Raw genomic sequence first — 57,671 nt, 5'->3', positions numbered from 1 at the left:
ACTCAACAGCTTCTGTATTTTTCCTACAAAAAATAGTAGCAAAGATTCCTTTAGCCAATACTGTTACAATTGGGGTAGCAGGTGCGAGTGCCTGCATAATCGGAATCATACTATTTAAATCCATATTGAATACTCCTATAAACCTATCAAAAGCGGATAGTTCATTACGAACTATCCGCTTATTTCTTTGGTGATCCAGGAGGGATTCGAACCCCCGACCCACGGCTTAGAAGGCCGTTGCTCTATCCAACTGAGCTACTGAACCATGTGGATTCCCTATATAATTATCTATTATAGTATAAATTATGTACTATGTATCGTCAACTACACCCTATCTTAGTATACCCTAAAAAAGGCAAAAAAAAATGGAGCGGGTGAAGGGAATCGAACCCTCGCGACCAGCTTGGAAGGCTGGGGCTCTACCATTGAGCTACACCCGCAAATAAAAAATGGTCGGAGCAGCAGGATTCGAACCTGCGACCCCCTGGTCCCAAGCCAGGTGCGCTACCAAACTGCGCTATGCCCCGTCATTAATTACTTTGCTATTATAGCAAACCCGGTAGTTGATGTCAACCACTACTCTTGCTGAGCTCTTACTCTTTCAAGTATCGCTCTGCAACGAAAATTATTATATCATTGATAGAAACTAGTGACAAGTACTTTTTTACAACTTCATTAATTTTTTTACTGATACATTAATACATTCTTTAATATATCGATCCTGACGTCTATTATCCTATACGCCTACGCCTCTATATCATTTTAATCTATAGATTATTCACCCTAATAGTATAAAGCCAATCATATACTTAATCGATCATATAAAAACATGCACCCCTTTCGAGGTGCATGTTGTATTGTTCTATGGTTATATAAGATTATAAAATGCTAGTAAAGCAAATAAATTAACCTTCGTAGCTACCATCTTCTATTGCTTGAGGATTTTTAGCAATACCTTGTTTTACAGCAACTTCAGCAACTGCTTTAGCAACAGCTGGAGCTACGCGAGGATCGAATACGGATGGCATTACGTTTTCTTCGTTCAATTCACTATCAGGAATCAAGTGAGCCAAAGCGTCAGCAGCAGCTAATTTCATTTCGTCAGTGATTTGAGACGCACGAACGTCGATAGCACCGCGGAATACACCTGGGAATACTGCTACGTTGTTGATTTGGTTAGGAGCATCGGAACGACCTGTACCAGCAACACGGATACCAGCAGCTTTCATATCAGCATATGTTGCTTCTGGATTAGGGTTAGCCATTGCAAATACAATTGCATCGTCAGCTAAGCTTTCCAAAATTTCTTTTGTAAAAGCACCTGCTGCAGATACACCAAGAAGAATATCAGCACCTTTAGCATTTTCAGCCAAATCGCCATGTTTTTCTTCAAGTTTAAGTAAATCGATTAATTCAGCTTGTAAAGAGTCAAGACGTTTGTAGTCTTTATGCAATACGCCAGAGGATACCAATAATGTAATATCACGAGCACCTGCAAGGTATAATAAGCGAGCAATATTAGCACCTGCCGCACCAGCACCGTTTACAACGATTTTAGCAGTAGCTAAATCCTTTTTAACCAAACGAAGAGCGCCTTTTACACCTGCTAAGCATGCGATAGCAGTACCGTGTTGGTCATCGTGGAATACAGGGATTTCTAACTCTGCTTTCAAACGATTTTCAACTTCATAGCATTTAGGAGAGGAAATATCTTCCAAATTAATACCAGCAAAGTTTTTTTGCAACAATTTTACTGTATTGATCAATGTATCAGCATCTTTTGTATCTACAACCAATGGAATGCAGTCTACATCACCGAATTTTTTGAACAATAAGGATTTACCTTCCATTACTGGCAATGCTGCTGCAGCGCCAATATCACCAAGACCAAGTACACGAGTACCGTCAGATACAACGGCAACCATGTTGGAACGGCAAGTTAATTCGAAGGATTCTGCTTCATTATCTTTAATACGCAAACATGGTTCTGCTACACCCGGTGTGTAAGCTACAGATAAATCATGAGCGTCTTTTAATTCATATTTAGTTCCTACAGTAAGGAAACCTTTTAATTCACGTTTTTTTTGTACAGCTAATTCACGTACGTCCATAACAATTCTCCTTTGTGGATACACTCGGACTCTTTAGAGTCGGTAATTTATACCTTTAACTAATTGTATTATACAAAATGCTAAATCATAATTCAAGTTTTTTCGATATAGTTTCTCGAAAATTTTAAAAACAACTATCATTAAGCTCCAGTAGTAATAAAGATTAAGCTCCAGTAGTAATAAAGTAAATTATAAAAAGTAGATAAACCATATAAGGCTTATCTACTTCAAGTCTATCTTCGTATTATACGATAAAAGCTGTCACAACAATATTATAAAAGCTATCTTTAAGCTTTTACAGATGGCAAATTGCGTCCATAGAAGATTTCCATCATTTCTTGCTTTAATTGATGTTTAATTTGCTTGATTTCGCGATCGCTCAACTCTGACTCAGTGATGCCAAAAAGATAATTATCTAAATCAAATTCTTTTAACATCATCTTTGTATGGAAAATATTTTCTTGATATACATTTACATCAATCATGTTGTACATGTTGCGAGTTTTTGCACTGATGTAATTTTGAATAGAATTGATACGATGATCAATATAAATTTTCTTACCAGACACGTCCCGAGTAAAGCCACGTACATGATAATCCAAGGTAAGAATATCAGAGTCAAAACTTTGAATTAAGTAATTAAGTGCATTTAACGGAGAGATTTGTCCACATGTAGACACTTCAATGTCGGCACGGAATGTACTAATCCCTTTGTGCGGATGGCTTTCAGGATACGTATGTACAGTAAGATGCGATTTATCTAAATGCATAACTACATCTTCTTTTTCAATTTCCTCTTCAGAAATTAAAATCGTAACAGAAGCACCTTGTGGATCATAATCTTGTTTCGCTACATTAAGGATATTAGCGCCGATGATATGGCTAACTTCCGTCAAAATAGCCGTTAAACGATCCGCATTGTATACTTCATCAATGTACTGAATGTATTGTTTTTTCTCTTCTTCCGTACGAGTATAACAAATATCATAAATATTAAAACTCAATGTTTTCGTGAGATTGTTAAAACCATATAACTTCATTTTAGGCTTTGCTTTAACTGGTGTATCCATGATATGTCATAACCCTTTCCATGCATAGACTTACTATTCCTTTTGAAAGTTTCGCAAACGAAGCTTTCATCATATAACTAAACAATATCTTGTTTATACACAAACTCTACATCAAACTGTCCATTATCGTAGGTAACGATGGCAAAGGTACCACCGGAGCGATCACGAGCCAAAGAAATACTGCCAGGATTTACAAATACCGCATCACGGGCACGAACCTCACCATGATGATGGCTATGACCGGACACTATCAGTCGTGCACCCATGTCAGTTCCTAACTCAATCAGTTTTTGTATTCGATTATAATATGATACCTCATGACCATGAGTCATGTAAATATAGGTATCTTCAAGAGGAATCAATTGCTCTCGTGGTTCAAGCGGTTGCAGACGATCGTTATTGCCACGCACAGCATACACAGGAATATCCGTATGTTCCTGCATATAGCGTGCATCATCGCCAAAATCACCAGCATGAAGCCACATATCGATGTCTTGATCAGCGGTAGCAGCCAAGACGAGGTCGATATCCTCTAGATACCCATGAGTGTCACTTAAAATGCCAATTCGTTTCATTGTATTTAATCTCTAATGCCACTATATTATATATTTATATGAACTATACCATATAGTTCGAAAATATCAAAGCTTGTTAATTAATTCACGTAGTGCACGGCCACGATGACTAATCGTTTCCTTCTCTTCTATACTAAGCTCTGCCATCGTCTTTTTAAACTCAGGCACATAGAAGTACGGATCATAGCCAAAGCCATTTTCCCCTTTTGGCTCATCTTGAACGAGTCCATCGCAATAGCCTTCAGCCGTCACTTCTCTACCATCAGGATATACAAGTGCTAAAGCGCATACATAATGACCTGTACGGTTACTTTTCCCTTGTAGTTCATGAATTAACTTCTCGTTGTTTGCATTGTCATCACCATGACGACCTGCATAACGCGCAGAATATACACCTGGTGCACCATTGAGGACATCAAGCGTAATGCCAGAGTCATCAGCAAGGCATGGGCGATTCGTAGCCTTTGCATAGTAGCGGGCCTTCAACAAAGCATTTTCCATAAAGGTTGTACCAGTTTCCTCTGGCTCCTCAATGGAAATCACAGCTTTTACAGGTACACAATCAATAGATAAGTGGGAGAAGGCCTCGGAAAACTCACGAATTTTTCCTTTATTGCCTGTAGCAAGCACAATTTGTTCCATTTTATACCTCCGGAGCTGTAGGATACTCTTTACCTACTTTATCTGCTGTCGCACCAAGTACTTCACGTTGTTTAGCCATGAGCTCATCTGTAGCAGCCTCTGCTAAATCAAGTAAAGCGTTGAGCTCATCACGATTAAATGTACCGTGTTCACCTGTACCTTGTACTTCAACCATATTACCAGAACCGGTACGGACTACATTCATATCTACAATGGCTGCACTGTCCTCTTCGTAACAAAGGTCCGTAATAGGACCATCTGGACCAATACCTACGGAGATGGCTGCACAGAAGTCAGTAATTGGAAATTTGCCAGCTCCGCCAAAGGTGAAGTCCACCGCATCAACGAGGGCTACAAAGGCGCCTGTAATAGATGCTGTTCGTGTACCACCATCCGCTTGGATCACATCGCAGTCAATAGTGATAGAACGTTCGCCAAGTGCTTCAAGGTCTACGACAGCACGCAAAGCACGACCGATAAGGCGTTGAATTTCTACAGTCCGTCCTGTTTGTTTTCCCTTTGCAGCCTCACGGCTCACGCGAGTTTGCGTAGAACGTGGCAATAATGAGTATTCCGCAGTTACCCATCCTTGCCCAGAACCTTTTAGCCAGCGTGGCACAGAATCCTCAACAGTAGCCGTACAGATAACCTTGGTCTTACCACACTCAATAAGTACAGAACCTTCAGCAAACTCTGTAAAATTCCGTGTTATTTTAGTAGGTCGCAATTGACCCGCTGTTCTATTATCACTGCGCATAGGAACCTCACCATTCTAAAACTAAATATTAGAACGCCCCTTACACAAAGGGGCGTTATTACTTATATTATATCACAATTTTACTATTTTTTAGCATTACGAATTATATTGTAATTCGCGATTCTAACATGATAACTGGCGTTATCATTTACGGAGATTAACATTATAGTTCATATTGGCCGTTGCCGAGTGGATCCACCACAACATAACGGCTAGCTCCCCCTTCTGCTTTGGCTCGTTTTGCTTCTACAATAGCATCTTGACGCGTTCCTTCATCTGCTTGCCAAGGGATGAACATAGCATATACGCTTTGCGGTCCATACGGTCCATATTGTCCTCGTGAAAGTACACTATACCAGCCTACCTTGTCTTCGTACATGCGCACCCTTTCAAGGCGCTCCTCTTGTACGCCCGTTTCATCGTAATACACATTGTAACGATTTGACCAAATATCACCTACACTAGCACGTTCTTCTTCTGCTATACGATATCGATTAGCCCATTGTACCTTCCACTTAGCGATAAGCTCATCTATATAATTTGTTACACTTTGACTTTGCTTATATTTAACAGGGTCAAAGGCAGGTTCTACGACCTTACTGTAATCAAGGCCTGCCATGGATAAAATGATACCTGTATTCACATATGGCAATGCTTCCTGTACGGAATAGCCTCCTTCTAAAACTGCTATATCTGCTTGTAATAAATCGACTAGCTCTGCATAGCCCTTTGCAGTTACCTGCATATTGGCTAATGGATCGCTAAAGTGATTATCTTGTCCAGCCGAGTTAATGACGATATCTGGATTAAACTCTTCAAGGATAGGCAATACAAGCTCACGCATGACCTTCATCAAGCCTTCGTCACCGGTACCTGGCGGTAGTGGAATATCTATATTACCACCGATGGCCTGAGGTCCACCAAATTCATCCATAAAGCCTGTTCCAGGATATAAAGTACGTCCATCTTGATGGAAGCTAATATACAACGTATCAGGATCATGGTAAAACACATCTTGAGAACCATCACCATGGTGTACATCGGTATCTACTACGGCAACGCGTTTGATTCCATAGGTTTGACGTATGTGTTGAATCATAACGGCTTCAATATTAATCGTACAGAAACCACGAATACCATGAACCATAGCCATCGCATGGTGACCTGGTGGTCTTACTAACGCAAAGGCGCGATCTACTTCACCGCGTATGACCGCATCAGCTGCCGCAATAGCACCTCCAGCAGATACCCGATGAGCTTCAGTCACCCAAGACTCTAAATCTGGAGCACCAACGTGAACTCGCTCTATTGTATCCCAATCCGCTACTATTGGATTATATTCTCTAATATTGGGTATATCTAATAAACCTTCCTCTACGATTTGATCTCGCGTATAGAGTAAACGCTCTTGTCGTTCAGGATGTGTTTCAGAAATTTTCCAGTCAAAAGCAGGGAAAAAGACAAGACCTAAACTGTGATGATATTTAGCCTTATCAATAGTAGAATTCACGTCGTCATTCAGTTTCGTGTTCGTATCCTTTTCTATAAGGCCATGACGCTCTCGATAGGATAGTCCTTTATTCCACATAGTGTTTCACCCCCGCCGCTAGTTGTACTTTCACCGTAATTAAACGCTCCATAGATTGCCAGCCCTCTACCACAGGGAAATCTTCAATGCTAATGACCTCGATTTCTTGCGCCGTATCTAAACCTAAACGTAAAGCCTCTTCACTGAGAGCCTCTTTAGTTCGTTCTACAACTTGTTCCGCTCGTTTTAAAGTACAATTTTGCTGTTTAATACCTAATTCAGGAATAACAAGCAACCGACGTTTTGTATCTACATGGACAGTGAGTTCGATGGTAGATAGGGCTAGCGCAGCACCAATAGCATTCGCTACGGCTGCATTTTCTGGAATCGTAATAGGTAAATCCATATATTCTCCAATGCTCGCTCCGAGACTTGGCGCCGTGCCTCCTACTACAACAATATGTTCAGGCACAAATATATCAGGATTTACAATATCTGCCACCACATAAATAGGGCGTTTATTCTCAACCGTTATGACCTCATCTACGCCACGTTGAATCGTTTCCAACGCCTTTTGTAGGATTAGTCTTGCTACATCAGAGGAGGTCTTAATAAGAGTTAGTTGATTATTTAAGGTATTTACATTATTAGATTGCAACGTAGCCTGGATAGCATCTTCTAAATCTTGTAAAGCTCGTGATGCTAGATTAAAGTCGCCATAGTTCGCGTGACCGAGCACGATAAGTGCATCCCCCAAGGTAGGTTCTATACCCCCTAGAGCTACCGATGGTCCCACTCGTTCAGGACCTACGGTAAGATTACCATTTTTAAAGCGAACTACAGATTCCCCACCAATGCCGACAGAGGTAACGGCAAAGGATCGCACTGCACTTGGATACTCACGAATAGATACACCATTTTTTGTCATCAATGGTCTACCATGCTTCCAAAGGGATATATCCGTTGTAGTCCCCCCAATATCTAGAGCCACTGTATGCTGATTACCTATAGCGCCGAGAGCAGATAGTCCAAGAACTGTTGCGGCAGGGCCTGTAAAGGCAGTCTCTACTGGACGACTCACCATATGCTCCATAGGTAGAGAACCACCATCGGCCTTTAAAATGTGAAGTGGAGCCAATATATTCCGTGCACTGAGAGCATCTTCAACATTTTTCTTAAACTCCGTAAATACTGGTGTTACAGCGCTATTAAAATAAGCGCTAATAGTACGCCGAGGAAAATTTAAAGAACCACTTAATAAACTGCCATTAGAAATTGTAAGATACGTGTTTTTCAATTCTTCTGTAATAGATAGTTCTTCTTGAGGATTCCGCACCCCAAATTTAGCGGACACAGCAGCCAAATCAGTACCACTACGTGTTTGAACCATGTTGGCTATACCACGTACAGCATCAGTAGGGGTACGCTCTACAACGATACCTCTATGATCTGTATAACCTTGAAGGTATATAGGGCTCACAGGAAAAATATCATCAACGTTTCGCCCAGGCCCTGTTACTACATAAAGGTCTACAGGCTGCTCCTTTCCTTCTACAATAGTATTAGTCACCACAGTAGTAGATAAGGTTACTTGTTCAATATTTGATGTATCACAGTCCTCTAAAACTGCATCTAAGGCCTCACCTATACCATTCATTAGATTATCCTTTGTAGTCCGCCTCTTGGCAGTTGCCACTACACGATGGCCATCAACGATAACAGCATCGGTAAAAGTACCACCTACGTCTAACCCTAGTAACATATAACCTCCTTATTAGTATTAATAAAGAATCTATACAAACTCAAAACAGAGTAAAGAAAACTCAATTTAAGCTAGCATATAATCTCTATTTGAACTAATATGCAATTCCTATTCAACCCTGCGTATAGTTCGTATTCAATCTCATTATATATAAAAAAGCTGTACCCATCTCTATGTGATGAGTACAGCCTTCTGTTATTTACCAGATACAGATGCGTAATTTTTGATGATAACAATCGGAGTCATTTGGCTATCATTACCAAATGGATTATCAATCAACAATTGTGCAATTTTCTTAGCGTCAATGCCACGACTTGTACCTAAAATAGCGGACCGTTTCAAGTCATTAACGTCAGCTACAACGGCACCATAACAACCAGTGCGAGATACAATTTTCTCAGCCACTTTATCAGGATCCTTTGGACCAAATACAATATGCTTATCAAATGGAGGCATAGTCCCCGTTACATCATCGGTTAAGGATGCAGCACGAGCAATTGCATAGAACACGCCAGGTTTACGGAAAATTTTAGCAATAGCCCCTAAAATAAAAGCACCTAATACCTTCCATTTACCGTCCAAATTCATAGCCGATTGCATACCATAAATAGATGCCATGGAGCCATCTGGATGGATAAAACGATTAATTAAACGAGCTTGCCAGCATACATCTAGCTCTTCAGGACGTGTGAAACGGCCTTGTGTAATAGCCACTACAGATTCAGCAACGCATACGATATCTTCAGGTCCAATATTATGACCGCCAAATTCAACGATAGCATCAACGATGTCATCATTATCTGTAAGAATACGTGTTGGCACACATACTAACTCTAATTCTGCCATTGTTATGCCTCCTTATTGAACCATTGCTGCTTGAACTTCTTCAGCAGTCAAACGAATACGCTGCTTATCGATATGATAGTCTGTCCGACCCACGATTTGGTAGTAAATATCGATATCCATATAAGGGAATCCCTTAATATCTTCTCGAATATTGCCAGTTTTACCTGTTAATGTAACATATACACGAATTGTGCCACCTTTGCGTGGTTTGATAATTATAGCTTCAAAGTATCCATCTTGACGCGGACGATTAATATCCATAGCCCAGGCATTTACCTTAACTGCATCAAAATGTTCTTCAGGTAATAATGGACGTGGAAATAAGTCCATTATTGTGCCCAATTGGCGCCCTTTATTTACAAATGGTATATCACAGAACAACGTAATGGATTCAAAACTACGATCAGATACTTGAAAGTTCGTTGCTCGTTTCGCTAATAAGACAATATTTTCATTACCTTGTTTCAATACAAACAAACGGAATAATAAGTACAGAGCTGCAACAGCCACAATAATAGCTATTACTGCACTGAGGATGTTATAAAACCACATGGGGTATCTCCTTTATAATGTAATATGTTCAATGGTACGACGGCTTGTATCAAGGAAGGATGCACTCAATGTATCACCAAGTTCGACATCCTTTGTAAAATACAATGTCACGGTACCTACAGTATCTTGAGGATTGAAAAGATTTTTACTCTCTAGTCTGTGACGAACCAATTCACTTGTTTCAAAAGCAGGATCAATAAACTGAATGCGACACGATGTTAGTTCCTCTAGTAAAGGTTGTACAAATGGGAAATGAGTACAGCCCAAAACGACTACCTCAATTTCTCGAGATAATAAAGGTTCTAAATAATCCTTGCATACTTCACGAACAAAGTAATCATCTAAATGACCTTGTTCAATAAGCCCCGCCAACTCTGGACAAGGTTGTTCCCAAACCAAAACCTCATGATCAACTTCTAAAGCCACATGCTTATGAATATGACTATTTACAGTGGCTACGGTTGCCATAATACCGATAGTCTTGCTTTTACTTTTATTAATGGCTGTTTTCACACCTTGTGATACACCAATAACTGGCACAGATACAAGTTCACGTACCGCATCAAGAGCCACAACGGTGAAGGTATTACAGGCAATCACCATCAACTTAACAGGCTGCTTTTCTAGCGTCTCCGCAATACGACACGCCAAATAAGTAATTTCATCATCACTGCGATTACCTACAGGATTATTCGCATTATCACCGATATAGATGAAATCTTCGTTAGGAAATTGTTCTTGTAACACCTTTAACACAGATAATCCGCCTACACCAGAGTCAAATACACCGATAGGCAATTGTTGTACATTACTCATGCGGCATCTCCTCAACAGCTGCTAACATAGGCAGATAAAAAGTATCGTCTAATCGCACAATCTTTCCTGTTGATTTTGACATAAAAGCGTTCTTAGTTTCCCCCGTAGCAAGTAACGCTCCATCACTAGCACGGCGCATGCGATAGCGAAACACCATTTGAGCCCTTGTCATCTTAACCAAATACGTTTCGATGTGAAGTTCATCATCGAAATTCGCAGGTTCTTTATAATTGCAAGATACATTCATGATAGGAAATACAATATCCTCATTCATCATATCCCACAAAGTGACACCAATCTTACGAAGGAATTCAATGCGCGCCATTTCAAACCATCTAAAATGATTACTATGGTGAGCAATCCCCATCATATCAGTTTCATAAAATCGTACATTTACTGAAGCAATATGCATAAATTCTGTCCTTTTTAAATAGTATACAATTTTTATTCTATATCTATTACTTTAGTGTGTCAAATAAATAAAGGCAGTTCAATCACTGTGGATCAAACTGCCTAAAATGGTAAAAGTTAGCGACTGCTACCAAATGGAAAGAATTTTTTTGCCTCTTCTTGATGACTCGTTTTGATATAACGATTCGCAATCTTAAAGGCTAATCCGAGTACTGCCACATCATCTACCCAACCTAATACAGCAATCGCATCCGGCACAATATCAATAGGTAATACCAAATACCCTAAGGCACCTGCAATGACCGCTTTTACATATTTGGGAGTATCCTTGTCACGAAAACAAAGGAACAAGGTTACTGCTTGTTGTACAAAGGCAAGTTTCTTACCATATCGACCAAGAAAGCCTAAAAATCTTGATTCGCTAAAATACTTACCATACTTAATAATATTAAATGGATTCATAGTAATAATAATCCTTCAGCGTTTATTTACGCAAACCGCCAATTTTATCTTTCGCTGTATTAACAGTGTTTGTAGCAACATCTTTTGCTATCTCTACGGCATCAGAAGCTTTAGTTTTTGCAGTTTCTACTGCTACTTGTGCAGAAGCTTTTGCCACTTCTACACCACCTTTTGCGAATTCTTTGGCTACTTCAATACCTTCTTTAGCAGAATCAATTTTTTCTTTCGCTGCATCAGAAACCTTTGCTACAACCTCTGCTGCGTTATCATGGATTTGGTATTTTGTTTCATTATTCCATTTATTAATGGCAGGTGTTACTTTTTCTTCGTAAACTTGCTTTAAAGATTCTTTAGCAAGACCTGTTTCATTAGCAATCCCAGCCCATACGTCACGTTGACCTTGAGTGAAAGGAATGCTAGCACTTGCATCACGAACGATTTCAGAAGCAATAGCTTTGCCATTTTCTAGGAATTCAGCAACCATCGGTTTATAACGTTCGATATCAGAAGGCATGCCATCTTGAATCCAAATATGTGCAATTTTACCAATAGCATAAGTTAAACCGATAGCTACAGGAACGCGAACAGCTTTAATTGGAATTAGAAGGGATACTGCAGCTGTACCTACAGCTGTGCTAAGACCACCTACTAAACCAACTACAGCACCTGCTTGCAATTCTACGTCATAAAGATGAGCAATGCGAGTTACCATGTACGTAGCATTGGCGCACAAAGCGACACTGCTGAATTTAGAGGATAATGCCAATGCTGCCGCACGACCTGCCCCCCAGAAGATAAATTGTTCAACTTGATAGTCACGATCTTGAGATCCATCCGTAAGGGGCTCAAGTGTTACGCCATTATATTCTGCCATAAGTATTCTCCTTTGTTGTGAACCAACTATAGGTCTTATTATTAGTATTATTATACCATTCTATTGATAGAAGTGAAATGAATTTTTCTAATTATCCATATATAATAGCTTCTAATATTTTCTATATTACCAACTTGTGAGTCCTCCATCGATTGTCCAGGCTGCACCTGTCACAAAAGACGCCTTATTACTCAACAAAAATACAATTACTTCTCCAATTTCATGAGGCTTAGCAATACGACCTAATGGGTAATGTTGGCCCATTTCAGCCTTAGCAGCCGCCGCATCTTGGTGGGCATTAGCAATCTGTTTATCTACTAATGATGTATCTACATCACCAGGACACACACAGTTTACACGAACACTGTGAGGTGCCATTTCAAGGGATAGAGATTTTGTAAAGCTCACTACAGCTCCCTTTGACGCACCATATACAGAACAAGCTACATTACCTTGTAAACCCGCATCACTAGCAATCGTTACAATACTGCCCTTTGAAGACCGTAAATAGGGAAGCGCCGCTTGGCATAAGAATACAGTACCTTTTACATTGGTTCCAAACATTTCATCAAAAGCTGCCTCTGTAACATCAGCTAGTAACTCTTCTTCATAATAGCCTGCAGCTGTTACAAGAGCAGACACCCCACCAAATAAATCTACTGTTTCTTTTACAATTCGCTGACAGTCCTCAATTTTAGATACATCACCTTGAATATATTGCACCTTAGAGGAATAGCGACGTAGCTTAGTTTTAACCTTTTGACCAACTTTTTCATTTCGACCATTGATGACTACACACCAACCTTCTTTAAGTAAAAGCTTTGCCGTAGCAAATCCAATACCCGATGTACCACCACTAATCAAGGCCACTTGAACATCACTTTTATGAGGCATACCTTGCCCTCCTATAATGTTGAAATATAGTCATAGACTAATTTCAACAACATAACTGTCGTTACCGACAAGAATACAACTCGCACCAAAGATGAGCCCTTCGCAATTGCCAAATGCGAGCCTAAATAAGCACCTATAATTTGACCTGCCCCGGTGGCAAGACCATACGTAATATTGACGTGTCCTAAATATAAAAATACCAATAAAGACGCCAAATTACTAGTAAAATTCAATATTTTTGCATTAGCAGATGCATGTAAAAAATCAAAGCCTGTAAAGATAAAGCCCATAATCAGAAATGTACCTGTACCAGGACCAATAAAGCCGTCATATATACCAATGCCAAGAGCAAAAGCCATACAAATATATAGCGCTTTTCCTGCTACCTGAGATGTACGATTGATTTCACCCCAGTCTTTTTTGAACACCACAAAGAGTGTTACACAAACAAGTAATATGATAATAATAGGCTTTACATATAGCGGTGGTAAAGAAACAACCGCCAAGGTACCAAGCATAGAACCCACAAAGGTAAAAGGCAGTAATTTACGAACTAGGGAAAAATCAACCATGTGATTTCTCAAAAATGTAATCGATGCACTGCCAGCACCAAAGATACTGGATAATTTATTACTGCCTAGAGCCACACTAGGTGGAAGATTTGTTAATAACATGGCAGGTACAGAAATGAGGCCTCCCCCGCCTACAATGGAGTCTACAAAGCCAGCAAACGCACCAGCTACGGCGAGTAAAACGAGTATAAGGATATCAAATGGTAAACCTGTTACCGTAATGAGCCACTCCATAATAAACCTCCTACAGATAGCACATCAACGGTCGCCAAAGGCCACCGTTGTCATGCTAATTTATTTTATTTTGCACCTAGACGATCGAGAGCCAATGTATAACCATCTGCACCATATACTAAACAGCGCTTTACACGACTAATCGTTGCAGTACTCGCACCTGTTTCTTCTACGATTTTCTCATAACTATCCCCTGCGCGAAGCATTTTTGCTACCTGCAAACGTTGAGATAATGCTTTTAATTCGTTAATCGTACAGATATCTTCAAAAAATGCATAGCATTCCTCTGTATTTTCAAGCGTTAAAATGGCGGTGAACAATTCGTCATTTTGTTGACTTCTCAATTTTTCATTGATACTCATAGGATCCTCCTACTTCTTATTCATCGCTTTAGACCAAGCATCACCAATCATTTGTACAACTTGTACCAATACAATCAAGATGATGATTGTAGCGATCATAATATCGGCTTGGAAACGTTGGTAACCATATCGGATAGCAATATCCCCAAGGCCACCACCACCAATAGCACCAGCCATCGCAGAGTAACCGATGAGGTTAACGATAAGAACCGTTACATTGTCAATAATTGTTGGCAATGCTTCTGGTAATAATACTTTCCAAATGATTTGTAATGGGCTTGCCCCCATGGATTGAGCCGCCTCGATAACGCCAAAATTGATGTCCTTAATAGACGTTTCTACAAGGCGTGCCAAAAATGGAATTGCCGCAATGGTCAACGGCACGCATGCTGCAGTTGTACCAATGGATGTACCTACCACCATACGAGTAAACGGAATGATAGCAACCATCAAGATGATGAAAGGTACAGAACGCGTTGCATTGACAATGGCACCCAATACTTTATTGAGTGTTACATTTTCCAAGATATGACCTTTAGAAGTAACAACCAGAACAACACCAAGAGGAATACCTAATAACATTGCCATTACAGTAGAAATTATCGTCATTTGCAATGTATCAAGGGTACCAGTTATGAGTAGATTAATGATTTGCTCTGACATAACCGATCACCTCGCTTTCAATTGGTAACGTTTTGATGTAGTCCAAACCTTCTTGCGCATTTTCTGGGTCACCATTCAAGATAACGATGAGGCGACCAACGCTCGTATTTTGGATGTAATCAATGCCGCCAAAAAGGATGCTTACATCTAAATTAAAGCGTCTCACAAGGCCTGCTACTACAGGCTCATCTGTTGCTTGTCCTGTAAATTTGAGGCGCACTAAAGGTGCGGTCCCTGCAATCCATTGATCATGTAATTCCAAGTGTTCCAATGCTTCTGGAGGTAAGTTATCACTCACTACAGAGCTAATAAACTCTTTTGTCGTATTTTCGCGAGGATGTGTGAATACTTCAACCGTGCTACCTTCTTCAAGTATTATGCCGCCTTCAATAACCGCCACGCGATCACAGATTTCACGGATAACGTGCATCTCATGTGTAATGAGCACAATAGTGAGCCCCATCTTCTCGTTAATATTTTTCAACAATTTCAAAATAGAATCTGTTGTTTGAGGATCAAGGGCAGATGTAGCTTCGTCACAAAGGAGAACCTTTGGATTAGACGCTAAAGCACGAGCAATACCAACACGTTGTTTTTGACCACCAGACAATTGAGATGGATAGTTGTTCATCCGGTCTGTAAGGCCTACGATATCAAGAATTGGCGTAATGCGTTCCTTGATTTCAGATTTGCTCATTCCTTGTAATTCCAACGGAAATGCCACATTGTCATATACGGTACGAGAAGACAATAGGTTAAAATGTTGGAAAATCATGCCAATATCTTTTCGCGCTTTACGCAAATCAGATTTGCTAAGTGTAGTTAAGTCTGTACCATTTACGATAACAGAGCCAGATGTAGGTGCTTCGAGCATATTGATGCAACGAATCAATGTGGATTTACCGGCACCGGATTGACCGATAATGCCAAAGATTTCGCCTTCTTTCACATTTAGGCTAATATCTTTCAACGCTTCCACACGAGTAGCGCCTTCATAGACTTTACTAATGTGTTCTAATTGTATCAAAATAATTTCCTTTCTTAAGGTAAATGTTTAACATTTGATGAAAGCAGCTTATCTATCAAGGTAGTCCTTCTTCCATCAATTTTTCTAGTGCTTCGCGTAGACGAAGTGTAATAGCACCTGGTTTACCACCAGATACTGGATTTCTGTCTAGCTTAGTAATTGGGATGACACCACCAATTGTATCGGTAAAGAATAGTTCGTCCGCTTCATCTACAAAGGTGCGGTCAAATTCTTTCTCAATAATGGTAATACCTAAAGATGGTGCTACACGGGTTAAGATCATTTGGCGCGTAATACCTTTTAAGATATGATTATCCGCTGGATGCGTGTACAAGATACCATCTTTAACAGCAAACACATTAGATGTAGCGCCCTCTGTACAAATGCCATCACGGAACAAGATGGCTGTATAGGCAAATTTCTTTTCTGCTTTTGTTTGCGCCAAAATATTCGGGATCAAGTTAGTGGTCTTAATATCTACATGTTCCCAACGTTCATCAGGCAAAGCTATCGCTTTTACACCTTCACCCAATTTATTGACTTCATCTAAATCCAAGGTACGGATAGACATAAGCATTTGTGGTTCTAATTTAGAGCGATCATAAGCATGATGACGTGGTGCTACACCACGAGAGATTTGTAAATAAATATAGCCCTCTTTGATTTCACTTTGCTCGATCAAAATTTCGTGCAATTCTGTCAAATCATCAGGGGTCATTTTTACAGGGATATCCATTTCACGCATAGAGCGATACAAGCGATCTTGGTGGTAAGACAAAGCGAAGCAACGGCCTTTTACGACGCGAACAACTTCATATACAGAGTCACCAAATAAATAGCCACGGTCATCAATGCTGATAACTTTGGCACCTGGTTCGACGAATTCACCGTTAAAATATGTTAATTCTTGCATAGGAGCACCTCTTTTTCTATTTCGTTACTCTATCAAGTGGTAATCATCATGGACTTATTATAACACAATTACTTTCAAATTTTCACACTTTACTTTGTGAAAGATATTAATTCGATATACAAAAATCCGCTAGGATACCATAGTTAAAAACTATATCCTAGCGGATGTATAACAAATATTATTTTAATACTAAATCAGCACTACAGAAATAACTAAAACTAGGTACACCATTAGAGTACTAGTACCAATTAGGTTTCTCTATACAATAGTTCCCATACTAGACTAATGCCCCAGTATAAATTTACGGATAGATTTAGGCATATAATTAAGAGCCACCGTAGACAAATAGGATAATCCCAACGCCATAATATACATAATTAACACGTTGGACACCGTATACAAGAGATTATATTTAGCCATCACACCCGAAATGATTAACAACCAAAATGGATGTGATAAATAAATACCATACGATTTATCGCCTATCTCAGACCAAATGGACTCCATCGTCACATTCATAGGTAGCCTTTGGAATAGGAACAAACTAAACATCGTTCCCAATCCTGTATAAAGAACGCCCATAGGACTCATTTGATGTACCGTGTAAATTGCTTCTAACACAGTGTAATGCCATACGTCCATGACATAGTAATAGGAGCCAAGCATCAACAATATGGAGCTTACCGCGCTGACGCCTAAAAGGTAACGATAACGCCACATATATTCGCAGACGGGTTCATATCGTTCAGCACATACGGCACCTAAAAGGAAAATCCACACATAATGAATAACCCAATAGTTGAGTCGCATATCAAAAAGATATTTAAGAACTGGCTGATTGCTTAGATTTTCTGTTACCCAACGGCCAAGCATGTAAGACGAAACATAATCGATACCAACTTGGATGACAAATAGTAACACCAACCAAAATACAGGCCGTTTTAAGATGACTTTCACCATGGCCCGCCATAATGGCATCATCACGTAGAACCATAGCAAAATAACCATAAAATATAGATGATACATAGAGGTACCAAAGAGTAGATTTATCGCCAACGGCCCTGGATGTAAATTGCCAAGGTTATGAGCTGTCATCCCTGTATATAGCAAGTAAAAGATGGACCACGTAATATATGGAAATAGCACCACCTGAATGCGGCGGTGCATAAATTCCTTATATGAGAATGGTCCCTCTACCGAGGTATGATAAAACAAGCCAAATGCAGAGAGGAAGAAAAACGCAGGCACTCCAAAGCGAGAGAGAATTTCTAACACGCTGATGAGTTCTAAATTTACAAAAGGATTTTGCAATGCGTAAGATCCTACATGAATGCCGATAACACCGAGCATACAGAGGCCTCGCATATAAGTAATTTCCGGTAAAAACGCTTTTTTCATAGCCATTGCCTATTCACTATTGACCAGGTGCCACTGCAGGTGTCGGTACCACACGTGGACCTTGAGACTCTGTAGCTGGTTGTTTAACTACCGGAGATGTAGATGTAGGGGATTGAGGTGTTGCAGCTTTTTCAGGTTGTGCCGGTTGAGCTGGTACAGCCTGACCATTTGCTTTAGCAGCCGCTTCTGCCTTAGCCTTAGCTTCTGCTTCAGCCTTAGCTTTTGCTTCAGCTTCTCGTTTCAAGCGTAATTCTTTTTCAAGTGGTACCACTGGTTTGTCATAAACAGTGATATCCGTTTCAAATAGACGTCCCCATGGGAATGTAGCTTTTACTGTACGAGGATTGATTTTAAGGTATTTTTCAGCGAAATCTTGAATGCGTTCACCTAAATAACTTTCAAGACGTTCATTTAATTCACCAGAGTAACGAACATTGTCTGTTCTGATAGAATCTTGCATACGATAAATATCTTTGCGGATATTTGCTTGATATGCCCAGTTATCCAAATATTGTTGCGTCAACATATCACGATGACCTTCTGGACTCATAGATTTAAGCAATAATCCTTGAGCAATAGCGTAACCTACTGTGTTACTTGCTGTATTCCAACCATTATACGCACCGATTTTGTACAACAAATCTCGTTTATACATAGCGGATACCAATGTATTATCTGCGCCATTATTGAAAGCAATATCTGCAACGCTTACGTTCACACCAGAGTCAACAGCTTGTTGAATGCGATCTACGAAAGCATTTGTAGAGTTAGAGATCATTGGGAAGTTTTCGAAGTTTTCAGACTCGCCTGTACTCGTAGTAAGAGGTGTATTAACAGCCAATAATACAGTTGGTTTACCTTGTGTCACCATCGTGCCACCTACAGCCTCAACGTGTTGAGCAATTGTTTTATCAATCGTTTGATCTTCGTAACCTGGTAATGTTTTACCTCCGCCACCGAGTGGATAAATTACGGAGAATGTAGGTTTTTCTGTGCTCACATCGGTACGGGAACGCGCCATCAATAAGAGACCAAGTTGGTCAGCACCAGGGAAGCTACCGTATTTTTCAACAGAAATATCCTTGGAATATTTGTTAAGGTAACGACCTTCTAGAGCGGATTGAGATAATTGAGATGTATCATCATGACCTAATGCAAAGTAGTCGAATACACCACTGCGAGTTTCATCAATCAACTCTTTGTTGATTTTCATATTTTTTTGACGGCGGTCAAACCAGTCTTGCAAGTATTCCACAGGAACAGAGGCTTGTAGGCTCATCAATTTTTGAGTTTCTTCTTGCGTTAAAGAGCCAGAATCTAATTTATCTTGTAATGCAGCGATTTGGAAGATAGTTGGGCCATATTCCGCATAGTAGGCCGGTTCAGTACCACCACCACTCGCGCGTGGGGAACGCATTACGGTACCAAATCCATAGATGCGTACATTTTTATTACGCGCTTTTAAACCTTCAATACGTTTCAAGCGATTTTGCAATGTGCTAAGAGGAATATTATGTTTACGAGAATCTACAAGACCTCCATAAATAAGAGTATCTGTACTTAATACCATAACATCAGCACGACCTGCATTTTGCTCTACCCAAGCCATAATTTGATCAGCTTGACCTTGGTACGTCTTACCAGAAATCAAGTGTTGAGGTGGTGTCAACACAGTCATACCCGCCTCACGAGCTGTATCAACTGTATATTGCAAACTTACAGGACGATCATCTTGAGGTACATATAATACGGTTTCTGCATCAATTTTGATGGATGTACCTGTAGCAATGGCTGTAACCATTAATGCTACTTTCAACCATTTATTTGTCATAAAGCAAATCTCCTTCTGTGTACACGAGTACTCTCGACTCGAAAATTAACTCTTATATAATACTCTTTTTTTCTGACACTTTTATGAAATACTTAATAGTATAATTATATCATTTACCTGTTATTTCTCAAATGCAGTGCCTTTAGCTTTAGCGCACTTTGGGTAAGCTCCAATTATATTTAATAGCTAGTAAACGGATAACTAGTACAACGGTAAACGCACCATATACAGCCTCTCCAACCCAGTTAGAAATAACCATTAAGTAATAAACGATGCCCCCAATAACACTAGGTAGAGCATACACATCTTCTTTTAAAACAGACGGAATCCGTTGAGCCAGCATATCTCGGATAATACCACCACCAACAGCAGTAATAGTTCCTAATAAAACAATGAAAATTGGCAACTCAGGATATAGTTTAAATCCTGCAGATGCTCCAGTTACTGTAAAAGATGCCAACCCGACTGCATCGGCTAATAAATAGCTTGCTCGGCTACGAGGGCCCATAGCATGCTTGCGATAACGGCTGTTATAGATAATAAATACGATAATTGTTACGGAAATAACCACAGTTACATATACAATATTGCGTAACGAATTCGGCGGAAAATACCCCAAGAGAACATCACGTACAATTCCACCACCGATTGCCGTAGCCAGTGCCAATACAGCCATACCAAATATATCCATTCTCCGCGCCACCCCAACAAGTGCTCCGGAGATAGCAAAGGCAATAGTGCCAATCATATCAAATATATACCAAATAATATCCATAATACCCTCACACAATCTATTCGCATAACTTCGCACACTATGATAGACTTTATGTAAGATATTATACATTAAGAGGTATGAGAATGACAAAGAACATTACACCTATAGAGATTAAAAATATGGATGAGCGTAGCCGTGACGAGTATTTCATGGCGTTTGCTCTAGAGGAAGCTCGCAAGGCCTATAACCTAGGAGAAATTCCTATCGGCGCTATCTTAGTGCAAAACAATACAATCATTTCACGCCACCATAATCGCCGTGAATTAGATCACGATGCAACAGCTCATGCAGAAGTGCTCGTCATCCGCGAAGCATGCGATGTACTCAAGCGCTGGCGGTTGACTGGTTGTACCCTGTATGTTACGATAGAGCCGTGTCCGATGTGCGCTGGAGCCATCATCAACAGTCGTATTGACCGTGTTGTATATGGTGCAAGTGATTACAAAGGAGGCGCTGTAGAGTCTCTTTTCAATGTACTCTCTCACCCTGGTTTAAATCATGAACCCGAATTAGCATCGGGTGTCCTTGGTGATGAATGTAGTCAAATCATGAAAGACTTTTTTAAAGAGCGCCGTAAAACACGGAGGAGTACCCAAGAGGCTGAAGGGTCCGCACTCGAAATGCGGTAGGTCGGGCAACCGGCGCGGGGGTTCAAATCCCTCCTCCTCTGCCATATAAAATATATAAAGCGCTAACCATGGTTAGCGCTTTTTTGCGAAGGGACCACTACTATGAAAAAATATTACCCTTATCTCATTACGGTGAGTCATATGATTAACGACTCCTGTCAAAGTGTATTACCTGCCCTCTTGCCATTATTTATCTACACTTATGGACTTAGTTTAGAGCAGGCAGGCTTTCTCATATTAGCCAATACAGCATTATCTTCATTGTTACAGCCATTATTAGGTTATGTCTCTGACAAGATCAATCAGCCACGGCTAATCGCCTTAGGTGTTCTGCTCTCAGCTTGTAGCACAGGTGCCATGGGTTTTGTAACCTCTTATGAAAGCTTGCTTGTTTGTGCTACCTTAGCTGGTGTAGGCTCCTCTATCTTCCACCCTGAAGGAGCGAAAATCATGAATCGCCTGGGAGGTGGTAAAAAAGGTAAAGCCATGGGTACCTTCGCCATCGGTGGTAGCTCTGGTTTTGCCATCGGTCCACTCTTTGCGGGCTCTATTGCCTATACAGTAGGACCTCATGGACTGGCAGCTTTCACCATAGTGGGGCTTATTATCTCAACGGTTTTGTTCGTCCTCATGCCGTGCATAGTAACTCAAGCACGCACTATCGACCAAGCGGTAGCTATGGAAAACCCTACACTAGTGGCTAAGCCGCTAAAGAATTACTGGAAATACTTTGGTATCTTGTTTATTATCATCCTAAGCCAATCAGTAAACTTCCGCGTTATCAATGCATTTATTCCTATCTTCTGGACTCGTGAACTCGGCACTAGCCCAGAGCAAGGTAGCTTTGCATTAACCATATTCTTTAGTATCGGTATCTTCATGACATATATTGGCGGTCTATTAGGCGACAAATATGGTCCCATTAAAATCATTAGACTATCCCTATTGATTTGGTTGCCAGCCATGTTCCTATTAACAGAAGTGCCAACCTTCTCCCCTGTTATCATGATGCCTATAGCCTATATGTTACTACTCATGATTGGCGCTGCTAAAGCTCTTAGCTACAGCCCCGTTATCGTACTAGGCCAAACCTACCTTGCTAAAAGCATCGGCTTTGCGTCCGGTATTACCCTCGGGGTGAGCCAAACTATCGGCGGTATCATCGCACCTGTAGTAGGTAACCTTGCGGATACCTATTCTTTACCTGCCGCTATGATGACACTCGTACCATTCCTAGTAGTAGGTCTTGGGGCTTCATTGATACTTAAAGATCCTAAAAAATTACAATAAACAAAAAAGAACCCTTCACGTGAACTGTACCCCAAAAATTGGACACAATTTTTGAGGGTACAGACCAACGAAGGGTTCTTTTTATATTCAGCTAACCACGTCACTTGCAGTTTAGTGTTTTAGCATTTCATTCAATATAACTACATCCGTTTCTTTCATGCCTTGTGCCACAGCACCAATACTGCGGATAGTTTCGTCAACGGAGTATGCTACAAGGCCATCGCCTTTTTGGTAGTTTTTATTAAGGCGAGCTTGTTTATATCCCATAAAGGCGCCATCAAGGGAAATTGCAATTTTACCTGCACAGGATGGTTTCGCACCATCACATACGATACCAGATAGACTTGCAAGACCATTTACAAGGGTATTCTCAATGATATCTTTACTATCACCTTTCAAAAAGGCTATGCCTGCTACGCTTACCACACCGGCAGATACAACGCCACAGTATGCAGACAATTTACCAATACCAGATTTAACGTAAAGCGTTAGCAAGTTAGCAAAGACGAGAGCGCGATACAATTCATCTTCACTTTTACCAAGTTCCTCGGCAGTCGTAATGATTGGTACAGACACGGTTAAACCTTGATTACCAGAGCCAGAGCAGATAACGACAGGCAAAGGGCAGCCACTCATACGCGCATCAGAGCCAGCTGCGGCACGAGCCTTACATTTCGTTTCGAGAGATGGATTTTCTTCATCTAACAATAACAATTGTCCAATATTAGATCCATAATCATTGGACAGACCTTCCTTAGAAATTGCAGTATTATACTCAACTTGCTGTTTAATTTGAGGTAGGATACCAGAAATATCACCGGTTAAGGCAAATTCGTAAATGCTATCGAAGGTCATGGCATATTCTGTTTTAGCCGCTTTCTTAATTTCATTGACTGTTTCAGAGACAATCTCACCATCTACTGATACATAGGTTACATTCGTATGGTCATTTTCAATGCGAACAACCGCTGTATGTTCATCTGTTTCTGCAGTGATTTCTATATATAGATTATCTACGCCTTCAGCGAGTGAAACGGTACAGAAGTTAGCATCAAGCAATGTACCAAGCCATTTGCGATCTTCGTCTGTAGCAGATTCCAACACCTCTAGTTCACGCTCTGGATGACCTACAATAGCACCCAGTGTAGCGGCCGCCGTTAGTCCTTTTCGCCCCCCAGAATTTGGAATGACTACAGATTTTACATTTTTGATAATATTCGCGCTGCATCTTGCGTGAATATGGTTAGGAAACTCATCTAAAACAGAGACTGCCTTCGCAGCCGCATAAGCCAATGCAATTGGCTCAGTACAACCGAAGGCAGGACGCATCTCTGACTGTAACAAAGAAATATAATCCATCTTATACTTCCGCAATAATTTCCACTTCTACAATAACGCCTAATGGAAGGTCTTTTACTGCTACACATGAACGAGCTGGTTTAGAAGTGAAATATTTAGCATACACTTCATTAAATGCTTTGAAATCACCAATATCAGCTAAGAAGCAAGTTGTTTTAACAACCTTGGAAAAATCTGTACCAGCTTCAGTCAATACGGCTTCAATATTTTTGCATACTTGTTCAGTTTGCTCTACAATGCCCCCTTCAACAACTGTACCAGTTGTAGGATTGAGTGGAATTTGACCAGAAGCAAATAATAAACCGCCAACCACTTTAGCTTGAGAGTAAGGGCCTACTGCTGCTGGTGCTTTGTCTGTAGAAATTGTTTTCATGATAAATCTCCTTTTATAAATAAATATAAATTAATATGACTATATTTAAGGCGTGAAACTCATGTTGATGCCTCGATATATATGACTTACCTCAATATATCACATATAAAATAAAAGTACGTATATAACCAATTATTTAATTGATTTGAATGCATTGTCAAATATTGGTTTGAAATAATCACGTTGTACATCAGTTGTTATACCTACATACAACACTGGCTTTCCTGGCTTCAACACAAATGCAGCATTTGCATAGAGTGGAGTTTGTACACTTCCATCTGCATATAACAAGCGAGAGCTTGCTGCATATGTTTGATATTTTGTGCCACCCACCGGATGTACTTGTTCTGCATTTTCTACGGTTAGAGTTTTAAGTGTTTTAGGCATAATCGTTGCTTTTTGGGGATCACGACTAGACACATTAATAGGTCTATTCAAAGGAACTACTGTTGTGCTAGTGGAAATCTGTTTATTTATTGTTCCTAATAGAAGTTGCTCTGTTACAGGATCAATTTGACCTTTATCAAGAGCGGCCATTGCCGCTATAAACATAGGGTCATTAGCCTTTTCTTTAGCCACTTGTTGCGCTATTTGTTTAACATCTACAGCTACTACGAATGCATCTTTTTGACCAGTTTTATCTGCCCCTTGCAATTGGTATATATCAAAATTAGTACCAAAGTTTTGGAAAAATTCCTTTGCCATCATATTCGACATCGTAGATTTTGAAGGTTCTTCATTTAATTGTTTTTCTACAAAATCACGTGTATTTGTTTTGGATGCAGAAACAACAGTTACATTGTTAGGCACTATCATGGATCCTGCAATTGTTTGTACATCCTTAGCAAAACCTACGCCAGATACAGTACCCATTAGGCAAGCTGCACAAGCCAATACTTTCAAAGATTTCATATTATTTTCCTCCCTTGAGAGATTGTGTTTGATACATATGATTCAACTCATTAGCCCAATAATCATGGCTAGAGTCATCAGACATTAAAAGCTGTAAAGATACACCTTTATCTGTAGGAACAGCATAACCAATTAAGGAATAGGTATTTCTAAAGCCATCATATTTTAGACTACCGCGTAAATCGCCTGTCATAGCTGTACCATAGCGTGTTTGAACAGGTTTATAGGCCACATGCGTTGCATCTAGTCTTACTTGTTTTGCCATAAAGTCTACATAAGAACGGACCTCTTCTATACTTTTAGGAGATGATTTCTTATCTGTGGCAAGCATTTTATCAAAGACACCTATAATTTGAGAAGGTAACTTATCATTTATCGTTTTTAGATCTTTAGATAATTTAGCACCTTCAATAGTATTGCTCTTCAGGCCTTGTAATTGTTGTTGGGCCGTCTCTTTGGAGTAAGATTCTACATATTTAGAGATAGAATGCTTTAATGCGGCTTTTTCCGCATCTGACCCCTTCTCTAAAATAGTCTTATTCATACCTATAACTTGATCAATTGCATTTTTAGAATAGTTAATAACAATTAAACCACCTATATGATGTCCTTGTTTATCAGTACCTTGCAGTTGATAGAAGGAGTAACCATCAAGAAAATCCCCCTTCACTGGTTCAACAGCTACACCAGTCTGTACTTTCACAACATTATTAATAGTATCAACAGCAGATTTATTTGCTACTTTGAGAAATTTATCTTGTTCTTGATTACGCAATCTTGCATCAGTAGAAATATGCACAACTTCTACAGCTTTCACAGTTGGGGAAGTACTGCCGTACATACCATAACCTAAATCTACCGTATCAGCACATGCCACTGCCCCCATACCCACAGTTAAACAGGTGGCACAAGCCAATGTCATCAACTTTTTATTGAGAGTTCTCATAAGACACCTCACCTTTTTAACAATACACTATGTATAGATTGTTAGATAATCTGTGCAGTATATATTAAGAGTTTAAAGGATAATCTATACTGCATATATTAATTATTATACTATATCGACATATATAACTGTATAGTATAATTTACAAGCTTACCTTTCTGCTATACAATACATAAATAGACATGTAAAGATGATATATGTATGAGAAATGGAAAGGAGTGCACACTCGGTGTGCTTTTAACATGATACAAGAATTAATTCCCCTCACTAGGCCTCGCACATTAGCTGCTGCATTGGGGCCTACCATTTTAGGTGCCGCCTTTAGTTATTACTCATTTGGTGCTGCTCAGGGTACAGGTCTTGCCATTTTCCATACAGTGCTCATATTTTTAGCTGTTGTAACAGCCCAAATTGTAGCTAATTTATGGAATGAATATAAAGACTTTAAATCTGGACTCGATGCTGGTCAAAAGGTAGGTAATGCTGGTTCTATCACACGTGGCGTTATAACACCAGAGCTCATTATAACGATGATTAAAGTACTCATGTTTGTACCCATTATTATTGGTCTTTATTTATCTGCTACTATAACTTGGTACTACATCCCGGTAGGCTTCTTATGTATTCTAATTAGTTTCCTTTACTCTGGCGGTCCAAAACCAATTTCTCGAACACCATTTGGGGAAATTTCCTCTGGTATCGCCATGGGTTTTGCTATCGTACTCATTACAGGCTATGCCTGGATACGAGAATTATCCTTAGCCCTGTTAATTCCTGCAATTCCATCTGCATTGCTAGTTGGTTCCATCATGTTGACGAATAATATCCGAGATATTCGTAATGATGAAAGCCATGGACGTCACACGTTGCCAATCGTGCTTGGTCGTGAAAGAGCACTCAGCTTAATGAGTATCTCATATATTTTCAATTTTATTTGGATCATTGCTTGGATTATAGTAGGCCATATGACATGGTTCGCCTTATTAGCGTTCCTTGCAGCACCACTAGCTTTCAAAACAATTCATACATTATCTACCAATACAGATGAGTTCCAATTAGATAAGGCTATGGGTACTACCGCTGGAGCCGCTATGATTTATCAACTAATGTGGGCGATTGGACTTATCATGGGCAAATTAATTTAAAAAATGAACATACTTATATTATAGGTTCTCCATAGTTTTTAGTTATGGAGAACCTATAATAATTCCTTCTTGATAGATAGGAAATTATTTAGTACTATAGATTTAATATTTTATATGTAATTATTGTATAAGGAGTGTGTCTAATGAGAAAATTTTTAGCATTAGCAGCTACTGTCATCCTTGGCGGCGCTTTATTAATCGCAGGCTGTGGTAACGACAACAAACAAGCTGCTAGCGATGGCAAACAAGTATTAAAAATTGGGGCAACAGCAGTACCTCACGCAGAAATTTTGGAACAAGTTAAACCAATCTTAGCAAAAGATGGTATCGAATTAAAAATCACAGAATTTACTGATTACAACACACCTAACTTGGCTTTAGGGGACAAAGAGATTGATGCCAACTTCTTCCAACACGTACCTTACATGGAGGAATTCGCAAAAGCTCACAAACTTGACTTAGTATCTGCCGGTGGTGTTCATCTTGAGCCAATGGGTTTATACTCCCGTAAAATCAAAGATTTGAAAGATCTTCCAAAAGGCGCTAAAATCGCTATTCCTAATGACCCTACAAACGGTGGCCGTGCATTATTGTTATTACAAAAACAAGGTCTAATTACATTAAAAGACTCTACAAACATCTTATCTACAGTGCAAGATATTACTGCGAACCCTAACGAATATCAATTCGTAGAATTAGAAGCAGCACAAGTACCTCGTTCCCTTGACGATGTAGCCTTAGCCGCTATCAACACTAACTTTGCATTAAACGCAGGTCTTAACCCTGGCAAAGATGCATTGGCAATTGAAAATAACGATTCCCCTTACGTAAATATCGTAACTGTACTTAAAGGCAATGAAAATGACCCTCGCATCAAAAAATTGATGGCTGCACTTCATAGTCCTGAAATTATCAAATTCATCCAAGAAAAATACCAAGGTGCTATTGTTCCTGCATTCTAAGCATCAAAAAGCTAGCCTCAGCGGCTAGCTTTCTTCATATACTAGTCAAAATTATGTTTAAAGGTGTCTCCATTGAGACGCCTTTTTTATTTAATATTTTATACTATTGTTTTATATAATTATCCCATTTATGGAAACGATACCCTACACCCCAAACAGTATCAATATACTCTTCATTTTGGAATTGTTTATCAATTTTAGCTCTTAATCTATTTATATGAACCATAATTGTTGAAGTTTCTCCTAAAGAGTCTATCCCCCAGATACTTTCAAATACTTCTTCTTTTGTAAATACACGATTAGGGCTAGATGCAAGAAGAACTAAAATGTCATATTCACGTGGAGTCAAATTCACCTCAGTACCACCTAAAAAAACTTGATGAGAATCAAGCAATATCTCTAAGCTACCTGCAGTAATTTTTGCGTCCAACACAACTGTAGGGCTTAGACTATTACGGATGCGATTATAACGCTGAATGTGTGATTTAACACGTGCTACAAGCTCTGCCGGACTAAAAGGTTTAATCATATAATCATCAGCACCAAGTCCTAGCCCCCGAATTTTATCAATATCTTCACGTTTAGCACTGACCATAATAATAGGTATTTCTTTTTCCTTACGAATATCTCGACACACAGAGAATCCATCCTTTTTAGGAATCATAATGTCAAGAATAATTAAGTCATATTCATAATCAAGGGCTGCCTTTAACCCATCAACGCCATTAGTTTGAATGTCTACTTCATAGCCTTCGATTTCTAAATAATCTCGCTCTAACTCATAGATACCCATATCATCTTCAATAATTAAAACTTTTCCCATACTTTTACTCCTTATCCAAAGGAAACTCCATCACAATGGATAGTCCAGGTCCACTATCATTATGTTCAGCATGAATAGAACCATTCATATCTTCAACGATTTGTTTTACAATAGCCAGCCCAATGCCATTACCATTAGCTACCTCTGTACGTGCTTCATCAGTACGGAAAAAAATATCAAACAAACGATTTAACATTTCTGTAGGAACACCTTTCCCATCATCTGAAAAAGTCAGTTTACAGCCATTATCTATCTTAGCTGTAGATATATCAATAGATACAGATTCGCCACGTCTATACTTTATACTATTGGATACAAGATTATCCAAAACACGATAAAACTGTATCCGATCAATTACTATTAAACTATCTTCGGCACTATACGATTCATGTAAAACGATAAGTTCATGATTATTTAAATGTCGCTCTCTAATATACTCTCGAATTAAATCATCTAATGCATATGTATCTCGATTGTAGTGAATTTGTTTTAACTCTAGTTGCGAAAAGTCCGATAGCATATTAACTAAATGTTCAATACGCCCCGCCATATCATAAATCCGCTGCACATAGCGTGCTTGCTTCTCTTCTGTATTTGCAATACCTTCAATAATACCACTAGCATACCCCTTTACCGATGTAAGTGGTGTTGAAATATCATGACAAACCCCTGCTATCATTTCGCGCCTACGCTCTTCATAAAGGTCTTGCTCTTGACGGGCTTTAAGCAATGATTCCTGCATATTATTAAATGCCTCACAAGTAACCCCTAATTCATCGTGATTTCTTACAGCAATTCTTTTTGGCACTATCCCATTTTTGAGATCATCAGCAGCTTGCTTCAAATCTATGACAGGTCTCAAAATATACTCACCTAATCGATTGGATATATATAGGCCTATACCAATGATAATAGCTATTATCATTAAAATACCTATACCAAAAGCGCCTTCCACCATTTTCTTATCCGTTGATTCTGGCCCCATACTTTTAGTCATAAATGGGATTCTACCAGCACCATACACTGTAAGTCCCATATCATAGGAATTCACATAGGTAAATTGGTTGCCTTCCCAGTTCAAATAATGATTAGACTCTAAGCCATTTATCATATTTTTAACGTTCGATAACATTATATTAGGCTCTATATCTGGCGTAGCATAAACTATTTTATTATCTTTGAGAATGACTATATCTAAGCCTTGTGCTTCTAAAACAGCACTACTATCCAAAATATCACTTATTGATGTAGACTCTTTTGAAAGTTTCTTATTTATTTGTTCTAACCCCAATTGAAATACTTGAGACTGAATTGTACTAGGCGCTAGCATCATCCACTGACGATGATTTACAGGATTAGTATAACGAATAACCCCCCATACTATAGATAAGGCGGTAAGTAAAACAATAAAAGGTATGATAATAATTAATAAATTACTAATTATCATCTTTCGCCGTACGCCTAAGCTATTAAACCAGTTAAAAAGCATAGATACCTCCTTTTTAACTATTATACAAACCTATATCTTATCTGTCATGATATAGAAATCAATCTTTTAGAAGATGTAATTTCATCGTTATATTTTCGTAATATTTCTCCTTTATGATGTATTCATACAAGAAAGTCATCAAATAAAAAGGAGATATATATGAATTACGAAATCTTTCAACTTATCAACAGCCTAGCAGGTACATATACGTGGCTAGATACAAGTATGATATACATTGTAAAATACCTTTCAATAGTCTTTGCTTTATTACTGATACTCTTATCTGGATTAGGCCTCTATTTTAAAGATAAAAGACTTATAAAAACCTGCATACATACTATCGCATTTCTTGGTATTACCATGATAGCTCATAGTATCATTGGTTTCATAGTGCAAGAACCAAGACCATTCGTCACACACACAGTAAATCTACTTATTCCTCATGTAGCTGATTCTAGTTTTCCTAGCACCCATGCTATGGCAATGACTGCTATTTCATTACCAATTTTAGCAGTTTATAAGAGACTAGGTTCTATTCTACTAAGTGGAACCATTTTAACAGGTTTTGCGAAAGTCTTTGTTGGTCATCATTATCCTCTAGACGTTATCATGGGTATCCTCATCACATATTTGTTATTTAAAGTCTATCAAAACTATTTATCTTCTAAGATTGATACGCTATTAAATCACCCTAAATATAATATTTTCCGATTACTCATAAATACAAAACTAAGCCTATATCTTATAAAAAAAGCAAACCAACCATTGAGTAAACAATTTAGCATGAAAGGTTAAGGCTATGAAGTATGTCTTAAAAAATAAGAACTATCATATTTTGATAGTCCTTATCTTCTCTGCCATCATTTATTTTATTGGAAATGCATATCTTAGTATTACGGATCCTGTAGAGTCTAATTATGCGCTAACCGCAAAAGAAATGCTTCTAACCAAAAACTATTTATCTCCACAAATTTTTGGTCATTATTGGTATGATAAGCCTATATTTTATTATTGGGAACTCATTGTTGGTTTCAAACTATTTGGCATTACAAACTTTGGCGCTAGATTCTTTTCTAGCCTTTTAGCTCTCTGCAATATTTTTCTAATCTATCGCTTTGTAAAAGCACAAACAAACCACGTTATTGCTCTTGTGAGCGCCATTATCGTATCCGTGTCAGCAGAATATTGGATTATCGCAAAATCTCTTATAACAGATATGACCCTAGGACTATACTTTAATGCTACCTTAATGAGCTTTTACATAGGATACATACATCATAAAACAGGTCAACGAGGTTATAAACGTTACTATCTATTAGCCTATATAGCATCTGCTTTTGCCGTATTGACTAAAGGTCCAATTGGATTCCTATTGCCAGGTCTCATCATATTAGTTTACCTTGCAATCAGACGAGATATTCGAGAATTATTTAGTCTACAGATTATACCTGGACTGTTACTATTTCTAAGCCTCGGTGGTAGTTGGTATTATTATATGTATATCACCCATGGAAATGACTTTATCAATGTCTTTCTAGGTGTCCATAATTGGCTTCGTGCTACAGTGTCTGAGCATCCAAGATTCAATGTTTGGTACTATTACATTCCTATAACAATCATAGCATTATTACCTTGGTCCATTATATTACCGAAGTCAATTTATAGTAATCGCAAGAATTGGTTTACCAATATTCCATTCCATAGCTTTTTAGCTGTCTGGGCTGGTATAGTTATCCTATTTTTCACTTGTATGGCAACTAAGTACTCCACCTATAGTTTTCCTGCTTTAACACCGTTAACTATATTAATAGCTGTTATGTGCTACAAACGTATCAACTTAATTTATAAAACGGCATTCGTTATGGGTATTGCTTATATAGTGCTTACATTTGCAGTAGCAGTACCACAAATGAAGAAAGCCTCAACACCTAGTATTAGCCAATTTATTAGCCAGTCTATTAGTGATGACTCCATTCTTGTACAAGGTAGTGGTAGATATCGCGTTTCACCTACTTACTATAGCGGTCATGAAGTATATCAATTACTCGGCCCCAATGAAGTAGCCCCTGATCCAACTACTATTTCTTGGAACGCTAAAGATGTCATGCCGTTTATATCTATAAATGACTTACCAACAAATAAAAAAATATATCTACTCGTTTATGGTGACGATTATCTTCCAGATACAATAAATTCAGATAATTTGTCTTTGGAATATTCCAATGCTGAAGGTACTATCTATCAATTACATCGTTAGATGAAAAACTAAATGGTAATAACGCTTCAATAGATACTACTTTTATATTGCCCTTCATGTTTCTCATAATGATAATAGGAATGTTAAACTCTCCCATTACCTGACGACAAGCACCACATGGTGCACAAGGCCCTTCCGTATCAGCAACTACGGCAAGAGCCTTAAAATTTGTATGCCCTTCTGATACAGCTTTAAATATAGCGGTTCGTTCTGCACAGTTCGTTAAGCCATAAGAAGCATTTTCTATGTTACACCCTTCATAAATAGTCCCATCCTCACAGAGAATAGCTGCACCTACGCCAAAATGGGAATACGGACTATAAGTTTTCTCACGAGCAACGATGGCGCGATCTATAAGGTTTTGAATTTCCTGTTCTGTCATATGAGTTTCCTTTTCTATCATATGGATCTCCTCATTCCACTATATCAAGAATCGTATCCGCCATGATTGGTGCAGTTTCGCCAAAGGTAATCGCCTCTAAATATGTCTTTGCAGCATTAGAAAGCAAGCTTTCATCAGAAGCATATAGTGTGGCTATCCTTTCACCCATGCTAACGGCGTCCCCAGTTTTTTTGTGCATTACAATACCTGCACTATAATCGATGGGGCCATCTTTAACGGTCCGACCGGCTCCAAGCATAACGGATGCAATCCCGCATTGTTCTGTATTCATATGGATAATATAACCGTCTTGAGGCGCTGTAACATCATAGGTGAATTTGCCAATGGCTAATAGGCTTTCATCATCAATAACTCGGCTGTCGCCATCTTGAGCATCAATCATCATACGCAATCGTTCTAATGCGGCACCAGAGTCGAGTGCCTCTTGCACACGACTGAGAGCCGTTTCATAGTCGCATTTATGACTCAATACGAGCATGTGGGCAGCCATGATAATACATTCATGCGTTAAATCTTCTGGACCATGACCTTTCAACGTATCAATAACCTCGCGAATCTCCAAAGCATTTCCAATAGCATGGCCTAGCGGTCGATCCATATCCGTCAAAATAGCCTTAACTGAACGGCCATTTTCCTTTCCAATATCTACCATTGCTTTAGCCAATTCACGAGCATCCTCTATGTTTTTCATAAAGGCACCACTGCCAACCTTTACATCTAACAAAATTGCTTGCGCACCAGAAGCCAATTTTTTGCTCATAACAGAGGATGCAATAAGAGGGATACTATCAACAGTTCCCGTCACATCGCGCAAAGCATATAGCTTTTTATCAGCAGGTGCAAGCCCTTCCGACTGACCAATAACAGCAAGACCAATTTGATTAACTTGATTGATAAAAGCATCTTTCTCTAAAGATACCTTTAAATTTGGAATAGATTCCATCTTATCAATAGTGCCACCTGTATGACCAAGTCCACGTCCAGACATCTTAGCCACCTTACCGCCACAAGCGGCTACGAGAGGCGCAATAATAAGTGTTGTCTTATCTCCCACGCCGCCTGTACTATGTTTATCTACGGTAATCCCATCAATATTTGACAAGTCTACCATATTACCTGATTGAGCCATAGCCAAGGTCAAAGTTCCTAATTCGCGAGCATTCATACCATTAAAAACTATGGTCATCAAGAGCGCACTCACTTGGTAATCAGGGATTTCTCCATTTACATAGCCATCTATAACAAAGCGGATTTCCTCATCTGTTAATGGCAAGTTCGCCCTTTTCTTCAGAATAATATCATACATACGCATAGTTACACCGCCATTCTAAGAAACCACCTAAGCATAGCCTAGGTGGTCTTCTATTATACTTCTTCATTCAAGTGATTCTTTAATAACTCTACAGCTGCACTGGCTCCAATTCTGCTACAACCTTCTGCAATATAGGCTTTCATATCCGTAATAGAGCGAATACCACCTGCAGCCTTAATCTGTACATTAGGACCAATATGCTTTTTAAAGAGTCTAATATCTTCAAGGCTTGCACCGCCGCTACCAAATCCAGTAGATGTTTTAATATAGTCTGCGCCACCATTTGTAATACATTTGCAAAGCGCCACCTTTTCAGAATCTGTAAGATAACAAGTTTCGATAATAACTTTTAAAATTTTATCACCACAAGCCTTCTTAAGCGCCTCAATTTCACTAGTTACCGCTTCAAAATCACCTTGCTTTACATCTCCAAGATTAATAACCATATCAATTTCGGAAGCGCCTTCTTTAATGGCCTGTTTCGTTTCTGCCACCTTTACCTCTGTTGTTTCATATCCTAAAGGGAAACCGATAACGGTACATATGTTAAGTTCTGGATATGCTTCATGGGCGGATGCTACAAAATCTGGAGGAATACAAACAGATGCAGTTTTATACCTTATACCATCCTCACAAACTTCTTTAATATCATCCCATGTAGCTGTAGGACGCAATAATGTATGATCTACATAAGCTAATAATTCTTTCCCCAACATAGTACCTCTCCTTACTAAAAGAACGACATTTGTTCTGGTTCTGGCTCTTTATGTAATGCATCTTGAGCAGAGCGATTTTTATCATCAATGAATGGTTCTAATGGTACGCCTGTAATCTTTAATAAATCTGGTAAACAATTAACGCCTTTCAACTTAGCAGCTTCTAATACAACCTTTGCACAAGTCTCTGCATCATCCAGTGCATAGTGATGTTTAAACTCAACTCCAATATATGCGGCCATTGTATTCAACTTATGATTAACCAAATCAGGCCATACCGCACGTGAAAGTTTAACTGTACATGCATAATCTAGTTCTGGCCAAGGGATTTTATAATAATCTAAAGTAGCACGCAATACGTTCATATCGAATTTCGCATTGTGAGCCACCATAATATTCCCTTTTAAATGGTTTTCATAAATGGCATTCCACAACTGATCAAAGGTCTTTTCATGAAGAACATCCTTCGGTTGGATACCATGAATTTCAATACATTCATCATCAAAACTCATAAACGGAGGCTTGATGAGGCTATATGCCTTTTTGGTAATTTGTCCGTCCTTTACGGTAATAACCGCCAAGGAGCACGCACTATTTTTAAATTTATTTGCTGTTTCAAAGTCTAATGCAACAAAATCTAACATAGGACTCCTTTCAAAATCTATATATAAGAATTATATTCATTTACTCTACTTATTATAGCATGAAATAGACTATAATCTACTGTTCAAAGGTGACCAATAATCACCTCATTCACACCAATTTTAATTGACAGATAGGCCCTCAGTATGTGAAAATTATTTAGATATGTATGTAGTATGGAGGTTGCAACATGGCAGATGACAGATTAATCGTTGCCCTTGACGTATCCACGATGGATGCAGTGAAAAAAATCGTATTATCCCTCGGTGATTCGGTTAGCTTTTACAAGGTCGGCATGGAGCTATTCTACGCCGAAGGAGCAAAAACAATTCGTTTTTTACAGGAGCAAAACAAACAAGTATTTCTTGATTTGAAATTGCACGACATTCCAAATACCGTAGCCCATGGCGTAGCTTCCTTAACACGTCTCGGCGCTAGTTTAATTACTTTACATGGTCAAGGTGGTCCTGTCATGATGAAAGCTGCTGTTGAGGCAGCTCGTGAGAGTGGCAAAGAACTAGGCGTAGAACGCCCAAAATTATTAGCCATCACCGCATTAACTAGCTTTGACGATGAATCTTGGACTGCTATTGGTGGTCAGCTACCTATTTCCGACCAAGTCATTCGCCTTGCAAAACTCGCTAAAGACTGTGGTATGGATGGTGTTGTATGTTCCGCATTAGAAGCTAAAATGATTCGTAAAGCATGTGGCGATGACTTCCTCATCGTTACCCCTGGTATTCGCCCTTCCTTTGCAACAACAGACGACCAAAAACGGGTTGCTACACCAGCTATTGCATTACAAGATGGAGCATCTCGCCTTGTTATCGGTCGACCTATTACACAAGCCGAAAACCCTCGTGAAGCGGTTCGTTTAATTATTGAAGAAATGGAGAAAGTATCCAAATGATGACAGAACAAGAAGTAAAACAATTACTGATCGACACTCAAGCTATTTTAGAAGGTCACTTCCTTTTGACATCTGGTCTCCACAGTCCAATGTATGTTGAAAAATTTAATGTATTACAACATCCAAAATATACAGAAAAACTTTGTAAAGAATTAGCTGAACGCTTCCGCGATCAAAATGTAGAACTTGTTATTGGACCTATGACCGGCGGCATCTTACTTGCTCACGAAGTAGGTAAAGCGCTTGGCACCCGTGCTATCTTCACAGAACGCGAAAAAGGCGTTATGACATTACGTCGTGGCTTTAAAATCGAGCCAGGCACAAGAGTTCTTATCGTTGAAGATATCGTAACTACTGGTGGCTCTGTACAAGAAGTAGTAAATGTTGTCAACCAATCCGGTGGTGAAATCGTAGGTGTAGGCCTTCTTGTTAACCGTTCTGGGGGCAAAGCAGAATTCGGTGTACCTCATGAAAAGGTACAAGCATTACTTAATCTTGAAGTTCCAACTTATAAACCTGAAGAATGCCCTCTTTGCAAAGACGGCGTAGCTATGACAGAACGCGGTTCTAAACACATCAAATAATTTTTTAACGACCTATATACATGCATAGGTCGTTTTTCATTAGGAAGTTAATAAAATATTCCCAGTCCATCAACTACTGTCTATATTTATAAATAGATACAAAAAGAGCTCCTTCACTGAGGAGCTCTTTTTGTTTGTGTGTAGTTATTGTGTGTAAGAGAGAGATTCTGATACGAATGTATCACATAGAGTATGTGGCTCTATGGTGGCCATGAATGCACTTTCATGACCACGTACTCTATAATCTTATAAGAGAAATGGACTCATAAAGTATCGTTAGTTTTGTGTAGCTTGTGGCACACCTTGTTCACTTTGTTGTTGTGGTGCATTACCATTAGTTTGTTGAGGTGGTTGGCCTTGCATAGGCATTTGACCTTGTGGAGGCATTTGACCATTTGAATGTATATGCTGGCCATTATTTGGTCCCATACCATCTTGAGGCATCATTTGGTTTTGACCATTTTGGTGCATATGCTGGCCATTATTTGGCCCCATGCCATCTTGAGGCATCATTTGATTATTTCCATCCATCATATGTTTATCCATATATTTATTAGGACCATCATGTCTATGTGGTTTTCTAAACTGTTGTTCATTTGTTTTCATCCATTCACCAAAATTAGGTAAATCATTTACTGCAAACGATGTACATGCTCCAACCGCACAGATTACGGTTAAAATCGCTGTAATTATAATTCGTCTCATAAATCCTCCTTAGTCCACATTGCGGAAATAACGTTCACGCACACCACGAAGCTCTGTGCCAACAAAGACGCATGTAAGTCCACCAAATAAACCTACACCACCAAGTGCCACTAAAGTTACAATGGACAATACTGGAAATGCAGTAACATTCTCAAATGGTTGCCATGAGCTACCTAGTAAGAACAATATAGCCGGTGTAATAATGAATATAAGAGCACCTACAATATAGGATAAGGCACTTCCAATAGAGAGCAAAGTCTTAGATGCTTTTTTAGCCATGCCCGGTAATTGAGGTAAAAGACGTTCTTTATAATCATCAAATCGTGCATAAATTTCCTGCATATTAACAGATTTACTTTCGCTACCATCTTGATTCATTGTGTCTGTAATGATACCTGCATCTACGTAAGATGCATATATTTCCTCCGGAGTCCCTAAGGATTTAATGATCTCACTATCGGTAAGCCCCTTTTCATAACCTACCGCAAAATGCTCCTCATAAACCTCTATAATACTCTCCACATCTGCAACACGCGCTTTTTTAAATATATTACGCAATGCATCCAAAAAGCTATTTTTGTTCATTATTATCGACTCCTTTCAACAGCATATTGATAACACCAGAAAAATCATCCCATTCTTGACGCATCTTGTTATATGCTGTACGGCCTTCGTTCGTGATATGATAGTATTTCCGTGATGGGCCTGTAGAAGACTCCTTTAAATACGTTTCAACATACTTTTCTTTTTTCAGTCTGTTAAACAATGGATATATCGTTCCTTCAGATATTTCAATATATTCTGAAATGGTGCTTACGATTTCATATCCGTAGCGATCATTTTGTGTTAATAATGCTAGCACCAGCATGTCCATAACACCTTTTTTTAATTGAACTTGCATAGTTCCTCCCTTTTAGGCTGTGCTTGCCTGCCAATGTGAAAGCTCTCTTACGGTCACTATCATGTACTGACAAATACATAATAACATAAGGTACCTCGGAACGCAAGGTACTTTGTAAAAAAATATTGAAATTTAATATATTTTTTCTTATTTCTAATCTATAAACACAGTTAATTTCTGCGTTTATAGGGAAAAATTTTTTCAAAAAAATTTTCTTATTTATGGTATTTTTTATACAAAATCTATTAAAGTACCCTATTATAACTAAAAATCCTCATCTAAAAGATGAGGATTTTCTAACACTACAAAAGAAAGTAGTGCATTATTGGAATACTTAATTAAGTTTTATTTACTAGATTCTAATTTGAAGACGCTTCCCCTAATTTAAGCTGTGTACTCTTCATTTTGCCGTTATGAGTATAGGATACCAAAATTGTATCTCCAGGGCTCTTAGCATCAATTTGTTCTTTTAATTCAAGTAATGTAGTAATATCTTTACCATCAATTTGTGCAATCGTATCCCCTTCTACAAGACCAGCTTGTGCAGCAGGACCATTAGGATCAAGTTGAACAACAAGAAGTCCATCACCTTCATAGGTTACATTATTGCGCGCTGCAGTTTGACGGTCTACAGCCCACACCCCAATATAAGGGCGAATGACCTTACCATTTTTAATAATAGAATCAACAATTGTCATCGCAGAATTAATTGGAATAGCAAAGCCCATACCTTCAATTCCTTCTTTAGAGATTTTAGAGCTGTTAATACCAATTAACTCGCCATCTGCATTAATAAGTGCACCACCTGAGTTACCTGGATTAATGGCTGCATCAGTTTGAATCAATGGGAATCGTTGACCTTGATCATCAATTGTACGTGCTAAGGCACTAATAACACCAGAGGTAACTGAACCTTTAAACTCAAGACCTAAAGGATTGCCAATAGCAATAGCTGGCTCCCCTACTTGTAAGGAGTCAGAGTCCCCAATTTTTATAGGTTTAATATCTTTTGGAGGTTTAATTTTTACAACTGCTAAATCCGTCTGTGAATCTGAACCTATAACGGTCCCCGTCACCGTACTGCCATCAGACAATGATACTGTAACCTCCCCATTTTTAGCCCCTGCCACAACATGTTTATTTGTTACAATATGTCCATCATTATCGATAAGCACACCAGACCCAACACCTTCTCCAGCATAGATAGTACGGTTAAAAATATCCTTTTGAAATACTTGTGTCGTAATCCCTACTACAGCAGGCCCAGATTCTTTAGCCGCTTGTACTACATAGGTATTACGCGTTTCAGTAATAGGCTTAGTCTGTTTAGTTTGTTCTCTCACGTTTGTTGGTTGCGTATTAACAGGGCTGCCAAAGAAATAGTATCCTCCGCCTACCCCAATACCCAAAGCAAGAATACACGCAATTACTGTTTTCTTATATTTTGAAAATGTCATGTAGATCTCCTTATATTCTTCTTAATATTCTTCTACATCACCCATAACTTCTTAATGATGATTATAAAAGTTAAGATTAGAACCAAATCATAAATCATATAATTATGATGCTTTATAAATACGCCACGTCTCACACTAATTCAAATCATCTCAAAATTAATTTTATAAAATTGATTTTGATGAACCTATTATAGTACGCCTGCTTTTACAATGCAAGATATCAATTTATAACTTTTCTTATAAAAGTATAATTATTATAACCGTATATCCTCCACTAGATAAATACCTAGAATTCTAAAAGAAGCTATATAGAATGTATTCAACTATCTAAAGTCTAAAAAACATAAAGGGCATTCACTAGCCGTCGCTAGCAAATGCCCTTTATGCATATAGTTTGAGAGTGTAAGGACTGTTGAGAGAGAGAGTATATGTGATCTAGATAAGCTTTAGAGAGAACTTATTAAGAGAGAGAAGTTAAAATATTACTTATCTAGAGTCATAGTCAGCCTTACTTAAATAAGTATACATGGAATATCTAAACTATCAAAGTAACTATATAAACAATTCTTAAACCTTTGATTATATCTCTATAATAAATTCTCTATGAAGTCATATCTAATCAATAGCCACGAATAACGTGAGTATAATGTGAATGCATATTTTCGATACTAAACGAATTTATACCCTACGCCCCATACTGTAATAATATGCTTACTATCAGATGGATTATCCTCAATTTCTTCACGTAAACGATTAATATGAACCGCTACAGTTGCATAATCACCATAGGAGTCAAGTCCCCATACACGAGAATATAATTCTTCTTTGCTAAATACAATATCACGGTTACGCATCAAGAATTCTAACAACTGGAATTCTTTCTTTTTAAGATGAACCTCTTTTTCATTCACCCATACTTTCATCATCTTAGGATCGAGACGAATTTCACCGGATTGAATAGCGTTAGTTTCCATTGCATCGCGCTCTGTTAAACGTTTATATTGCGCCAACATAGCTTTAATCTTCGCAATCAATACAGATGGAGAGAATGGCTTTTCAATATAATCATCAGCGCCTACGCCTAAACCACGGATTTTATCGATATCGTCAAGGCGCGCAGTTACCATAACAATTGGTACACGAACTTTGTCACGAATTTGGCGACAAACTTCAAAACCATCCATTTCTGGCAACATAACATCAAGGATAATAAGGTCTACAGGAGTATTCAATGCTACTTCAATGCCATCTGTACCATTAGTCATAATAGTTACATCATAGCCCGCCACCATTAAATAATCACGCTCAATATTGGCAATATCCAAATCGTCTTCAATAATTAAGATATGTTCACTCATGATTCTTCTCCTTGCTTAGGAAACTCTAATATAATACGTAGACCATGTGGCCTTACATTTTCAATCATAACTCGGCCTTCAAAGATTTCCATAATTCGACGGATAATCGACAATCCTAGGCCACTACCTTCTTGAGGATTCGTACGAGACGAATCTACACGATAGAATGGGCGCATCAGACGCTCTAGAGATTCTGGCGGTACACCTGGACCATCATCACTGATGACACAATATACAAAATCATCATCACTCGTTACATCTATGACGCAATGACCAATATCGGCCATTTTATACTTAGCACTATTGTTCAACACATTCTGCAAAACTCGTTGTAACAATTGTGGGTTAGCATTGATAAAAGGTGTTTCCGTAGCTATACGAGCCTTAATCTCAAGCCCCTTCGATTGATACGGAGCTAAATGATCTTCTACAAAGTCACGTACAAACTGACCTAATTCAATTCGCTCAGACGGACGAGATTCTTTTTTATAGTTCAATGTTGTTATGAGGAATAGTTCTTCTAACATAGAATCCAAATCATTGGCCCGCTTCAAAATAATCCCCATATATCTTTTTTGTTGCTCTTCCGTTGGTGCAATACCATCACGAACACCTTCAGCATACGCTTTAATAGCCGTCAACGGAGTTCGTATATCGTGGGATATACCAGCGAGTAGCTCTTTTTGTTGCTCCTGTTCCATTTCAATCTGACGATTTGCCATTTCTAACGACTTTGTCATGTTCTTAACGTGAATCATGATAAATCGTGTAACAAATCGGTTAATAGCAAAAAATGTAACAATAAAGAGCAATATGGAAACTACGATAATATAGAAAGATACGGATTCCATTAAGCTATCACTACCATGAGTAGCACGCCTAATCGCAATATGGTATACATAGGAATGACGACCATCGTACTTTCTCATTTCATAAACGAAAGTATTATTGGATTGATATACGATGCCCTGTAATTCAGGGTTAACATCAATAAGACCAACAATGGCAGAAGCACTATAGATTTGTGGATTACCGTAGTTATACACCATACTTCCTTGATCAAGTACTTCAACATATACTTCCTTTGGATCAAGTAAGCTATAGCTAGGCTTAACCAAGCTATTAATTAGATCATTTTCTAACCCATAAAAGGTAATGGTTTCAGTTATTCGACTGACACTTTTAAACTGTTGTTCCTGCTCAATACGCAAATAATAACCGGCATTGGCCAATATGCGCAAACCTGTAAAATATAGCAAAAATAAGATAATTGCTATTAAAATAGGTACAACAAACAGCACAACATTGGATATCCAAATTCGTATTTGTAAATTCACAGGATTACCTCAATATCATAAATAGTAGATACTCTCTATAGTTTACGCTATTTTTAATGCTTAACGCAAGTAAAACACGCAAATATCCAACATATTTTTCACGATTCTTTCATACGTAGTTTATAATTGACTGATTATTCAACGGTACCTCGACCCTTTTAATATCTTATGCTTTTCGTAAAAATTATATTTTCACACGCATCCATGTATCTTATGGCGATATGAAAAATGGTAATATCTGATATTTCATCAGTTTCTTAGTCTCCTCTTTTAATAGGAACTTGTCTATACTATTTATAAAAAACTAAAATATAAAATATAAAACAACTATTGAATCTCTTCATTTAATAAAACAAAATATATACTGGATTATACTATTTCTCTATGAGGATAGCTTAAATATGGTCAAAAAAAAGAGGATTCCTAAGAATCCTCTTTTAAAGTTTGGATTAACGACGATTTGCATCGAAGAAGTTGATAGCAACTTCTGGGAACATAGCGTAAGTCAATACGTCTTCATCAGTGATACCATTGTAGCCTTTGGAAGCTAAATCTTGACGGTAACCTTCCAATTCAGGTTCGATAAGATCTGCAGGACGGCAAGTGATAGGTTCTTCATCACCAATAATAGTACGACGAATATCATCGGAGATAGTACCAGGTAACGCACCATATTTACCGCGTACAAGGTCTTTAACTTCGTTAGGAACCATTTTGTAACGGTCGCCCATCATAACGTTCATCATAGCCATTGTACCAACGATTTGGGATGTTGGAGTTACCAATGGAGGGTAACCTAAGTCTTCACGAACGCGTGGCATTTCATCCATAACGTCGAAGAAGCGATCGCCCATACCCATTTCGTTCAATTGGTTTTGAGTATTGGACAACATACCGCCAGGAATTTGGTAACGACGAACAGCTGGGATTACATCGCTAGCTGGTTTCAAGTTGAATTCTTCAGCGATTTGTTGTTTTACTTTACGGAAGTGGTCAACTAATGGAATGTATTTATCAAGGTCAAGACCAAGATCCCATTCAGTACCTTTGAACATTTCGATCATAGTTTCAGTAGCTGGTTGGCTAGTTGCATGAGCAAATGGAGAGATAGCAGTATCGATGATATCTACGCCAGCTTTAGCAGCTTCCCAGTATGTAGTACTTGCAAGGCCGCAAGTGAAATGGCTGTGCAAGTCGATTGGCAATTCGCCGAAACGTTTTTTGAAAGTAGAAACCAAATCATATGCATCAGCAGGTCCTAACAAACCGGACATATCTTTGATACAAAGGGAATCAGTACCCATTTCTACCAAAGTTTCAGCTACTTTCAAGAAGCTTTCAGTTGTGTGAACTGGAGAAATTGTGTATACCATAGCGGATTGAACGTGTGCACCAGCTTTTTTGGAATACTTAATAGCAGCTTCCATATTGCGTGGGTCATTCAATGCGTCGAAAATACGGATACGGTCGATACCATTTTTTACAGCCGCATTACAGAATGCTTCTACTACGTCGTCGGAGTAGTGTTTATAGCCCAACAAATTTTGACCGCGAAGCAACATTTGCAATGGGGTATTTTTCAAATTAGCTTTCAATTTGCGAAGGCGTTCCCATGGATCTTCATTCAAGAAACGAAGACAGCTGTCATAAGTAGCGCCGCCCCAACATTCAAGAGCTTCATAACCAATATCATCTAAAAGGCCGAGCACTGGTTCCATTTGTTCGTAGCGCATACGTGTTGCCAAAATAGATTGATGACCGTCACGAAGAACGGTTTCGCAAATTCTTAATTTTTTAGCCATGTTAATCCTCCAAATCGAAATAGTCTGTGTATGTAACTTTATACACTCATCAAACAACTATCTCATACCTATTTTTTTTACGATTTTTTCGATGTCTGCTCACACTAGCCAAACGCGCTAAAATCGTAATACATACTTATATTAGACTACTTATAAAATTCTTTGTCAACAACCACATTATGCTATTTACTCATAATTTCATGTATACAAAGATGATTTTTTCGTGATGAATATCACAAAAAACTGCAGAGGAACTAGAGTTTAACATGTATGTTTAATCAAATTAATTTTTTTGTAATTGCTCATTTTAATAAGAAACTAAAAATTATATCGTAATAATTTTTAGTTATTATTAAATACTTTTCAAAATATATCGGTATTTATAAATGTAGTAATTCGATAAACATCGGTATGCTTATGAGTTCATCAATTTTATTAATAACTTAGTCGATATTTTTAAATGCATAAACATACAAAAGAGCCTGTCCATTTACGGACAGGCTCTGACGTAATCTTTAAAGTTTAAGAGTTCCCATTATACGCATTACTTCTCAGGCTTAACCTTTTTAGGCGCAGTTTCAAGGACAATATTTTTACCTTCCCGTTTTACTTGAATAGAAAAGGCCCCTTCTCCTTCTTTAAAATACTCCATCTTGATATCAAGGAGCATTTTACCAATTATAGTCTCTACTTTTTCAGTTAAGAACTCACGGTAAAATGCATCTTCTTTTTGCTTTGGACTTTGGTGAACTACTGGCTTCTTAGCATCTCGCTCCATATTGAGCATAGTATCTTCAAAATTTTCCGTATCCTTAAAATTTTTCATCATATCCGCATCGGATAAACCTTTTTGGATTTTAAACTTTGCCATGTGTATCTCCTATCAATTCAAAAATCGCTTTTTTTACGCGTACTGGTTCAATACCAGACATACAATATTGATCAGGCTTAGGACAACGTCGTTTTCGGCAGCCCAAGCAATCTAATTCATCATTTACGAGCACCTTAAAGGTTCCCGTCAGAGGTCCCCATAATTTAGGGTCTGTAGGGCCAAAAAGTGCTACTACAGGCTTATTTAAAGCTAACGCAATATGCAGAGCTCCAGTATCAGCAGTAACTACTACATCACAACTTTCAATTAAAGCCCCTAACTCTTGAAGCGTCGTTTTCCCTAACATATTCAGTACGATTTTATCAATGCCCTCATCTGTTAGCGAGTCCATCAAGGGTTTATATTGAGTAGCCTCTTTAGGGCCACCTAAACAAACAAAATTTGCTCTATATTGAAGAGATTTAATGAGAGAATACCATTTTTCCTGAGGCCACTCTTTCGTTTCCCAAGAGGTGCCTAATACTAGACCAACGCGAAAAGGAGCTTCTACCACGCCTTGATACAAAGAAACATCATTATCAATCAATTTCCATTGCTCTTCTGCCCAACTATGTGAATTTGATGGCGCCTGAAAATCCATGTGGTACAGCGTATTAGCACTAGATTCATTTAGTGGAGAACTACTTTCAACACCGCATTTAGCTATGTTAAGCGATGTATCTAAATTTGCATGTTCAGTAACAGCCTTTGTTAACAACTGAGCTACCTCTAAATAGCGCTTAATCACATGATCTGTACTAGGCTTCGTTTTATAGTTAGTAAACAACCAATTCAACTCTTTTGTGCCACCAAGGCCAAGTCTAATGGGGGCTCCTGAAGCTAATAGTACTAACCCTGTTATAAGACGTCCTTGCACATCAATGGCTACATCAAATTTATAAGGTTCTAATTTGGCCTTAAGATCCCACCACATGCGCCACATTGTAGGGATATGTAGTTTTTTAGAATGAGCCTCGTATTCATCCCGTTCCCAGGGAATTATCTCATCTACATAGGGATTGTCCTGTAAAAGCTCTACCATACTAGGCGTTACAATCCAATGCAACTTAGCATTAGGATACTGTATCTTAATCCACCGCGCAGCAGGTGTAGCATGCAAAATATCACCTATGTAACTAAGGCGTACAAATAATATATTCATAGATATCCTTAGGGTACATACTATTATAGGAATAAAGCCTTTATAATGAAAGAACATTATAAAGGCTTTTTCTTAAGATTTCTTTTTACTACCACTACTATTGGATGATTTAGAAGATGTAGTATCTTCTGTTACCTTAGTAGTTTCTTCACTACCATTCTTAATGATATTTTTCACATCTGATAATGTCAACTCATTAAATGTAGTAGGGTGATTGTATTTGTAAACCGGATTGAAGCCTACACCTAATTTACCAGTGTAAACAGTCAATGCATTATTGTCCTCATCAACACGAGCAATGTAGATAGTTTTGTCCATATCAACACCGATAAAGCGGAAACGCCCTTCAGGGTTGATAACACGCCATCCCCCTTCAATGCCATTAAACATGAAGACATCCCCAGTTCTCACATTATCGTAGAAGAAGTTATCTTCATCGTAGAATACGCCGATATGACCGATATCAGTAGCTTGCATGTAAACGCGACGTGTATCATAGTTAGCATCGGTCCGATAAATGCGATATGTATGCTCTTGAACTTTTACCTTCATATACACCACATTCGTCGCTTCAGAGTACGCAGCATCTACGATTTTACTGCCCCGAGGCAAGTCTTCAAGTTTCGTATCAACTTCATGTTCTGGATCATCCGCATTAAGACGAGCCATGACAACATCTCTGGAGTCATATAAACCCATGATAGCATAGTTACGGTCTGGCATCCAGTTAAAGTAACTAATCGAGCGTCCCTTCAAATCAATATTTGTAGGGGTACTTTCATTAGCCTTGTAAATTTTCAAAGAGTTTTCTGTAACAACGGCCATGAATTGACGGTCATAGGATACATATTTAGTGCCTTCTTTCACATCAGGAAAGTTTTTAGTATCGTCTTTTGATGCGCCTGCTACATTAAACTCTGTAGTCGGTGCAAACATATATTGATCAAGGTATAGGTATACCCCACCTTGCAGAAGAATACCTACCGCAAAGGCGCTCAGTACACGCGTAAAAGGTTTCATCTGTCCTCCTATTTCACGATAAACGCCGTTGGGATCATGCGTTCCCCTAACAAATCGGCTGGTTTATTTACTACTTTACCGTTGAGGTACAAAGTAGAACTAGAACCGCCATCTAAATTTGCTGCAATGTAGCAACCTTTTTCAAAAAGAATATCTTGTACGTCACGCAAGGTAGCACCAATGGAGTACCCTGGTTGACGACCATCGATTACGAGGAATAACACTGTACCATCTTTCTTTTGACCAATAGCAGTACGAGGGCCTACACCCCAGCCACCATCACCTTCAGTAATCATCTTCTTACCATCGACGATAAGAGGCGGCCCAAAGGTAATACCTTCCATAGCTTTCATATCACCTAGCTGAGTTTTATTATAATTACCAGCAATAAGGTTACCCGATTTAGAGAAACCTACAAAGTCTACGTCTTCATCAGGACCTACATCCTTACCGATAACGTACTCACCGTCATGCAAGATAAAACCATATGGCAAACGGCCTGTACCAGTACCATTAGGGTCGTGGAATCCACCGCCATTAATCGCTGCTACAGCATTATTCATTTTCGCAATATTACTTGTAGTATCGCCTTTTTCTTGAATATTAGCTGCTGTGCCTACTTGGATACGACGAGGATCAGGAATTTCTAAAATATAGCCTACATAACGAGCAGACTGGATTTTTTCAAGATTTAAAGTCTTATCTTCACGAGCATTAAATTTGAACAAATCTTGGCTTTTAACAACCCCTACAGTCCCCAAAATAGCTTGTAATTCTTCGTCATTAAACAACCACGTAATGTAATGAGGATGGCGAGATTGTAAGATAGCACCAATAACGGCGCGCTTTACATTATTAAATGGTCCAAAGAGCACCACGAAGGGTGATGTGATAACGGTAAATAAGAACACCATAACGATGAACTTTACCCAATTCTTTTTGAACAATGTATTTCTCCTTATAAATCAGTGAAATGTTCGGTGCTAATGCGTTCTTCAAAATGCTTGATATCCACCGCATTACCTACCCAAACACGCAAAATATTATATGGATTATCACCCGTATGAGCCCAGCCAGACTTCATAGCCATGCCCATCTTGATACCAGCTTTCTTAGATGCCGAATCGGTGAATTCATTTTTATCTCCATATGGATAGCAGAACCAAGGATTATCCTTAATGCCTACTTCTTTAGCAAGTGCCTCTTGGGCCTTTGTGATATTTTCAATTTGTTTCGCTTCCGACAATTGGCCCATTTCTATATGTTGGAAACCATGATTGGAAATAGTGATGCCATTTTTATGCATTTCACGTACTTGATCCCAAGTTAAACGAGTCCCAATATCGCCAGGATTGATAAAAACAGTTGCAGGGAATCCATATTCTTTCATAATTGGATATACGATAGAATATGTATCTGCATAACCATCATCAAAGGTCAAAACAACTGGTTTTTCAGGCACTGCAGCGCCATTTACAACATATTCATACAATTGTTCCATCGTCAATGGATTATAACCGTTATCCTTGAGGAACTTCATTTGTTCTCTGAATAAATCCTCCCGAATAACCGCATCATTATCTTTGTCATCGCCGACTTTATGATACATAAGGACAGGAATGCCCGATGGATGTACCATCTTAACTTCTTTTACAGGCGGTACTGAACTAGTAGGTTCTGTTTTTTGTGAAAGCACGCCACAACCTGCCACAACCATTGCCAATACCAAAACTAACAGTGTTACCAACGGAATCCGTTTCATAGGTCCTCCTCTATCAGAACACAATTATATACAGAATATTATAACATTTCCATGAAGAATAGTAAAAAGTAACGCTTTATTAGTACTTCATCAATCAATTTTCGGGGTCTAGGATACATAGTTTCATCTGGATGCCTATAACACCTGAAAGCCTAAATTCATATAAATCGTCAGTATCAAAAATCATTTAAAACTTCTACGATTATTTAGAGCTATATTGTAATCCGTTCAATAATGCTTTAATATTCTAATTATAATACACATTACTAAAATTATGCTCATCCAATAAACAAAGGATTTCTTATGAAAAAACGCTTAAGCCTTATACAAATGGACGTCCATGTAAACGAAGTGGAATACAATTATGCACGCGTCCAAGAATTACTTTCACAAGCCCTATCAGAAAGTCCTGATATTATCATCTTGCCCGAAACATGGAACACAGGATTTCATCCATCTAAGGATTTAATCAACATTTCTGATAGAAATGGAGAAAGAACAAAAGATTTATTAAGTAAATTCGCCAAGGAACACAGTGTAAACATTGTGGGCGGTTCTGTAGCCGTAGCAAAAGAGGATTTAATATTTAATACATCCTATGCTTACAACCGTGAAGGCACACTCGTAGGAGAATATTCCAAAATGCACGGATTTAGCCCTGCTAAAGAGAACCAATACTTTGCTAGCGGTACACATACCACTCATTTCGAATTGGATGGTATTCCTTGTAGTACGGTTATCTGTTACGATATTCGCTTCCCTGAGCTCGTAAGAATGGCTGCATTATCAAATACAGAGTTATTATTTGTACCTGCTCAATGGCCTACCATGCGTTTACGCCACTGGCAAGTATTAAACGAAGTGCGCGCCATTGAAAACCAACTTTTCTTATGTGCAGTCAACGGCTGTGGTACTGTGGGTCGAGTCCAAAGTACTGGTCACTCCGCCGTATACGATCCATGGGGTACGAACCTCCTTGAAATGGACACCGTGGAAGGCATCTCATCTGTAGATATCGACCTCACCGTAGTAGAGGATATTCGCAATAAAATCAATATCTTTAGAGATCGCAAACCTGAACTCTACAAGCTATAAAATAAAGGCACATTGTTTTTAACTACCATCTTAAACAATTCATTTATAGATGGTCTGCGCATAAAACAATGTGCCTTTTTATTTTTACTCTACTGTATTAAGAAAATAAATGACTCTAGTTTGCTCTGGATTAACGGCCATGCCTGCAACAGTAAACATATTATATGAATAATCAAATTTAAAGATATAGAATGTGTACTCTGCGTTAAATGGTCGCTTCACTTCTTTATACGAATAGTAACCTAAATATTTTTTCTGTAAAGTCTTATTTTCATCATTAGGCAACACTTTATCAGAACTTAATTTACTAGTATCTTGCTCTAAGTCCAAAACCATTTGATTATTCATTTGGTTAGAGAGCTCACGATCAACCTTTCGCTTAATATTCTCATTGCTTAGCGCCATTTTATATTGATACATATTATTGAATATATTTGTTACTTCAATCCATTCTTCTGGCAATATAGTAGACAAGTATTTTTTATAATTCGTCTTAACATCTTCGTACGGTTTAATAGAAACACGTTCAGCCTCCCCCTTAGTAATAATAACCTTAGCATGATTTTCTGCATCTTGAATATAGGGCTTTAGTTCTGATGGTTTACCCGTAAAAGAAACTTGAATATACCGACCATCTTCAATCGCCTTAGGCGGCTTTAAATGAATATCAACCTGCTTAGCAAAAGAAGGTATTTTCTTTGGAAAACCAGACAAATCATTTATTTTATTTATATCTATATGATTGTAATATTCCTTGTCATTAACAGGGTACTTACTGCTTTCTCTAAAATTAATAGCCTTTACAATTTGTTTTTCAATTTCTTCTCTTGTATAAGGATTTTTAATAAGGTCTCGTTGCGGCACACTTCTTATTGTTCTATTATGTTCCTCAATATGATCGTGCATACGTGATTCTACCTCTCGATTTAGCAACATTTGTTCATTAAATGTTTTTTTAGCAACGGACATAACAGCATAAGATAATTCTGTTTCACCCGTAACTTTACTTTCCAAATAAGGCATAACTTCTTGAGGTTGTACTCTATCAAGTTGAGTAGTTTTTGCACCTAATGGCGTTGATACAGATGGAATGGGTATCTGCTCAGCATTTATTATTCCTATATTAGCAAACAATACTATCGCAACTAGTACAATTCCTTTTGAATTCATTCGAGTCTCCATCAAATAATTATATTAAAAAACTTGCTATACCTCTCATATAGTAAGTCATATACATTAAAACTCAATAAGCTTCCACATATCCTCTGGAACCTGTTCTAGAGGTTTATTTTTTGCAATTGCTTCTTTTAGAATATCAATAGTATCTTGCACCTCTTGTTTATCCTTTGTATCAGGATCATGAAGGATGACACGATTTAAAGAACCTTCACCAAATTGCTTTAAATATTCTTTTTCCACTTGATTAAGTTCACGGCGTAAATATTTCATAGATAATAACCTCCCAATATATTTAATCTAATATATTAAGAAGTACTTGTCTATAATTCAAATATTTTCTATACACATCTTCAGCTAATAATAAACAATTTAAATTGTAAATTAATATTTTTATCTCATAAATCATTTACATGAATTCTATAGAAATGGTAGTATTAACAATGCAATAGGATTTAGTTATTAAGAAAGAAAGGTAATAACTATGTTTTCATTTCTACAACCTAAAGAGGCAAAATCATCAGTTCCACAAAGCATGATTATGAATCTATATTATAAATATAGATTGCAATCATTAATTGGTATTTTTATAGGTTATGCTGCGTACTATATTGTTCGTAATAACTTTGCCTTATCAACACACTTTTTATCAGATATCCTCCATATGAGCAAAACAGAAATTGGTTTGCTATCTAGTGGTATGCTTATCGCTTATGGTTTAAGTAAAGGCTTTATGAGTAGTCTTGCGGACAAAGCAAGTCCTGCCAAGTTTATGGCTTTCGGTCTCATTTGCTGTGCAATTATCAATATCTTTATGAGCTTTGCCGATAGTCTCGCCTTCTTCTTAGTTTTAGTAGTACTAAATGGCTTTTTCCAAGGATTTGGTGTAGGACCATCCTTTATCACCTTAGCTAAATGGTACCCAAAACAGGAACGTGGCCGTTATGGAGCTATCTGGAATATTTCACACAATCTCGGTGGTGGTATCGTAGCACCAATCGTAGCCGCCGCATTATATTTCACTACTACAGACCACTGGCAATTAGGGAGTTATGGTGTACCAGCGCTTATTGCAGTTATCATAGCAATTGCCATTTCTTTCTTAATCAAAGAAAGCCCTGAACGTGAAGGCTTACCACCAACAAGTGAAATCATCGCCGACACAGCTCATAAGGCGCACAGAAGTTCTGAAGCACCGCATATGAGCACAAGAGAAATCTTTGTAAAATACGTATTGAAAAATAAAAACGCTTGGTATGTATCATTAGTTGACACCTTCGTTTACATGATTCGCTTTGGTATGCTTACTTGGCTTCCAATTTATTTATTACAAGTAAAGGGTTTCTCCAAAGCAGAAATGTCTGTTGCCTTTTTATTCTTTGAATGGGCGGCTATTCCTTCTACTATTTTTGCTGGTTATATTTCCGATAAATTCTTTAAAGGTTATCGCATGCCACCTGCAATCATTGCTATAAGTATTATCTTCTTCTGTATATTTGGTTATTGGCAAAGCGAGTCTCTCTTATGGGTTACTTTCTTCGCTGCTATTGTAGGTTGTTTAATCTACATTCCTCAATTCTTAGCTTCAGTACAAACTATGGATATTGTACCACCATTTGCAGTAGGTTCTGCTGTTGGTCTTCGTGGATTCATGAGTTACATTGTTGGTGCAAACTTAGGTACAACACTATTTGGTGTTTTAGCAGATAAATTTGGTTGGAATGCAGGTTTCTATCTTTTATTAGTAGCATGTGTTCTTTGTATTACATTCTGTGTATTGGCTCATTTTGGCGCCAAAGAATTAGATGCTAAAGAAGCTGAGCTTGAACAACTTCAACCAGCTGAAGCTAATAACTAACCCCTAACAAATAAATCCTATAGTAAAAAGGTCGTAATATGTATTAATACATGTTACGACCTTTTATTTCCCCCACGAAAGGGAGTCCTATATAACCGATGTGTTTTCATCAACGCATAGTTCTCGAAATAATGAAAGCACAAGCCACAATGATACCAAGGACTATACTCCCAGCTACTATATAAGGCCATGTAAGTACATCACGTACATCATTCAATATTTTTATATCAAAGATTGGCATATAAAGTAATAAGTTCCCCAAAATCCAACCGACTGGTCCTATGAACTTTAGCTTCTTAATCGTATCCATTTTATCTAGAATAGACTCGGTTACCTCTGAATTCTTTTCGACAGATACGTATTCTTTATTAATGTAAAAGCCTTTTGAATATTCCGTTTCAAAAGCCCACTCTTGAACAGAAAACGTAGCAGTACCATCAGCATTTTCATACTCTTTATATTTAGCAGTATCAGTAGTACCTACGTCTACCTCACCCCAAGTGCCTGTTACCATCTCATAACCACTATCTACGAGTTTCATATCGGCTGGTAGTGCTTTTCCACACAACTTGGAAAACTGGTACGCATCTCGCTTCTTATCCCAACTGAGCCAAAATACCTTGTTATTACTATGTTTGACTAACTTATACTCATACCATATCTTTCCATGAGTATCAATGTAGCGTATCTTGCCTAAGATTGTATATAAATCCCTTCGAATACGCAATGTCTCGCCATAATTAAAAACCATAATCTTCTCTCATATTGAAAACTACACACATAAATGTATATTACTTATTACTATGATTGTACACATAATATGAAGGTATGCCAATAAAGACTCTTATAGTTCAACATCAAGGAACTCTCAAAATGATTTTTGATTTCATAATTTTTTCATTATATAATAAATATATTAAAGTCAATCTGGATATATGATAAAGAAGGTAGTAAAAATGTCTAAATTTATTTGTCCATACTGTAATAGTGCTGTGGCCTTAACTGAAGAAACGTTTACAGAATACAAAATAACTCATCAAAATGCTTATATAGCAAAACAAGTTACACTCCCTTTTCCAAATATTAACGAAAAACAATATTTAACAATCTATAATAATTTTGTGAAACCAAGCTATTTAGATAACCTAGAAACTCCTATCATAACTATATCGGCTTATAAATGCCCTAATTGTGATAAAGAAACTTATAAATTAATAGCCAAAAATAACGATGGTAATTCTTCTAATACTATACCTATAATTCCAAATTCTTTGGCAAGAGACTATAGTAATGTGGTTCCCTCTCATATCCAAGAAGACTATAGCGAAGCATATGCTATATTACATCTTAGTCCTAAAGCTTCTGCTACCTTATCTAGACGTTGCATACAGAGCATGATCCGTGATTACTGGAAGGTTACAAAGAAAACACTATATCAAGAAATTGAGGCAATAAAACCTAATTTAAATACACTTCAGACTGAAGCTATAGATGTTTTACGAGAGATAGGAAATATTGGTGCCCATCCAAATAAAGATATTAACACCATCATCGACATTAATCCTGAAGATGCGGAAAAACTAATAAAGCTAATAGAGTATTTTATTAAAGAATGGTACATCGCAAAATATGAACAAACTAAGCTTTTAAAAGATGTAAAAAGCTTAGGTGAATCAAAAAAAATCTAATCAATAAAATTGTGAGATTATTTCAACTTAGACTACAAATGGATAATTTTCATTTTCCATACCTACAAAACTACAAATAATTCTATAAATACACTAATATCTGTCCCCTTAGTGCACTTCAGACTTAATTTGCATATCTATCTTAATAGGAGATTCTGTATCTCTTTATCATATACAATCTTCATTAAAACCTATCCTTTGCCATTTAGTTTTTTATAAATTTTTATAATTGATGAATTATAAAATCTATTTGATATAGTCAATTAAATAGGAGGATATTATAATGAACAAAATAATAAACAATCCTTTATTACCACAAAAAATTTCTTTTAACCTAAAAGGTGGACTAAACAGCGAATATCCTTTGGATTTACGCGCAACTGCATCATTTTTACTCTATTTCCAACATTTAATAGATAAAAGTTATTGTACTATTAATAATATCGATCGTATTCGACCAAACAAAAATAATGTATATAAGGTTGTTGTAAAAGACTTCACAGTTGGTTCTTTATCATCTGATTTGATGCTAATTGTTGAAGGTGCAAGACTTACCCTTCCTCTATTAGGGTTATCTACTCCTGAGTCAATCTGGACATACACTTGTTACGCATGTGAATTAGCTTCACGCTTCTTTAATGGTTTAAAATCTAACACGCAACCCAAAATAGAAATTAATGGAAATAATAACACTGTTATTTATACGGATAATACCGGAGCTAAAATAGAGTACCCTCAAGAAACGTATGAGATTGCTAATAAATCTATCCCTACATATAGAAAACTTTCACAAACCATGGTAAATGGTTCATTCTCAGAATTTAAAGCACACAATGAGTCAAATAATGCTCCTCCAATATTTTTTAGCAGTGAATCTGCAGATCTTTATAATGAGCAAACAATGGTCGACAAAACACCAGAAATAATTCAATGCAATATAATTCGTTTTGACAAAGAAACCCGCACGGGAAAACTTAGACTATTAGATAATAACTGTGGAGATATTAATTCCGAATTACCCTTCCAAATCATTGGTAATCAAGATAGTTCTCCTTATATAGCAGCGATGAATAGAGATGAAATATCTATGAACTGTATACGAGAAATCTCATATGCTTCATTAAAACCCAAAATAACTCGTTTACAAATAATATCTTTGGTAACAACTGAGCACCTTTAATTGATTTTATAAAAACTTAATGTATTATAGTTAAATACTTAGTAAAAAGCATATACTATATAATACTTACAAATCACCTTGCTTAAGTACAATGCGGTCTGAACACCTACATTATACTTAAGCAAGGTGATTTTTTGTATAACTTTCGTTGCCACACCCGCATAGCGGGTGGTTTTATGACTCGCGACTACGTCGCGAACCAGTCTAAAGACAATAATAAAATAAGCCACCGCATCATGTGCAGTGGCTATTATAACCCTCATATAAAAGGGGCAAAAATTTATTTTTTAAAGGTGCAGAAAAGGGGCAAATTATCGTTACAATGCGTTACAATCTGTTAATTAGCAAATAGAAATGGTGCGGTTGGAGGGACTTGAACCCTCACGAGCGTACGCTCACCACCCCCTCAAGATGGCGTGGCATTTAAAGTTCACACACAAAACTTATAAATACAGCAATTATCTAGCTCGAT

Annotated in this window: 60 protein-coding genes and 4 tRNA genes (1 of these 64 running past the window's edge); 13 read left to right on the top strand and 51 right to left on the bottom strand. The window is 38.0% G+C overall.

The genetic code is table 11. The annotated features are described in order from the left end of the window. The 26 genes from E7L28_RS08410 to E7L28_RS08285 form a co-directional block, all read right to left on the bottom strand. A protein-coding gene (locus E7L28_RS08410; RefSeq protein ID WP_316102012.1) for a DUF2806 domain-containing protein crosses the window boundary here: on the bottom strand, positions 1–124 show its start. 749 nt of this gene lie to the left of the window's left edge; only the first 124 of its 873 coding nucleotides appear in the window; it begins with the start codon at positions 122–124; its stop codon lies beyond the left edge, outside the window. Positions 125–188: 64 nt separating this feature from the next. Further along, positions 189–265: transfer RNA gene (locus tag E7L28_RS08405), tRNA-Arg, on the bottom strand. A 101-nt stretch (positions 266–366) separates the two neighbouring features. Then, a tRNA-Gly gene (locus E7L28_RS08400) sits at positions 367–440 on the bottom strand. A 10-nt stretch (positions 441–450) separates the two neighbouring features. Continuing rightward, positions 451–527 (bottom strand) — tRNA-Pro (locus E7L28_RS08395). A 378-nt stretch (positions 528–905) separates the two neighbouring features. Next, positions 906–2,111, bottom strand: a complete 1,206-nt coding sequence (locus E7L28_RS08390) for an NAD(P)-dependent malic enzyme (RefSeq protein WP_004693580.1) — start codon at positions 2,109–2,111, stop codon at positions 906–908. Positions 2,112–2,398: 287 nt separating this feature from the next. After that, positions 2,399–3,181: an adenosylmethionine decarboxylase gene (gene speD, locus E7L28_RS08385; RefSeq protein WP_008715652.1), complete on the bottom strand. Its 783-nt coding sequence runs from the start codon at positions 3,179–3,181 to the stop codon at positions 2,399–2,401. Between the two features lie 77 nt (positions 3,182–3,258). After that, positions 3,259–3,756 (bottom strand): metallophosphoesterase family protein, encoded by a 498-nt coding sequence (locus tag E7L28_RS08380; RefSeq protein ID WP_287510931.1) that lies wholly within the window; start codon positions 3,754–3,756, stop codon positions 3,259–3,261. Between the two features lie 66 nt (positions 3,757–3,822). Beyond that, positions 3,823–4,398, bottom strand: a complete 576-nt coding sequence (locus E7L28_RS08375; RefSeq protein ID WP_287510928.1) for an XTP/dITP diphosphatase — start codon at positions 4,396–4,398, stop codon at positions 3,823–3,825. A gap of 1 nt (position 4,399) precedes the next feature. Beyond that, entirely contained in the window at positions 4,400–5,155 is a 756-nt protein-coding gene (rph, locus tag E7L28_RS08370; protein WP_287508315.1) for a ribonuclease PH, read from the bottom strand. A 163-nt stretch (positions 5,156–5,318) separates the two neighbouring features. Next, entirely contained in the window at positions 5,319–6,743 is a 1,425-nt protein-coding gene (locus E7L28_RS08365; protein ID WP_278457949.1) for a histone deacetylase family protein, read from the bottom strand. Beyond that, positions 6,733–8,445: a hydantoinase/oxoprolinase family protein gene (locus E7L28_RS08360; RefSeq protein ID WP_316711587.1), complete on the bottom strand. Its 1,713-nt coding sequence runs from the start codon at positions 8,443–8,445 to the stop codon at positions 6,733–6,735. Before E7L28_RS08360 ends, E7L28_RS08365 begins: the two co-directional genes overlap by 11 nt. 195 nt (positions 8,446–8,640) lie before the next feature. After that, positions 8,641–9,291 (bottom strand): coenzyme F420-0:L-glutamate ligase, encoded by a 651-nt coding sequence (locus tag E7L28_RS08355; protein WP_004698361.1) that lies wholly within the window; start codon positions 9,289–9,291, stop codon positions 8,641–8,643. 12 nt (positions 9,292–9,303) lie between these two features. Beyond that, complete coding sequence (locus E7L28_RS08350; protein ID WP_004693598.1) at positions 9,304–9,843, bottom strand: hypothetical protein; 540 nt, start codon at positions 9,841–9,843, stop codon at positions 9,304–9,306. A 12-nt stretch (positions 9,844–9,855) separates the two neighbouring features. Next, a complete protein-coding gene (gene murI / locus E7L28_RS08345; protein WP_227065423.1) occupies positions 9,856–10,659 on the bottom strand; it encodes a glutamate racemase in 804 nt (267 codons plus the stop codon). Beyond that, positions 10,652–11,071 carry an acyl-CoA thioesterase gene (locus E7L28_RS08340; RefSeq protein WP_008715645.1) on the bottom strand — a complete coding sequence of 140 codons (420 nt, stop codon included), beginning with the start codon at positions 11,069–11,071 and terminating at the stop codon, positions 10,652–10,654. The genes murI and E7L28_RS08340 overlap by 8 nt, the downstream gene beginning before the upstream one ends. A 116-nt stretch (positions 11,072–11,187) precedes the next feature. After that, entirely contained in the window at positions 11,188–11,532 is a 345-nt protein-coding gene (locus E7L28_RS08335) for a YkvA family protein (RefSeq protein WP_004693603.1), read from the bottom strand. Positions 11,533–11,554: 22 nt separating this feature from the next. Next, positions 11,555–12,406: a hypothetical protein gene (locus tag E7L28_RS08330; protein ID WP_278457954.1), complete on the bottom strand. Its 852-nt coding sequence runs from the start codon at positions 12,404–12,406 to the stop codon at positions 11,555–11,557. Between the two features lie 126 nt (positions 12,407–12,532). Further along, positions 12,533–13,300, bottom strand: a complete 768-nt coding sequence (locus E7L28_RS08325; RefSeq protein ID WP_118090942.1) for an SDR family NAD(P)-dependent oxidoreductase — start codon at positions 13,298–13,300, stop codon at positions 12,533–12,535. An 11-nt stretch (positions 13,301–13,311) separates the two neighbouring features. Continuing rightward, positions 13,312–14,106, bottom strand: coding sequence for a TSUP family transporter (locus E7L28_RS08320; RefSeq protein WP_287507449.1), 795 nt, complete (start codon positions 14,104–14,106; stop codon positions 13,312–13,314). 65 nt (positions 14,107–14,171) lie between these two features. After that, positions 14,172–14,468, bottom strand: coding sequence for a YerC/YecD family TrpR-related protein (locus E7L28_RS08315; protein ID WP_004693609.1), 297 nt, complete (start codon positions 14,466–14,468; stop codon positions 14,172–14,174). Between the two features lie 9 nt (positions 14,469–14,477). Further along, the gene (locus E7L28_RS08310; protein ID WP_008715638.1) at positions 14,478–15,131 is read right to left on the bottom strand and encodes a methionine ABC transporter permease; all 654 of its coding nucleotides are present in this window, start codon (positions 15,129–15,131) and stop codon (positions 14,478–14,480) included. Next, positions 15,112–16,158: a methionine ABC transporter ATP-binding protein gene (locus E7L28_RS08305; protein ID WP_039965347.1), complete on the bottom strand. Its 1,047-nt coding sequence runs from the start codon at positions 16,156–16,158 to the stop codon at positions 15,112–15,114. The genes E7L28_RS08310 and E7L28_RS08305 overlap by 20 nt, the downstream gene beginning before the upstream one ends. A gap of 55 nt (positions 16,159–16,213) precedes the next feature. Continuing rightward, a complete protein-coding gene (locus E7L28_RS08300; protein WP_008602746.1) occupies positions 16,214–17,071 on the bottom strand; it encodes an aminotransferase class IV in 858 nt (285 codons plus the stop codon). Between the two features lie 282 nt (positions 17,072–17,353). Continuing rightward, a complete protein-coding gene (locus E7L28_RS08295) occupies positions 17,354–18,475 on the bottom strand; it encodes an acyltransferase (RefSeq protein WP_221741310.1) in 1,122 nt (373 codons plus the stop codon). A 10-nt stretch (positions 18,476–18,485) separates the two neighbouring features. Then, on the bottom strand, positions 18,486–20,300 hold the full coding sequence (locus tag E7L28_RS08290; RefSeq protein WP_316711586.1) for a DUF4127 family protein: 1,815 nt from the start codon (positions 20,298–20,300) through the stop codon (positions 18,486–18,488). Positions 20,301–20,448: 148 nt separating this feature from the next. After that, a complete protein-coding gene (locus E7L28_RS08285) occupies positions 20,449–21,075 on the bottom strand; it encodes a trimeric intracellular cation channel family protein (RefSeq protein ID WP_004693621.1) in 627 nt (208 codons plus the stop codon). A gap of 83 nt (positions 21,076–21,158) precedes the next feature. Here E7L28_RS08285 and tadA point away from each other — a divergent pair, with 83 nt between their 5' ends. From tadA to E7L28_RS08270, 3 genes are all read left to right on the top strand, one after another. Beyond that, the gene (gene tadA / locus E7L28_RS08280; protein ID WP_278470555.1) at positions 21,159–21,704 is read left to right on the top strand and encodes a tRNA adenosine(34) deaminase TadA; all 546 of its coding nucleotides are present in this window, start codon (positions 21,159–21,161) and stop codon (positions 21,702–21,704) included. Further along, positions 21,658–21,748, top strand: a tRNA-Ser gene (locus E7L28_RS08275). The genes tadA and E7L28_RS08275 overlap by 47 nt, the downstream gene beginning before the upstream one ends. Before the next feature lie 58 nt (positions 21,749–21,806). Beyond that, entirely contained in the window at positions 21,807–22,994 is a 1,188-nt protein-coding gene (locus tag E7L28_RS08270) for an MFS transporter (protein ID WP_278470471.1), read from the top strand. A gap of 111 nt (positions 22,995–23,105) precedes the next feature. Here E7L28_RS08270 and E7L28_RS08265 read toward each other — a convergent pair whose 3' ends face one another. From E7L28_RS08265 to E7L28_RS08250, 4 genes are all read right to left on the bottom strand, one after another. Continuing rightward, positions 23,106–24,353: an L-cysteine desulfidase family protein gene (locus E7L28_RS08265; RefSeq protein ID WP_008602759.1), complete on the bottom strand. Its 1,248-nt coding sequence runs from the start codon at positions 24,351–24,353 to the stop codon at positions 23,106–23,108. A 1-nt stretch (position 24,354) separates the two neighbouring features. After that, positions 24,355–24,726, bottom strand: a complete 372-nt coding sequence (locus tag E7L28_RS08260; protein WP_060919518.1) for a RidA family protein — start codon at positions 24,724–24,726, stop codon at positions 24,355–24,357. Between the two features lie 132 nt (positions 24,727–24,858). Then, on the bottom strand, positions 24,859–25,638 hold the full coding sequence (locus E7L28_RS08255) for a hypothetical protein (RefSeq protein WP_316692019.1): 780 nt from the start codon (positions 25,636–25,638) through the stop codon (positions 24,859–24,861). Between the two features lies 1 nt (position 25,639). Continuing rightward, a complete protein-coding gene (locus tag E7L28_RS08250) occupies positions 25,640–26,584 on the bottom strand; it encodes a hypothetical protein (protein WP_316692018.1) in 945 nt (314 codons plus the stop codon). A gap of 242 nt (positions 26,585–26,826) precedes the next feature. Between E7L28_RS08250 and menA the strand changes: the two genes are divergently transcribed. Further along, positions 26,827–27,729: a 1,4-dihydroxy-2-naphthoate octaprenyltransferase gene (gene menA / locus E7L28_RS08245; RefSeq protein ID WP_316692017.1), complete on the top strand. Its 903-nt coding sequence runs from the start codon at positions 26,827–26,829 to the stop codon at positions 27,727–27,729. Positions 27,730–27,872: 143 nt separating this feature from the next. Further along, positions 27,873–28,691, top strand: coding sequence for a MetQ/NlpA family ABC transporter substrate-binding protein (locus E7L28_RS08240; protein ID WP_004698373.1), 819 nt, complete (start codon positions 27,873–27,875; stop codon positions 28,689–28,691). A gap of 103 nt (positions 28,692–28,794) precedes the next feature. On the opposite strand, the gene E7L28_RS08235 is transcribed toward E7L28_RS08240, so the two are convergent. Together E7L28_RS08235 and E7L28_RS08230 are read right to left on the bottom strand one after the other, a co-directional pair. Continuing rightward, positions 28,795–29,514 carry a response regulator transcription factor gene (locus tag E7L28_RS08235; RefSeq protein ID WP_021147804.1) on the bottom strand — a complete coding sequence of 240 codons (720 nt, stop codon included), beginning with the start codon at positions 29,512–29,514 and terminating at the stop codon, positions 28,795–28,797. A 4-nt stretch (positions 29,515–29,518) separates the two neighbouring features. Continuing rightward, positions 29,519–31,003, bottom strand: coding sequence for a HAMP domain-containing sensor histidine kinase (locus tag E7L28_RS08230; protein ID WP_021147803.1), 1,485 nt, complete (start codon positions 31,001–31,003; stop codon positions 29,519–29,521). 159 nt (positions 31,004–31,162) lie between these two features. Between E7L28_RS08230 and E7L28_RS08225 the strand changes: the two genes are divergently transcribed. Continuing rightward, the gene (locus E7L28_RS08225; RefSeq protein WP_021147802.1) at positions 31,163–31,798 is read left to right on the top strand and encodes a phosphatase PAP2 family protein; all 636 of its coding nucleotides are present in this window, start codon (positions 31,163–31,165) and stop codon (positions 31,796–31,798) included. Between the two features lie 4 nt (positions 31,799–31,802). After that, positions 31,803–33,260 carry an ArnT family glycosyltransferase gene (locus tag E7L28_RS08220; RefSeq protein ID WP_021147801.1) on the top strand — a complete coding sequence of 486 codons (1,458 nt, stop codon included), beginning with the start codon at positions 31,803–31,805 and terminating at the stop codon, positions 33,258–33,260. On the opposite strand, the gene E7L28_RS08215 is transcribed toward E7L28_RS08220, so the two are convergent. From E7L28_RS08215 to E7L28_RS08200, 4 genes are read right to left on the bottom strand one after another with little or no spacing between them, the layout of a single operon-like run. After that, positions 33,238–33,663: a cytidine deaminase gene (locus E7L28_RS08215; RefSeq protein WP_174892240.1), complete on the bottom strand. Its 426-nt coding sequence runs from the start codon at positions 33,661–33,663 to the stop codon at positions 33,238–33,240. The two genes, E7L28_RS08220 and E7L28_RS08215, sit on opposite strands and share 23 nt — an antisense overlap. A gap of 10 nt (positions 33,664–33,673) precedes the next feature. Then, complete coding sequence (locus E7L28_RS08210) at positions 33,674–34,975, bottom strand: pyrimidine-nucleoside phosphorylase (protein WP_316692016.1); 1,302 nt, start codon at positions 34,973–34,975, stop codon at positions 33,674–33,676. Positions 34,976–35,028: 53 nt separating this feature from the next. Then, positions 35,029–35,691: a deoxyribose-phosphate aldolase gene (gene deoC / locus E7L28_RS08205; protein ID WP_316692015.1), complete on the bottom strand. Its 663-nt coding sequence runs from the start codon at positions 35,689–35,691 to the stop codon at positions 35,029–35,031. 14 nt (positions 35,692–35,705) lie between these two features. Next, a complete protein-coding gene (locus tag E7L28_RS08200; protein WP_316692014.1) occupies positions 35,706–36,335 on the bottom strand; it encodes a 3'-5' exonuclease in 630 nt (209 codons plus the stop codon). A gap of 188 nt (positions 36,336–36,523) precedes the next feature. Here E7L28_RS08200 and pyrF point away from each other — a divergent pair, with 188 nt between their 5' ends. After that, on the top strand, positions 36,524–37,243 hold the full coding sequence (pyrF, locus tag E7L28_RS08195) for an orotidine-5'-phosphate decarboxylase (protein ID WP_316692013.1): 720 nt from the start codon (positions 36,524–36,526) through the stop codon (positions 37,241–37,243). Next, positions 37,240–37,827 (top strand): orotate phosphoribosyltransferase, encoded by a 588-nt coding sequence (pyrE, locus tag E7L28_RS08190; protein WP_008602774.1) that lies wholly within the window; start codon positions 37,240–37,242, stop codon positions 37,825–37,827. Before pyrF ends, pyrE begins: the two co-directional genes overlap by 4 nt. A gap of 276 nt (positions 37,828–38,103) precedes the next feature. On the opposite strand, the gene E7L28_RS08185 is transcribed toward pyrE, so the two are convergent. The 12 genes from E7L28_RS08185 to E7L28_RS08130 all read right to left on the bottom strand — a co-directional run bounded on the left by E7L28_RS08185 (position 38,104) and on the right by E7L28_RS08130 (position 50,202). Further along, complete coding sequence (locus E7L28_RS08185) at positions 38,104–38,532, bottom strand: hypothetical protein (RefSeq protein ID WP_008602776.1); 429 nt, start codon at positions 38,530–38,532, stop codon at positions 38,104–38,106. A 9-nt stretch (positions 38,533–38,541) separates the two neighbouring features. Beyond that, a complete protein-coding gene (locus E7L28_RS08180) occupies positions 38,542–39,117 on the bottom strand; it encodes a DUF1700 domain-containing protein (protein ID WP_008602778.1) in 576 nt (191 codons plus the stop codon). Beyond that, on the bottom strand, positions 39,104–39,433 hold the full coding sequence (locus E7L28_RS08175; protein WP_195395062.1) for a PadR family transcriptional regulator: 330 nt from the start codon (positions 39,431–39,433) through the stop codon (positions 39,104–39,106). The genes E7L28_RS08180 and E7L28_RS08175 overlap by 14 nt, the downstream gene beginning before the upstream one ends. Before the next feature lie 359 nt (positions 39,434–39,792). Beyond that, on the bottom strand, positions 39,793–40,890 hold the full coding sequence (locus tag E7L28_RS08170) for a S1C family serine protease (protein WP_316692099.1): 1,098 nt from the start codon (positions 40,888–40,890) through the stop codon (positions 39,793–39,795). 668 nt (positions 40,891–41,558) lie between these two features. Further along, positions 41,559–42,248: a response regulator transcription factor gene (locus E7L28_RS08165; protein ID WP_316711585.1), complete on the bottom strand. Its 690-nt coding sequence runs from the start codon at positions 42,246–42,248 to the stop codon at positions 41,559–41,561. Further along, entirely contained in the window at positions 42,245–43,585 is a 1,341-nt protein-coding gene (locus E7L28_RS08160; RefSeq protein ID WP_316692101.1) for a sensor histidine kinase, read from the bottom strand. The genes E7L28_RS08165 and E7L28_RS08160 overlap by 4 nt, the downstream gene beginning before the upstream one ends. A 449-nt stretch (positions 43,586–44,034) precedes the next feature. Next, a complete protein-coding gene (locus E7L28_RS08155) occupies positions 44,035–45,387 on the bottom strand; it encodes a pyruvate carboxylase subunit B (RefSeq protein WP_008715613.1) in 1,353 nt (450 codons plus the stop codon). 544 nt (positions 45,388–45,931) lie between these two features. After that, a complete protein-coding gene (locus E7L28_RS08150; protein ID WP_008715610.1) occupies positions 45,932–46,258 on the bottom strand; it encodes a hypothetical protein in 327 nt (108 codons plus the stop codon). Next, positions 46,245–47,420, bottom strand: coding sequence for a glycosyltransferase family 9 protein (locus E7L28_RS08145; RefSeq protein ID WP_316692105.1), 1,176 nt, complete (start codon positions 47,418–47,420; stop codon positions 46,245–46,247). Before E7L28_RS08145 ends, E7L28_RS08150 begins: the two co-directional genes overlap by 14 nt. Positions 47,421–47,492: 72 nt before the next feature. Then, a complete protein-coding gene (locus E7L28_RS08140; RefSeq protein WP_295817246.1) occupies positions 47,493–48,440 on the bottom strand; it encodes a hypothetical protein in 948 nt (315 codons plus the stop codon). Between the two features lie 8 nt (positions 48,441–48,448). After that, positions 48,449–49,387 carry a phosphodiester glycosidase family protein gene (locus E7L28_RS08135; RefSeq protein WP_316692107.1) on the bottom strand — a complete coding sequence of 313 codons (939 nt, stop codon included), beginning with the start codon at positions 49,385–49,387 and terminating at the stop codon, positions 48,449–48,451. A gap of 11 nt (positions 49,388–49,398) precedes the next feature. Continuing rightward, entirely contained in the window at positions 49,399–50,202 is an 804-nt protein-coding gene (locus E7L28_RS08130) for a polysaccharide deacetylase family protein (RefSeq protein ID WP_012863951.1), read from the bottom strand. Positions 50,203–50,505: 303 nt separating this feature from the next. Between E7L28_RS08130 and E7L28_RS08125 the strand changes: the two genes are divergently transcribed. Continuing rightward, positions 50,506–51,297, top strand: a complete 792-nt coding sequence (locus E7L28_RS08125) for a carbon-nitrogen family hydrolase (RefSeq protein WP_316691977.1) — start codon at positions 50,506–50,508, stop codon at positions 51,295–51,297. Positions 51,298–51,381: 84 nt separating this feature from the next. On the opposite strand, the gene E7L28_RS08120 is transcribed toward E7L28_RS08125, so the two are convergent. Beyond that, entirely contained in the window at positions 51,382–52,467 is a 1,086-nt protein-coding gene (locus E7L28_RS08120; protein ID WP_021147786.1) for a hypothetical protein, read from the bottom strand. Between the two features lie 66 nt (positions 52,468–52,533). After that, positions 52,534–52,746, bottom strand: a complete 213-nt coding sequence (locus tag E7L28_RS08115; RefSeq protein WP_012863948.1) for a hypothetical protein — start codon at positions 52,744–52,746, stop codon at positions 52,534–52,536. 211 nt (positions 52,747–52,957) lie between these two features. On the opposite strand from E7L28_RS08115, the gene pgtP reads away from it, so the two are divergent. After that, positions 52,958–54,331, top strand: a complete 1,374-nt coding sequence (gene pgtP, locus E7L28_RS08110; protein ID WP_021147785.1) for a phosphoglycerate transporter PgtP — start codon at positions 52,958–52,960, stop codon at positions 54,329–54,331. A 109-nt stretch (positions 54,332–54,440) separates the two neighbouring features. Here pgtP and E7L28_RS08105 read toward each other — a convergent pair whose 3' ends face one another. Continuing rightward, on the bottom strand, positions 54,441–55,082 hold the full coding sequence (locus tag E7L28_RS08105; RefSeq protein ID WP_316691978.1) for a DUF4178 domain-containing protein: 642 nt from the start codon (positions 55,080–55,082) through the stop codon (positions 54,441–54,443). A gap of 205 nt (positions 55,083–55,287) precedes the next feature. On the opposite strand from E7L28_RS08105, the gene E7L28_RS08100 reads away from it, so the two are divergent. Beyond that, on the top strand, positions 55,288–56,019 hold the full coding sequence (locus E7L28_RS08100) for a DUF4145 domain-containing protein (protein WP_316691979.1): 732 nt from the start codon (positions 55,288–55,290) through the stop codon (positions 56,017–56,019). A 283-nt stretch (positions 56,020–56,302) separates the two neighbouring features. Further along, on the top strand, positions 56,303–57,199 hold the full coding sequence (locus tag E7L28_RS08095; protein ID WP_316691980.1) for a hypothetical protein: 897 nt from the start codon (positions 56,303–56,305) through the stop codon (positions 57,197–57,199). Positions 57,200–57,671: the final 472 nt, after the last annotated feature.

Origin of the sequence: Veillonella parvula (genome assembly GCF_032575955.1) — a bacterium.
In the GTDB taxonomy this organism is placed as follows: Bacteria; Bacillota; Negativicutes; order Veillonellales; family Veillonellaceae; genus Veillonella; species Veillonella parvula_J.
The sequence above is the reverse complement of the archived record's forward strand: the minus strand, read 5'-3'. Positions and strand labels throughout refer to the sequence as shown.

Excerpts from the sequence above, each read along its gene's own strand:
- E7L28_RS08390 (WP_004693580.1), bottom strand. The coding sequence starts at position 2,111 with ATGGACGTACGTGAATTAGCTGTACAAAAAAAACGTGAATTAAAAGGT.
- speD (WP_008715652.1), bottom strand. The coding sequence starts at position 3,181 with ATGGATACACCAGTTAAAGCAAAGCCTAAAATGAAGTTATATGGTTTT.
- E7L28_RS08380 (WP_287510931.1), bottom strand. The coding sequence starts at position 3,756 with ATGAAACGAATTGGCATTTTAAGTGACACTCATGGGTATCTAGAGGAT.
- E7L28_RS08375 (WP_287510928.1), bottom strand. The coding sequence starts at position 4,398 with ATGGAACAAATTGTGCTTGCTACAGGCAATAAAGGAAAAATTCGTGAG.
- rph (WP_287508315.1), bottom strand. The coding sequence starts at position 5,155 with ATGCGCAGTGATAATAGAACAGCGGGTCAATTGCGACCTACTAAAATA.
- E7L28_RS08365 (WP_278457949.1), bottom strand. The coding sequence starts at position 6,743 with ATGTGGAATAAAGGACTATCCTATCGAGAGCGTCATGGCCTTATAGAA.
- E7L28_RS08360 (WP_316711587.1), bottom strand. The coding sequence starts at position 8,445 with ATGTTACTAGGGTTAGACGTAGGTGGTACTTTTACCGATGCTGTTATC.
- E7L28_RS08355 (WP_004698361.1), bottom strand. The coding sequence starts at position 9,291 with ATGGCAGAATTAGAGTTAGTATGTGTGCCAACACGTATTCTTACAGAT.
- E7L28_RS08350 (WP_004693598.1), bottom strand. The coding sequence starts at position 9,843 with ATGTGGTTTTATAACATCCTCAGTGCAGTAATAGCTATTATTGTGGCT.
- murI (WP_227065423.1), bottom strand. The coding sequence starts at position 10,659 with ATGAGTAATGTACAACAATTGCCTATCGGTGTATTTGACTCTGGTGTA.
- E7L28_RS08340 (WP_008715645.1), bottom strand. The coding sequence starts at position 11,071 with ATGCATATTGCTTCAGTAAATGTACGATTTTATGAAACTGATATGATG.
- E7L28_RS08335 (WP_004693603.1), bottom strand. The coding sequence starts at position 11,532 with ATGAATCCATTTAATATTATTAAGTATGGTAAGTATTTTAGCGAATCA.
- E7L28_RS08330 (WP_278457954.1), bottom strand. The coding sequence starts at position 12,406 with ATGGCAGAATATAATGGCGTAACACTTGAGCCCCTTACGGATGGATCT.
- E7L28_RS08325 (WP_118090942.1), bottom strand. The coding sequence starts at position 13,300 with ATGCCTCATAAAAGTGATGTTCAAGTGGCCTTGATTAGTGGTGGTACA.
- E7L28_RS08320 (WP_287507449.1), bottom strand. The coding sequence starts at position 14,106 with ATGGAGTGGCTCATTACGGTAACAGGTTTACCATTTGATATCCTTATA.
- E7L28_RS08315 (WP_004693609.1), bottom strand. The coding sequence starts at position 14,468 with ATGAGTATCAATGAAAAATTGAGAAGTCAACAAAATGACGAATTGTTC.
- E7L28_RS08310 (WP_008715638.1), bottom strand. The coding sequence starts at position 15,131 with ATGTCAGAGCAAATCATTAATCTACTCATAACTGGTACCCTTGATACA.
- E7L28_RS08300 (WP_008602746.1), bottom strand. The coding sequence starts at position 17,071 with ATGCAAGAATTAACATATTTTAACGGTGAATTCGTCGAACCAGGTGCC.
- E7L28_RS08295 (WP_221741310.1), bottom strand. The coding sequence starts at position 18,475 with ATGGCTATGAAAAAAGCGTTTTTACCGGAAATTACTTATATGCGAGGC.
- E7L28_RS08290 (WP_316711586.1), bottom strand. The coding sequence starts at position 20,300 with ATGACAAATAAATGGTTGAAAGTAGCATTAATGGTTACAGCCATTGCT.
- E7L28_RS08285 (WP_004693621.1), bottom strand. The coding sequence starts at position 21,075 with ATGGATATTATTTGGTATATATTTGATATGATTGGCACTATTGCCTTT.
- tadA (WP_278470555.1), top strand. The coding sequence starts at position 21,159 with ATGACAAAGAACATTACACCTATAGAGATTAAAAATATGGATGAGCGT.
- E7L28_RS08270 (WP_278470471.1), top strand. The coding sequence starts at position 21,807 with ATGAAAAAATATTACCCTTATCTCATTACGGTGAGTCATATGATTAAC.
- E7L28_RS08265 (WP_008602759.1), bottom strand. The coding sequence starts at position 24,353 with ATGGATTATATTTCTTTGTTACAGTCAGAGATGCGTCCTGCCTTCGGT.
- E7L28_RS08260 (WP_060919518.1), bottom strand. The coding sequence starts at position 24,726 with ATGAAAACAATTTCTACAGACAAAGCACCAGCAGCAGTAGGCCCTTAC.
- E7L28_RS08255 (WP_316692019.1), bottom strand. The coding sequence starts at position 25,638 with ATGAAATCTTTGAAAGTATTGGCTTGTGCAGCTTGCCTAATGGGTACT.
- E7L28_RS08250 (WP_316692018.1), bottom strand. The coding sequence starts at position 26,584 with ATGAGAACTCTCAATAAAAAGTTGATGACATTGGCTTGTGCCACCTGT.
- menA (WP_316692017.1), top strand. The coding sequence starts at position 26,827 with ATGATACAAGAATTAATTCCCCTCACTAGGCCTCGCACATTAGCTGCT.
- E7L28_RS08240 (WP_004698373.1), top strand. The coding sequence starts at position 27,873 with ATGAGAAAATTTTTAGCATTAGCAGCTACTGTCATCCTTGGCGGCGCT.
- E7L28_RS08235 (WP_021147804.1), bottom strand. The coding sequence starts at position 29,514 with ATGGGAAAAGTTTTAATTATTGAAGATGATATGGGTATCTATGAGTTA.
- E7L28_RS08230 (WP_021147803.1), bottom strand. The coding sequence starts at position 31,003 with ATGCTTTTTAACTGGTTTAATAGCTTAGGCGTACGGCGAAAGATGATA.
- E7L28_RS08225 (WP_021147802.1), top strand. The coding sequence starts at position 31,163 with ATGAATTACGAAATCTTTCAACTTATCAACAGCCTAGCAGGTACATAT.
- E7L28_RS08220 (WP_021147801.1), top strand. The coding sequence starts at position 31,803 with ATGAAGTATGTCTTAAAAAATAAGAACTATCATATTTTGATAGTCCTT.
- E7L28_RS08215 (WP_174892240.1), bottom strand. The coding sequence starts at position 33,663 with ATGATAGAAAAGGAAACTCATATGACAGAACAGGAAATTCAAAACCTT.
- E7L28_RS08210 (WP_316692016.1), bottom strand. The coding sequence starts at position 34,975 with ATGCGTATGTATGATATTATTCTGAAGAAAAGGGCGAACTTGCCATTA.
- deoC (WP_316692015.1), bottom strand. The coding sequence starts at position 35,691 with ATGTTGGGGAAAGAATTATTAGCTTATGTAGATCATACATTATTGCGT.
- E7L28_RS08200 (WP_316692014.1), bottom strand. The coding sequence starts at position 36,335 with ATGTTAGATTTTGTTGCATTAGACTTTGAAACAGCAAATAAATTTAAA.
- pyrF (WP_316692013.1), top strand. The coding sequence starts at position 36,524 with ATGGCAGATGACAGATTAATCGTTGCCCTTGACGTATCCACGATGGAT.
- pyrE (WP_008602774.1), top strand. The coding sequence starts at position 37,240 with ATGATGACAGAACAAGAAGTAAAACAATTACTGATCGACACTCAAGCT.
- E7L28_RS08185 (WP_008602776.1), bottom strand. The coding sequence starts at position 38,532 with ATGAGACGAATTATAATTACAGCGATTTTAACCGTAATCTGTGCGGTT.
- E7L28_RS08180 (WP_008602778.1), bottom strand. The coding sequence starts at position 39,117 with ATGAACAAAAATAGCTTTTTGGATGCATTGCGTAATATATTTAAAAAA.
- E7L28_RS08175 (WP_195395062.1), bottom strand. The coding sequence starts at position 39,433 with ATGCAAGTTCAATTAAAAAAAGGTGTTATGGACATGCTGGTGCTAGCA.
- E7L28_RS08170 (WP_316692099.1), bottom strand. The coding sequence starts at position 40,890 with ATGACATTTTCAAAATATAAGAAAACAGTAATTGCGTGTATTCTTGCT.
- E7L28_RS08165 (WP_316711585.1), bottom strand. The coding sequence starts at position 42,248 with ATGAGTGAACATATCTTAATTATTGAAGACGATTTGGATATTGCCAAT.
- E7L28_RS08155 (WP_008715613.1), bottom strand. The coding sequence starts at position 45,387 with ATGGCTAAAAAATTAAGAATTTGCGAAACCGTTCTTCGTGACGGTCAT.
- E7L28_RS08150 (WP_008715610.1), bottom strand. The coding sequence starts at position 46,258 with ATGGCAAAGTTTAAAATCCAAAAAGGTTTATCCGATGCGGATATGATG.
- E7L28_RS08145 (WP_316692105.1), bottom strand. The coding sequence starts at position 47,420 with ATGAATATATTATTTGTACGCCTTAGTTACATAGGTGATATTTTGCAT.
- E7L28_RS08140 (WP_295817246.1), bottom strand. The coding sequence starts at position 48,440 with ATGAAACCTTTTACGCGTGTACTGAGCGCCTTTGCGGTAGGTATTCTT.
- E7L28_RS08130 (WP_012863951.1), bottom strand. The coding sequence starts at position 50,202 with ATGAAACGGATTCCGTTGGTAACACTGTTAGTTTTGGTATTGGCAATG.
- E7L28_RS08125 (WP_316691977.1), top strand. The coding sequence starts at position 50,506 with ATGAAAAAACGCTTAAGCCTTATACAAATGGACGTCCATGTAAACGAA.
- E7L28_RS08120 (WP_021147786.1), bottom strand. The coding sequence starts at position 52,467 with ATGAATTCAAAAGGAATTGTACTAGTTGCGATAGTATTGTTTGCTAAT.
- E7L28_RS08115 (WP_012863948.1), bottom strand. The coding sequence starts at position 52,746 with ATGAAATATTTACGCCGTGAACTTAATCAAGTGGAAAAAGAATATTTA.
- pgtP (WP_021147785.1), top strand. The coding sequence starts at position 52,958 with ATGTTTTCATTTCTACAACCTAAAGAGGCAAAATCATCAGTTCCACAA.
- E7L28_RS08105 (WP_316691978.1), bottom strand. The coding sequence starts at position 55,082 with ATGGTTTTTAATTATGGCGAGACATTGCGTATTCGAAGGGATTTATAT.
- E7L28_RS08100 (WP_316691979.1), top strand. The coding sequence starts at position 55,288 with ATGTCTAAATTTATTTGTCCATACTGTAATAGTGCTGTGGCCTTAACT.
- E7L28_RS08095 (WP_316691980.1), top strand. The coding sequence starts at position 56,303 with ATGAACAAAATAATAAACAATCCTTTATTACCACAAAAAATTTCTTTT.